The organism is Rhodoferax sp. (assembly GCF_030646845.1).
Classification (GTDB): domain Bacteria; phylum Pseudomonadota; class Gammaproteobacteria; order Burkholderiales; family Burkholderiaceae_C; genus Rhodoferax.
The window spans coordinates 1-50704 of sequence record NZ_JAUSLE010000030.1; the positions used below are offsets into that span (position 1 = coordinate 1).

The window sequence follows — 50704 nt, forward strand, 5'->3', positions numbered from 1 at the left end:
GTGGGTTCGTCCAGGATGTAGAGCGTGCGCCCGGTGTCGCGTTTGCTGAGTTCCAGCGCGAGCTTGACGCGCTGCGCCTCCCCGCCTGACAGCGTGGTGGCCGACTGGCCCAGCCGGAGGTAGCTCAAGCCGACGTCCAGCAGCGTGTGCAGCTTGCGCGCAATGTTGGGCAGGGCCTTGAAGAGTTCATGGGCCGCCTCGACCGTGAGGTCCAGGATTTGCGCGATATTCTTGCCCTTGTACAGAACTTCCAGCGTTTCGCGGTTGTAGCGCTTGCCGGCACAGACGTCACAGGGCACATACACGTCGGGCAAAAAATGCATCTCCACCTTGACCATGCCGTCGCCTTGGCAGGCTTCGCAACGGCCGCCCGCCACGTTGAAGCTGAAGCGCCCCGGGCCGTAGCCGCGCTCGCGCGCCATCGGCACCTCGGCCATCAGTTCGCGAATCGGGGTGAACAGGCCCGTGTAGGTCGCCGGGTTGGAGCGCGGCGTGCGCCCAATGGGGGACTGGTCGACATTGATGACCTTGTCGAAATGCTCAATGCCCTCGATCGCTTCGTGCGCCGCCGGCTCGTCGTGGGCGCGGTACAGCGTGCGCGCCACGGCCGTGTACAGCGTGTCGTTGACCAGCGTGGACTTGCCCGAGCCGGACACGCCGGTGACACAGGTCAACAAGCCCACCGGGAATTCAACATCGACGCCCTTGAGGTTATGACCGGTGGCGCCGATGACGCGCAGTGACTGCATGTCGCCCTGGGTGGCCAGGTGGGCGGCCTCGCGTGCGGCGCGACGCACGGCCGCCGGGCTGGGCGCGTGATGGGGTGACTTGTATTTGTCCGCCGCATGAGCGGCGTGCACGGTAGGTAGCCAGGGCGTGCGGCGCGTTGGCACGGCGATCTTCAGCGTCTGCGCCAGGTACTGCCCGGTGAGTGAATCGGGGTTCGCCTTGACTTCGTCAAAGGTCCCTTGTGCCATGACCCGCCCGCCATGGAGGCCGGCGCCGGGCCCCATGTCGATGATGTGATCAGCGGCGCGCATCATGTCTTCGTCGTGCTCCACCACCAGCACGCTGTTGCCGATGTTGCGCAGGTGTTTCAGCGTGTCAATCAGGCGGTCGTTGTCGCGCTGGTGCAGGCCGATGCTGGGCTCGTCCAGCACGTACATCACGCCGGTCAGGCCGGAGCCGATCTGCGAGGCCAGGCGAATGCGCTGCGACTCGCCGCCGCTCAGGGTCTCGGCGCTGCGGTCCAGGCTCAGGTAGTTCAGGCCCACGTCGTTGAGAAACTTCAGGCGCAGGCCGATTTCACGCACCACCTTGCCGGCGATCTCGCCCTTGGCGCCCTGCATCTGCAGGGTGTTGAAGTAGGTGTAGGCCTCGCGCAGCGTGGAGTGGCTGATCTCGAAGATGGCGCGCGCCTGCGTTCCTTCTCCAATCTTGACGTGCCGGGCCTCGCGTCTGAGCCGGGAACCCGCGCACTCCAGGCAGGGCTGCGTGCTGCGGTAGCGTGCCAGGTCTTCGCGCACCAGGGCCGAATCGGTCTCCTTGTAGCGCCGCTGCATGTTGGGAATGATGCCCTCGAACGGATGCTTCTTGCTGATCTTCTTGCCCTGTGAGGCGCCGGAGTCCATCACGTAGCTGAATTTGATGTCTTCGTCGCCGGAACCCTGCAGTACGGCTTGCTGCACCTCGGGGGGCAGCGATTCGAAAGCCTGCTCGATGTCAAACTTGTAGTGTTTGGCCAGGCTCTCCAGCAGGGCAAAGTAGTAGCCATTGCGCCGGTCCCAGCCCTTGATGGCGCCACTGGCCAGGCTCAAAGACGGGAAGGCGACGACGCGCGTCGGGTCGAAGAATTCCTGCGAGCCCAGGCCGTCGCAGGCCGGGCAAGCCCCTACCGGCGAGTTGAAGGAAAACAGGCGCGGCTCCAGCTCGCTGATGGAGTAGCTGCACACCGGGCAGGAGAATTTGGCGTTGAATAAGTGCTCTTTTGGGCTGTAGCCCGCGTCCCCATTGCCTGGAGTGCTATCAATTTCGACGGCAATGGCACGGCCGCCGGCCAGCCGCAGGGCGGCTTCAAAACTCTCGGCGAGACGCTGCTTCAAATCCGGGCGCACCTTGATGCGGTCAATCACCACGTCGATGTCGTGCTTTTCGGTCTTCTTGAGTTGCGGCAGGTTGTCGAATTCGTACGCTTGCCCGTTGACCCGGAAGCGCACGTAGCCCTGCGCCTGCATGTCGGCAAAGACGTCGAGGAACTCGCCTTTCTTCTCCCGCGCCAGCGGCGCCAGAATCATCAATCGCGTGTCCAGCGGCAGGGCCAGCACCGCATCCACCATCTGGCTCACGGTCTGGGCCTGCAGGGGCAGACCGTGGTCGGGGCAGAAGGGCGTGCCAGCCCGGGCAAAGAGCAAGCGCAGGTAGTCGTGGATCTCGGTCACCGTGCCCACGGTCGAGCGCGGGTTGTGCGAGGTGGCTTTTTGCTCGATCGAGATGGCGGGGCTCAGGCCCTCGATCACGTCCACATCGGGCTTGTCCATCAGTTGCAGGAACTGGCGCGCGTAGGTGGAGAGGCTCTCCACGTAGCGGCGCTGGCCCTCCGCGTACAGGGTGTCGAATGCCAGGCTTGACTTGCCGGAACCGCTCAGGCCCGTGATGACCACCAGCTGGTTGCGCGGGATGTCCAGGTCAATGTTCTTGAGGTTGTGCGTGCGCGCACCGCGAATGCTGATGGTCTGGTGCTGCAGGGCCGTGGCAAGGTACTTGCCGTCGGGATGGTGTTCGAGGCCGGTGCCGTCGGTGGGAGAGTTCAAGGTGGAATGTGCTCGGGAAAACCCACCATGATAGTTAAAGATCACCTCGTTGACACGCCTTATTGGTGTGGTGTGGGTCAGATCGGGGACAATTCAGCGCTTGTGTTGCCGTGGCTGTTCTCGGCTTTGTGTGTTGGAGACCCCCGTTTTGCCTAAAGTTGATGTCCCGTTGACGGAGAAAACCACTGTTGCGGCCGGCGTGATGACGCCGGTGGAACGGCGGGCCAGCTTTTCGCTGGCCACCATTTTTGCCCTGCGCATGTTGGGCTTGTTCCTGATATTGCCGGTATTTGCGATCGAAGCCGGCAAATACCCCGGCGGTGACGATCCGGCCCTGGTTGGCCTGGCCATGGGTATTTATGGCTTGACCCAGGCCCTGCTGCAGTTCCCTTTTGGCATGGCGTCTGACCGGCTGGGGCGCAAGCGGGTGATTGTGTTCGGCATGGTCATTTTTGCCATCGGCAGCTTCGTGGCGGCCCTGGCCCCCAGCCTCACCTGGCTGGCCATTGGGCGGGCGCTGCAGGGTGCCGGTGCCGTTTCGGCGGCCGTGACCGCCTTGCTGGCGGACCAGACCCGGGATGAAGTGCGTACCAAATCCATGGCGCTGGTGGGCGCGAGCATCGGGCTGATGTTTGCGCTGTCGCTGGTCGTGGCGCCATTGCTGGTGGCCTACACCGGGCTGGCCGGGCTGTTTGCCTTGACCGGCGGACTGGCCCTGGTGGGCATCGCGGTGGTGATCTGGTGGGTGCCGCCCGAACCACGGCAGCACAAAAACCTGCCGCGTGGCCGTCTGTTGGAGGTCTTGCGCCTGCCCGCGCTGCTGCGCCTGAATCTTGGCGTGTTTGTGCTGCACGCGGTGCAACTGGCGATGTGGATGGCTGTGCCCGCCTTGCTGGTGCAGGCGGGTTTGTCCCGTGAGCACCACTGGTGGGTCTACCTGCCCGCCGTGCTGGCGTCGTTCTTTGTCATGGGGGCCACGCTGTTCCCGCTCGAAAAACGGGGCTACCTGCGGGCCGTGTTTCTGAGCGCAGTGGGCCTGATCGGCGCGGTACAGGTAGGTTTCCTGGCCGTGGCCTCGTCGGGCGCCCCCGGCGTGGGCGCGCTGGCGGTCCTGCTGTTTGTGTTCTTCTGCGGTTTCAATGTGCTGGAGGCCAGCCAGCCGAGCATGGTGTCGCGTGTGGCACCGGCCCACGTCCGCGGCGCGGCGATGGGGGTGTACAACACGCTGCAGTCGCTGGGTCTTTTTGCCGGCGGCGTGATGGGCGGCTGGCTGGTGAAGCAGGTTGGCGCGCAGGGCCTGTTCGCCGCTTGTGCCGGGGCCATGCTGTTGTGGCTGCTGGTGGCCTGGCCGATGCGGGCTCCCGCTGCCCATGCGTCGGGGCTGGCGTCAAAGGCAGGATAATCGTCTTAAATTCTGGAGGAAGAAACAATGGCATCCGTTAACAAAGTCATTCTGGTCGGCAACTGCGGCCGGGACCCCGAAATTCGTTATTTGCCTTCGGGCCAGGCGGTCGCCAATATCAGCGTGGCGACCTCGTCACGCCGCAAGGACAAAAATACCGGCGAAAGTATCGAAGACACGCAGTGGCATCGGGTGACGTTTTACGACCGGCTGGCTGAAATTGCGGGCGAGTATGTCAAGAAAGGGCAGCCCATTTACGTTGAAGGCCGCCTGAAGTACGGCAAGTACACCGATCAGGCCGGCGTGGAAAAGAACACGGTAGACATCATAGCCACCGAAATGCAGCTTCTGGGCAAGCGCGAGGGCATGGGCGGACCCGGCGGCGACGAAGGTGGTGGCGGTGGAGGCGGCTATTCGCGTCCGGCACCCGCGTCACGCCCCCCGGCTCCCGCCCCGGCGCAGCGCCAGGCCCCGGCGCAGTCCAAGCCATCAAGCGGCTTTGACGACATGGACGACGATATTCCGTTCTGAAGAACGTCGGGATTGGCATTCAGGCCCTCGCAGCGATCAGGTTGCGAGGGCCTTTTGCATGGGGTTCTTGTACTGTGGGGGGTATGCATATATACTCCGCATAGTATTTTTAAGGTGCCACATGAGTCCACATGCATTCCCCGACTTTCTCCGGTCCGCCCGACACGCCCTACCGTGGTTCGGTGCATTTGCCATGTCCATCGCCGCAGCCCAGGGCAGTATTCAGGTGCCTGCGGTCCAGGTGCAGGCCAGGTCGGTGGCGACCGGGTTCGAGCTGGATGGCGTGATCCAGCCAGTCAAGCAGAGCACGATTTCGGCACAGGCCGGCGGCCGCATTGCCACGCTCGTGGTGAAGGCGGGAGACAAAGTACGGGTCGGTCAGGTACTGGCCACCATTGACGACCGGGAGGCGCAGACCGGTGTGCAGCGCAGCCAGGCCCAGGTGGCGCAGGCGCAAGCCGAGTTGCGCAACGCCCAGGCCAACTTTGACCGGACGCGTGACTTGCAGGCCAAGGGTTTTGTCAGCGCCGCGGCGCTCGATACCGCCGAATCCCAGCTCAAGGGCGCGCAGGCCGGGCGCGACCAGGCTGGCGCCGGGGCGAGGCAGTCGGCCTTGGCGCAGGGCTTTACCCGCGTGACCGCGCCCTACGATGGCTGGGTGCTTCAGACGCACGCGGAAGCGGGCGACCTGGCGGTGCCGGGCAAGCCACTTCTCACGCTCTACGCGCCGTTGCCGATACGGGCTGTGGTCCAGGTGCCGGTATCCCGCTCGGGCGTCGCGCACGCAGCCGGTGCGGTCGAGGTGTTGTTGCCCGGTGGTGACGGCGGCGCACGCTGGATTCGTCCGGTGTCGGTGGCGACTGTTCCCACGGCAGACCCGGTTTCCCAAACGATTGAGTGGCGTCTTGAATTGCCGGCGGAGGCCGCGAAGACCTTCCTGCCAGGGCAGCAGGTGCGCGTGCGTTTTGCCGGGAGTCAGGCGACTCGCATGGTGGTGCCAGCTGCGGCCGTGCTGCGACGCGGCGAATTGACAGCGGTCTATGTCGTCTCGGGCAAGGGCTTCGCGCTCAAAGCGGTGCGCCTGGGGGCCGAGCACGGGGCCGACGGTGTGGAGGTGGTGGCGGGCCTGGCGGATGGTGACCGTGTGGCACTGGATCCGGTCAGAGCCGGTTTGGCGGGCGCACAAGCGGCGGCAGCCGCAACAGTGGCGCCGGTGGTACCGCCTGCCGCAGCCAAGTGAGATGGCCATGAACGAGAAACCATCCATGGGCATCTCCGGCCGCATTGCTGCGGCCTTCCAGGCCAATGCGCTGACCCCCTTGCTGGCGCTGGTCGCTTTGCTGTTGGGGGTGTTTGCCGTGCTCGTGACGCCGCGCGAAGAAGAGCCGCAAATCAATGTCACCATGGCCAATGTGCTGATCCCTTTTCCAGGCGCCAGCAGTGTCGATGTGCAGAACATGGTGGCGCGTCCGGCAGAGCAGGTGCTGAGCCAGATTGCGGGCATCGAGCACACCTATTCTGTGGCGCGACCCGGCCTGGCCGTGCTGACGGTCCAGTTCAAGGTCGGCGTGCCGCGCACGGAGGCGCTGGTGCGTCTGTATGACGTGCTCAACGCCAACCAGGACTGGTTGCCGCCCGAACTGGGCACGCTCACTCCCATCGTGAAACCCAAGGGCATCGATGACGTGCCGGTGCTCGGGGTGACTCTGTGGAGTCGTGAATCCCTGCCCGCCTACGAGCTGGAGCGGGTCGCGCATGCGGTGGAGAACGAACTCAAAGCGGTCCCCGGTACCCGTGAGGTTCAGACCATTGGGGGACCGGGCCGCGCCGTGCACGTGTGGCTGGACCCGGTACGTCTGCGTGAACGGGGTGTGGATATCCAGTCGCTCAAGCAGTCGCTGGCAGCGTCCAACTCTGGCATGCCCTCAGGCGCAGTGCTGGACACGGCTGGCAAGTCGGCCCAGATGCTCACGGTAGAGACCGGTGAGTTCTTGCGGTCCGAGCAGGACGTCGGCGACCTGGTCGTGGGTGTGAGCCGGGGAATGCCGGTGTACCTGCGTGAGGTGGCGCGTATCGAGACCGGCGCGCAACTGCCGCAACGCTATGTGTGGTTTACCCCTGGCGGCATGGCCGCGCAGCCGATCGATACAACGGCCGACAAGGCGTCAGTCCAGGCGCAGGCGGGCAGTGTGTACCCGGCGGTAACGATCACCGTCACCAAAAAACCTGGCGAAAACGCGGTGGATGTGTCGCGGGCGGTGCGCGAGCGCATCAAGGCCCTGAACAACACGGTGATTCCCTCCAACATCGAGACCACGATCACCCGTGACTACGGGGAGACCGCGGCTGAAAAAGCCAACAAGCTGATCCAGAAGCTGGCGTTTGCGACCGGCTCGGTCATCCTGCTGGTGGGCTTCGCCCTCGGTCGGCGGGAAGCGGTGATTGTGGGCGCGGCGGTCATTCTCACGCTCACGGCCACGCTGTTTGCGTCATGGGCCTGGGGTTTCACGCTCAACCGGGTGTCGCTGTTTGCGCTCATTTTCTCGATCGGCATTCTGGTGGACGACGCCATTGTGGTGGTGGAGAATATCCACCGTCACCAGCAGTTGACGCCGGACGCCACCCTCAAGGAGATCATTCCGCGCGCGGTGGATGAAGTTGGCGGCCCGACCATTCTCGCCACCCTGACCGTCATTGCCGCCCTGTTGCCGATGGCCTTTGTGTCGGGTCTGATGGGCCCCTACATGAGCCCGATCCCGATCAACTCCAGCCTCGGCATGGCCTTGTCGCTGGCGATCGCGTTCACGGTCACACCCTGGCTTGCGCTGAAACTGATGAAACCGCATGGCCATGCCACGGCGGCGCACGGCAGCCCCAAAGGCCTGGGTCCGAAATTGCAGACCCTGTTCACCCGCGTTCTCACACCGTTTCTGGACAGTGCGCGCAAACGCTGGCTGCTGCTCGGGGGCATATTGATCGCCCTGATGCTGTCGGTCGGTCTGACGCTGGTGCAGTGGGTCGTCATGAAGATGCTGCCCTTTGACAACAAGAGCGAGTTCCAGGTAGTGGTGGAAATGCCGGCCGGCACAGCGCTGGAAAATACGGCGGCGACCCTGCATGAACTGGGTGCGTTTCTGGCGCAGCAGCCCGAGGTGCTGAACCTGCAGGCCTACGCGGGCACCGCCTCGCCCATCACCTTCAATGGCCTGGTGCGCCAGTACTACATGCGCGCCGAGGTGGAGCAGGGCGACCTGCAGGTGAACCTGGTGGACAAGAAGCATCGCAGCGAGCAAAGCCACGCGATTGCCCAGCGCCTGCGCCCCGATCTGGAAAAGATTGGCCTGCGCCACAACGCGCGCATCAAAGTGGTCGAAGTGCCGCCCGGTCCCCCGGTGATGTCGCCCCTGGTGGCGGAGGTCTATGGCCCTGACGAAGCGGGGCGCCAGCAGGTGGCGAGCCGCATTGCCAAGGCCTTTGCCGATACGCCGGACATCGTCGGTGTCGACACCTCGCTCAAGGAAGACGCCTCACGGGCTTACTTGCGAGTGCGCCGTCAGCGCGCCGAGTCCCTGGGCATTCCGGTGGCGGTGGTGGCGCAAACAGCCGCCATGGCCCTGTCGGGCGCGAATGCCGCGTATCTGCACGATGGGCAGTCCAAGTATCCTGTTCCGGTGCGCCTGCAGTTGCCACTGCAATCCCAGGTCGGTCTGGATGCCCTGCTCGCCATGCCGCTGCGTGCCGCCAATGGCCAGATGGTGCCCTTGAGCGAACTGGTTCAGGTGGAGCGTGGTGTCATCGACAAGCCCTTGTTCACCAAGGACCTGCAGGGCGTGAGCTATGTGTTTGGTGACATGGCGGGCAAGCTGGACTCACCCTTGTATGGCCTGTTCTCCATCCGCAGCAAGCTGGCGGGCGCGGCATTGCCGGGCACCGGCGAGCTCGGTGAATACTGGATTCGCCAGCCGTCGGATCATTACCGCCAGTACGCCATCAAGTGGGATGGCGAATGGCAGATCACCTATGAGACTTTCCGCGACATGGGTGCGGCGTATGGCGTCGGTTTGATCCTGATCTACCTGCTGGTGGTGGCGCAGTTTCGCAGCTACCTGACGCCGCTGGTCATCATGGCGCCGATTCCGCTGACCATCATTGGTGTGATGCCGGGGCACGCCCTGACAGGCGCCCAGTTCACCGCCACCTCCATGATCGGCATGATTGCGCTGGCGGGCATCATCGTTCGCAATTCCATCCTGCTGGTGGACTTCATCGAGCTGCAAGTCAGTCAGGGCCTGGCGTTCAAGGACGCGGTGGTTCAGTCGGCTGCGGTGCGGGCCCAGCCGATCGCCCTGACGGGCCTGGCGGCCATGATCGGTGCGTTTTTCATTCTCGATGACCCGATCTTCAACGGCCTGGCCGTCACCCTGATCTTTGGCATTCTGGTGTCGACCCTGCTGACGCTCGTGGTCATCCCGGTGCTCTATTACGCTTTGTTCCGGCGTCGCATGGAATCCCGCGCCAGCTTGAATTCCGTCAACGTCAGTCCCACTTGAGTCATCGCATACCCAGACATCCAGGTTCCCGCGTTTCCTTTTCATCATTTTTTTTCTTAGGAGTATTTCCATGACTGTTCAACGTTACATCGTCGTTTTTGCCGGCCTCTTCATCATGATCTCACTGGCGCTGGGCGTCGAGGGAAGTCCGCTGTTCGTCAGCAAATGGGCGCTGGCTTTCACGGCTTTTGTGGGTGTCAACCTGTTCCAGTCGGGCTTCACCAATTTTTGCCCGCTCGGCGTCATCCTGAAAAAGCTCGGCGTGCCCGAATCGAAAATCGGCTGCGCCAACTGAGATTGAGGACCGGCAGCATTTCATCGCTTTTTTTCGGGAGACGCCATGAGTGAGACCAGCATCCACGTTCAGCTCCATCAGAAGCAGGACTACCAGTTTGACGTCCACTTTGGTGGCGCCGTTCCCGACCTCATGGGGGATGAGCCGGCACCGCTGGGCGCGGGCCAGGGACCGTCACCGGTGCAACTGCTGGCCGCTGCGGTCGGCAATTGCCTGTCGGATTCCCTGTTGTTCGCCTTGCGAAAATTCAAGCAGGCGCCGGAGCCCATTGCGTGCGATGTGCATGCCGACGTCGGCCGCAATGCCGAGGGGCGCCTGCGCGTGCTGGGCATCAAGGCGGTGCTGACGCTGGGGGTTCCCGCCGCTTCTCTGGAACATCTGGATCGCGTGCTCGGACAGTTCGAGTCCTATTGCACGGTGACTCAGAGCGTCGGGCAGGGCATTCCTGTGACGATTGAGGTCGTCGACGCGCTCGGTGCCCGGTTGAAGTGAATTTGTGAAGGACAACTCAATGTTGCGAGTATGGCTATGAAGATGACCGCTTCCACATCAAGGCGTGTCACCGTGATCGGTGCCGGCTTTGGCGCCCTGTCCGTCGTGCGGGAACTGCGCCAGCGGGATGCCAGCATTGAGATCACCCTGATTGCGCCGCGCGCCGAGTTGCACTACTTGCCGGGCATCATCTGGATACCCAGTGGCTTGCGCACGCGCGAGCAACTCGTGGTGCCGCTGGACAACTTTTTTCGCCGCATGCGTGTCACGCATGTCGCGGCTGAAGTCACTGGCCTTCGCGAAGGCGGGCGCGTGGTGGATGTGGTGGCCAATGGCGCTGTGAGCGAGGTGCGCAACGATGCGCTGGTGATCGCATCGGGCGGGCGTTTCATCAAGAAACTGCCTGGCATCGAGCACGCCATCACTCCCTGTGAAGGCATTGCGTCGGCCGAGCGCATCCGCGACCGGCTTAAACAGATGCAGGGTGGCACCATCGCCTGCGGTTTTGCCGGCAATCCCAACGAGCCCAGTGCGGTGCGCGGCGGGCCCATGTTTGAATTTTTGTTTGGCATTGACGAGCAACTCAAACGCGAAGGGCGGCGGGACAAGTTCGAGCTGGTGTTCTTCAACCCCTCGATGGAACCGGGCAACCGCCTCGGTCCCAAGGCGGTACGCCATTTGCTCGATGAAATGGCGCGGCGCAATATTCGCACGCACCTGGGGCACAAACTCAAGAGTTTCGACGCCGAAAAAATTGTCACCGAGGGCGGCACGTTTGCGGCTGACCTGATCCTGTTCATGCCCGGCATGACGGGCAACCTGTGGTTTGACCAGACCGATCTGGCTCGCTCGCCCGGGGGGCTGCTCAAGGCCGACGCGCAATGTCGGGTCGAAGGCGCAAATCAGGTCTATGTGGTGGGAGATTCGGGCAGTTTTCCCGGGCCGGACTGGATGCCCAAGCAGGCCCATATGGCCGACCTGCAGGCTGCTGCCGCAGCGGCCAATCTGCTGGCCGGGTTGCGGGGCGAGGTCGGCAACGCCAACTTCAAAGTGGAACTGATCTGCATCATCGACGCCCTCGATCAGGGCACGCTGGTGTGGCGCACGCCAGACCGCAACATCATCCTGCCTTCCTCCCGCGTGTTTCATTGGCTCAAGCGTGGTTTTGAGCGCCTGTATTTGAGGAGATACCAATGACCAAGTTAATGGATGTGGCGGCCCGTACCGATGTCCTGAACCGGCTGCGTCGCGCCGAGGGACAGATTCGGGGCGTCCAGCGCATGATCGAGGAGGGCGAAAGCTGCCTCAAGATCGGACAGCAGTTCTCGGCCGTGCGCAAGGCGCTGGACAGCACCTATCTGCGGATGACCATGTGCTTCATGGAGCAGGAACTCGACGCCTGCATGAGGCCCGACGACTCGCAGAAAGCCGGTCTGGACCTCATGCTGAAGGACATGGAAGCCCTGCTGGCCCGCATGGGTTGAAGTAATTTACAGGTTTTTGGCCCCTAGCCCGCGTCTATATTGCCTGGTGTGCTATTAAATAAATAGCAATTCAAGCCGCAATCACACCGCCACCCAGACACACTTCACCGTCATACAGGACGGCGGACTGGCCCGGCGTGACGGCCCATTGCGGCTCCGGGAAGGTCAGACTGAAAGCCTCGCCCGCGCCGGCTGCCAGGAGGCAGGGGGCATCGGCCTGACGATAGCGGGTTTTGGCCGAGAACTGGCCCGCGACGGAGGCCGTGCCGGCGACCCAGCTGGCGTCCTGCGCGGTCAAGCTGTGGGACTGCAGCCAGGGATGGTCGTGCCCCTGCACCACCCACAGCGTGTTTTTCTCCATGTCCTTGCGTGCCACAAACCAGGGGGCGTGTTCACCGCCGCCTTTTTGCGCGCCTTTGGCTTTGATACCGCCGATGCCCAGGCCCTGGCGTTGCCCCAGGGTGTAAAAGCTCAAGCCCACATGCTGGCCGATGGTGCGGCCTTTCTCATCCTTGATCGGGCCGGGTTCCTTGGCGATGTAGTGGTTCAGAAAGTCCCGGAACGGCCGCTCGCCAATAAAGCAGATGCCGGTGGAGTCCTTCTTTTTCGCATTGGGCAGACCGATCTCCAAGGCAATTCGGCGCACCTCGGTCTTGTGCAGCTCACCGACCGGGAACAGTGTTTTGGAGAGCTGCGCCTGGTTGAGCCGGTGCAGAAAATAACTCTGGTCCTTGGAGGGGTCCAGACCCTTGAGCAACTCGTGTTTGCCGGTGACTGCGTTCAGGCGCACCCGGGCATAATGCCCGGTGGCTATTTTCTCGGCACCGAGACGTAGCGCATGGTCCAGAAATGCCTTGAACTTGATTTCGGCATTGCACAGAATGTCCGGGTTGGGGGTGCGCCCGGCCTGGTATTCGCGCAGAAATTCCGCAAACACCCGGTCCTTGTACTCGGCGGCAAAGTTCACGTGCTCAATCTCGATGCCAATCACGTCCGCCACTGCCGCGGCGTCCACGAAATCGATGTTGGAGGAACAGAATTCCGAGTCGTCGTCATCCTCCCAGTTCTTCATGAAGATGCCGATGACCTCATAGCCCTGCTGCTTCAACAGCCAGGCGGTCACCGCGGAGTCCACGCCGCCGCTCAAACCCACCACCACGCGTTGCCCAATGTGTTGCTTGTCCATAGGTGTGAGATTATCCCTGTCATGACCCTTCCACGTTCTTGACCGTCTCGCCATGGAACTTCGCCAACTCAAGTATTTTGTCCGTGTGGTCGAACTCGGCAGCATGAGCCGTGCCGCGCTGGATCTGGACCTGGTCCAGTCGGCCCTGAGCCAGCAAATCAGCCGGCTGGAGAGCGAGCTGTCCACCCGGCTCCTGCAGCGCAGCAGCAAAGGCGTGGTGGCAACCGAGGCCGGCATGGCTTTTTTCCGCGAGGCCCAGCTGGCCTTGCGCCATACCGAGCAGGCGGCGCGCGCCGCCCAGCAGGCGCGCCTGACCGGCACAGTGAGTGTGGGCCTGGCCTCCACCACCGCCTCGGTGTTGGGCGTGCCCCTGATGCGCGCCATGCGCGAGCGTTATCCGGACGTGCGCTTGCACATTGTGGAAAGCATGTCGGGCCATATCACCGCCATGCTGAATGCGCGCCAGCTCGATCTGGCGGTGTTGTTTGACACCGGCGCCGCCCGGCGCTGGAGTGTGCTGCCGCTGCTGGAAGAAAAATTGTTCCTGATCGGTCCCCGCGCCCTTGGTGAGGCCGGCGTGAAACCGCGCCCGGGCGGCACCCGCATGGCGCAGCTCAAAGGCGTGCCCCTGATCCTGCCTACCGGCGCGCACGGCCTGCGCAGTACGCTGGACGCTGCGTTTGCCCGCGCCAAATTCCAGCCGCATTTGGTGGCTGAAATCGACTCGCTGGCGATGCTGATGGATACGGTGAGTTCCGGGCTGGGCAGCACCGTGCAGCCGTGGGCGGCACTCGGCCGCATTGCGGATGCAGCGCAGCGTTTTCAGTGGTCGGAGATCGCCGACGCACAAGTCCGCCGTACCAACGCCCTGTGCAGCCTGTCAGACGACGAACTCTCGCCGGCGGCACTCGCCACCCGCGTGGTGCTGGCCGACTGCGCACGCGAGTTGGTGCGCTCGGGGGGACGCTGGGTGGGTGCCACCCTGATAGCCGAGTAGGGGCGCGTCGCGCCACCGCTGAACCATCACGAATCGTGATGCTCCCATGCCATGGACTGCATGGGCGCCAGCGCTTGCCGGGATTACATTGCACGCATCCTTTCATCGCCCGTCGGGATGCCGGGACTGCCCCTGTCTGCCAGGTGGGCAATACAGGCACGGGCTTGCTGCCAGGTGCTTCAATACTTGGCATCATAAAAATGTGGAGATCAGACATGACATTCAACTTTCGCCCGACCCTGGTTTCGCTGGGTCTCGTTCTGCTGGCTGTGAGCGCCAGCCATGCCCAACAGCCCAATCCGCTAGACAACGTTCCGGAAAAAATGCCTTTCGATGTGCCTTATGGCACACCGATATCGCTGGAGCGGGCCGATGCTGTGCTGGCCGCGGCGGTGGCTGAGTCCAAAGCCCGCAACTGGAAAATGGTGTGTGCTGTGATGGACTCGGGAGCGAGCCTGGTGTCGTTCAAACGCATGGACGGCGCCCAGTTGGCCTCGGTGGAAATCGCCATTCACAAGGCGCGCGCATCAGCCAAGTACCGTCGTGAAACCAAGGCGTTTGAGGCTGGCATCCAGAATGGACTCAACTACCTGATGACGCTGGATGACCTCATTGCCTCGCGCGGCGGTATCCCGCTGGTCGAGGCCGGCAAGATCATCGGGGCGATCGGCTGCTCAGGCGGTACGGGCTCGCAGGACGAGGTGGTGGCCAAAGCGGGTGTAGCCACCGTCAAGTAGGCTTCTGGACACCGGGCCGGGGCGTGGGTGGCACACGGCCGCTCAGTAAAGCAGGTCCACGCCCTTCCATGCGCCTGACCCGACCAGTTGTTTCACGGTTTCCTTGAGCTCGGCTCGAACCGCCGCCGCCGCTGGAGACAGCCGCTCGGGAACCACCGTGTACAGGTAGTTCTGCCGCTTCATGTTGGCATCTGAAATGGCCAGGCAGCGCCATCCTTCGCGCATCTGGCCTGCCAACAAGGCGGCGGCCATCGGTTTGATCGTCGCGCCCATGCCGTCGTAAACGCAGGCCATCAAAAGGGATAGCGAATCGATCTCGGCCACCACTTGTGCTGACAGGTTGCGTTGCTCAAACTCAGCCGTAATGCGACGTCGAAGACCATGAATGCCGGTCGGCAATATCAGTGGCAGCTGGGCCGCCTCGGCGATGCTGAGTTTGACGCGCCGCTCCGCAATCAACGGGCTGTGTGTTGGCAGTATGACAAACAGCTCCTCTTCGACCAGCGGGTCAGCCGGCAATTCGGGGATGGCATCGCGGCTGAAAAGTATCACCAGGTCCAGCTGTCCGAGCTGCATCATCTGGCGCAGATGGCCGCTCATGCCCTCCACCACATTGAGAACAATGCCAGGGTATTTTTCCCGGATTCTGCGCACGAACGGAACACCGAGAGCACAAATGGTGGTGGCCGCCAGTCCAACCGACACCATGCCGTGCACCGTCCCGGCTTCCTGGCGAGCCACCGACAGGGCCTGGTCAAGTTGACGCAGCATGAAGCGCGCGTGATGGTGCAGGGCCGTGCCGTTTTCCGTGGGCGTCACCCCTTTGGACGTTCTGACCAGCAGCGGCTTGCCCACCTCCGCCTCCAGCTTGGCCAGTTGCTGACTGAGTGCCGGTTGCGCAATGAAGAGCTGCCGGGAGGCTTTGGCGAGACTGCCGCTCTCGATGATCTGAACAAAGTATTTGAGTTGGCGCAGGTCCATTGATCGGTTCCAAAGTAGGTGCAGCAGACAGCATATAAGAAATTTGTATAGCCCATCTCGGAAAACAGTATTTTCCCAATGCAGTGAATCTTCCTAGAATTTGCACGGACCCCATGCAGTTGGCGGCGTTCAAACCAAAAATCCGGCCGTTTCGGTCGAATACAAAGAGGAGATGACAAATGGAACATGACAAGAAAGACGGCAGCTTGGTGCTGCAATCGCCGCTGCGGCGCAGCGCGCTGAAGGCGGGCATTGCGATGGCGGGGGTCTCGGCTTTGGGTTTTCCGGCGATCGTCCACAGCCAGGCAGAAAAAATCAAAATCGGCCACCTGACCCCCATGACCGGCTTTCTTGGCTCGCTCGGCGAATACGCCGTGATGGGCATGAAGATGGCGGCCGAAGAGGTCAACGCGGCGGGTGGCGTCATGGGGCGCCAGCTCGACGTGCTGTCGGAAGACTCGGTCAATCCCTCCCTGGCGGCAAGCAAGGCCCAGCGCATGATTGAGCGCGACGGCGTCGCCGTGCTGATGGGTGAGATCAATTCGGCCTCGGCGCTGACGATCTCGCAGGTGGCGGCGCGCAACAAGAAGCTGTTCATGAGCATCGGTGCGCGCTCGGACGCGCTGCGCGGCAAGGACTGCAACCGCTACACCTTCCATGTCGACATTCCGGTGACCGTGATGGTCAACGCCGTCGGTCAGGCGCTGGTGCGTGACAACATGGTCAAGGGCAAGAAGATCTTCAGCCTGACAGCCGATTACCTGTTCGGCCACGACCTGTCGAACAAGGCCAAGAAGTTCTTCGCCGATAACGGTGGCAACCAGATCGGCGACGAGCTGGTGGCCACGGACGTAGCGGACTTCAGCCCCTATCTGCTCAAGATTCGTCAGGCGCGGCCCGACCTGGTAGCCACCAATCTGGCGGGCAACCAGGTCACCAACTTCGTCAAGCAGTATGCCGAGTTCGGCCTGCCCTTCCCGGTGGTCGGCTTCAACCTGAATACCGCCGACGCCTGGGCCGCCGGTGAAGGCAACCTGAGCGGCATCTGGCCGACGGTGTGGCATCACGACCTGCAGACGCCGGGCTCAAAAGCTTTTGTTGCCAACTTCACCAAGAAGTACGGAAAGATCCCCGAGAACCATGCCTGGATCGAATACGTGTCGCTCAAGATGATGGCGCAGGCCATGAACGCCACCAAGTCCACCGACACCGAGAAGCTGATTGCCTATTTCGAGTCCGAGGCCCAGTTCGACATCCTGAAGGCGCGCAAGGCCTACTTCCGTTCCTGGGACCACCAGCTGATGCAGGAGGCCTATCCGTTCACGGTCAAGGCCAAAGGCCAGGCCAAGGACAAGCAGGACTTTCTCAAGTTCGGCGACGCGGTGCCCGCACCGAACCAGCCGCTGGAACTGCTGGCCCCCACCAGGGCAGACAGCGCCTGCAAGATGTGAGTCGTCGCAGGCGGCCGTGGCGCTGTAGCGCGCACTGCCGTCTGCCGATGGGCCCGCGCTGGCCGCTACGGTGGCGCGGGTGCGCTTTTTTCTACTCCTCTGGATGGTTATGGATATTGTTTTTTTGCTCGAGCAGGTCGTCAACGGCCTCGTGCTCGGCGGTTACTACCTGCTGTTGGCCCTCGGGCTGTCGCTGATCTTCAGCGTCGGGGGCGTCGTCAATCTGGCGCACGGCGCGTTCTATGCGCTGGGCGCCTATGTGTCGCTGGAAGTCACCAAGCATGTGGGCTTTGGGGCCAGCATTCTGATTTCGCCGCTGGCCGTAGGCACGCTGGGCATCCTGTTCGAGCGTTATCTGCTGCGCCGCTTCTATACGGCAGACCCGATCCTCAGCCTGCTCGTCACCTTTGGCCTGGCGATGGTGGCCGAGCAGTTCATCCGCATGGTGTGGGGCGCCGCACCGCTGGCTTCCACCATGCCGGAAGTTTTCAAGGGCCAGCTCATCTTTGGCGACTTCATGTTCTCGAGGTACCGCCTGCTGATCCTGGGGGTGGTGTTCGTCGTGATGAGCGGCATCTGGCTGCTGCTGAACAAGACTTCGTTTGGCCGGGTGGTGCGTGCCGGGGTGCAAAGGCCCGACATGGTGGCCGTGCTGGGAATCCGGCTGCAGCCCTACATGACGGCCATCGTTGTGCTCGGCGTCGCGACCGCGGCGCTCGGCGGCGTGCTGTTCGGGCCGATCGCCGTCGTGCATCCGGCGATGGGCGGCGAGATCATGACCGTGGCCTTCGTGGTGGTGGTGATCGGCGGCCTGGGCAGCTTCTGGGGCGTGGTGCTGGCGGCCTTGCTGGTGGGGGTGGTGCGTGGCGTCACCATCCATTTCATGCCGGCCGCTGGCGAGGCCTCCATGTATGTGCTGATGTTTCTCGTTCTGATGTTCCGTCCGCGGGGCTTGTTGGGTGAACGCATCGAGCGTTTTGAATGATGAGTGACTTTGTGAATAAGAAAAATAGACCCCTCTGGATCGGTGCCATCGGCCTGTTTCTTCTGCCCCTGGTGCTGCAGGCGGTCGGCCTCACGCTGGATACGGCCACTATGGCGGTGATCCTGGCGATTGCCGCCATGGGCCTGAACCTGTTGGTCGGCACCACCGGGCTGGTCTCGTTTGGCCACAGCGCGTGGTTCGGCATCGGCGGCTATGCGGCCGCTTTGGCCCAGCTGCACTGGTTCAAGGGGCAGCTCGTCGTGCCCCTGCTGTTTTCGATCGTGTTCACGGCAGCACTCGCGTTGGTGGTGGGCTTCCTGATCCTGCGTCGGCGCGGCGTCTACTTCTCGTTGCTGACGCTGGCGCTGTCCGCGTTGACCTTTGCAATTGCCTTTCGCTGGACCAGCCTGACGGGTGGCGAGGGCGGGCTGGGGGGCATCGAGCGTGGCGGCTTCGGGGCCCTCAATCTCGACAACCACCTCGTCTTCTATACCGTTGTGGCGCTGATCGGCATGGCCGTTCTGTATGGGCTGCAGCGCATCGTGCGTTCGCCCTTCGGTCATGTGCTGGCGGCGATCCGCGAGAACGAGCAGCGCGCGACCTTCCAGGGTTACAACACCGACAGGTACAAGCTGCTGGCCTTCGTGCTGTCGGCCAGCATCACCGGGCTGGCGGGGGCGCTGCTGGTATTCCACCACCGGCTGGCGGCGGCAGAATCCGCCACCGTGGCGTTCTCCGGCGAGTTGCTTGCGATCGTTGTGATCGGTGGCATGCGCAGCTTCCTCGGACCGGTGCTGGGTGCGCTGTTCTATCTGCTATTCCGCGAATTTTTCTCGATCTACACCGACAACTGGCTGCTCTGGTTCGGCCTGATTTTCGTCGGCTTCATCCTGTTTTCACCCAACGGCCTGGCGGGCATCTGGGCCCAGTTGCGCCGGCGCTGGCGGCCGGCGCCGGAAGTCGGCGCCGCCATGAGTAATCGAAGAATTTACGAAGGCCTGCCCCTTCCCGCATTCCTCCGGCCGGTGCCCCGCGAAGGTGCTGTGCTGGAAGCCACGGCCATTGACAAGCGGTTTGGCGGCATTCAGGCGGTACGCAGTGTCAGTCTGCAGGTTCAGGCGGGCCAGATTCACGCCCTGATCGGCCCCAACGGCGCCGGCAAGACGACGACCTTCAACCTGATCTCCGGCATGTTCATGGCCGACACCGGCACGGTGCGTCTCAATGGCATTGAAATCCAGCATCTGTCGCCCGACCGGATTTGCCAGCAAGGCCTGGCGCGCTCGTTCCAGATTACCAATCTGTTCAAGGGCCTGTCGATCTACGAGAACCTGCGCCTGTCCTTGCAGGCGCGGCATCCGGCGCGTTTCAACGCCTGGCGTGACATCGACAGCTACCCGGAGGTCCACGCGGAGACCACCGAGCTGATGAAGTTCCTCGGTCTTGAGGGCATCGAAGAGACCGAAGGCGGGGAGCTGTCCTACGGCGGCCAACGCTTGGTGGATCTCGGCATTGCGCTGGGCTCCAAGCCACAGGTGCTGTTGATGGACGAACCGCTGGCGGGTCTGGCTGCCGCCGAACGCGAACGCGTTTCCAACCTGGTCAAGACCGTGGCGAGCAACATCCCGGTGCTGATCGTCGAGCACGATATCGACCGGGTACTCGCCTTCTCGCAGCAGGTGACCGTGATGAACCAGGGCGAGGTGCTCATGACGGGCACGCCCGACGAGGTGCGGCTGGATCAGCGGGTGCAGGAGATTTATACCGGCACGGGCACGCCGCCAGTGACCGGCCGCGTGCCAGGGGAGGCGCGCGACCGGCCGCTGCTGCTGCGCTTCGAAAAGGTCAACGCCTTCTATGGCAAGAGCCACATCCTGAACGATGCAACGCTGGAGGTGCGCGAGGGCGAGATCGTGGCCCTGCTGGGGCGCAATGGTGCCGGCAAGTCCACCTTGCTCAAGGCACTGACCGGTCTACTGAAGCCAGCGTCCGGTACGGTCGAATATGCCGGGCGCAACATTGCAGGCCTGCCGGCGCCCGACATTGCACGGCTGGGCATTGGCTATGTGCCGCAGGGGCGCGGCCTGTTTGCCGGCATGACGGTGGCTGAGAATCTGGCGCTGGGCCGCCTGGCGCGATCCACCGATGGCAGCAATGGCATCGTCTGGAGCGAAGAGCAGATCCTGCATTACTTTCCGCGGCTCAAAGAGCGCATGAACGTGGCTGCCGACTATCTGTCCGGCGGCGAACAGCAAATGGTGGCCGTCGCGCGCGCGCTGTCCGGCAATGTCAGGCTGCTGCTGCTGGATGAGCCGTTTGAGGGGCTGGCGCCGACAGTGGTGCAGGAACTTTTTACGGTGTTTGACCAGCTGCGCCAGCACGTTTCCATCCTGATCGTGGAACACAACCTTGATCTCGTGCTGGCACTGGCCGACCGCGTGTTCGCGCTTGAGCGGGGCGCTGTCTTCCATGAGGGACCGGCAGAACCACTGCTGACCGATCTGGCGTACCGCAAGCAGATTCTCTGGCTGTGAGAGCGCCACAGACCCACCGCCATTCATTCGCTATTCATATCCCACCACAGGAAACACCATGAGTCAAAAACACGCTCCCAAAGGCCAGGCGCTCATCGAAAAGATGGCCAACCTGCCCTGGAAGGAATACCCCGGCCATTTTGGCGGCGCCCTCTCCAAAGCGCTTGCCTCGATGGAAAACACCGGCTCGAGTCGGATCGATTTCCGGATTTCGCGCTACGCGCCGGGCGCCTATGTGGGCGAGCATGTGCACAAGGTGCAGGAGCAGATCTACTATGTGCTCGAAGGTGAAGGCGTCCTGACGCTCGATGACGACCGGCACCTGATGCGCCCGCATGACTATGTCTACGTGCCACCTGGCATCCGGCACAGCTTCACCAATACCGGCGTGGCGGGTCTGGTGTTTCTGGTGATCACCACGCCGGCCAGTGATGAAGAGGAGATGCTTTGATGAATCAGCCGGCTTCTTCTTTTGTCGTCGATGCGACGCAGCAGCCCACCTATCGTTTGCTCATTGATGGCGAATGGACAGAGGGCGAAGGCCCTCGGGTCTCCGTGCACGACAAATACCGGTTGCAACCCTTTGCCGCCGTCACCGTCGCCGATGCAGCGCAGGTGAAGCGCGCAGTGGACTGCGCCCAGGCGGCATTTCAGCGGGGTGTGCCGGTGGCATTCGAACGGGGCGCCGTGCTGGAGCGCGCCGCCGTTCTGATGGAAACGCGCCTGGATGATTTCGTGCGCACCATGCAGCTGGAAGCCGGTTTCACCGCCTCGGATGCCACGGGCGAGGTGCGCCGCTGCATCCAGACACTCAAGCTGTCAGCGGAGGAGGCGCGTCGTCTGGCCGGCGATGTGATTCCGCTGGCGGGTGCGCCGAACCAGGCGGGTCGTCTGGCCTTCACACTGCGCGTGCCGCTTGGCGTGGTCGTGGCGATCACGCCCTTCAACTCACCGCTCAATACGGTCACGCACAAAGTGGCGCCAGCGTTTGCCGCAGGCAACGCCGTCATCCTGAAGCCGTCCACGCACACGCCCCTGACAGCCTGCAAGCTGGCCGAGGTGCTGATCGAAGCCGGCATGCCGCGCGGATTCCTGTCGGTATTGCATGGCAGTGCCGATGTGGTCAGGTGGCTGCAGGAAGATGAGCGGGTGCGTTTTTTTGCGTTCACCGGCAGTACCGAGGTGGGGCGCAAGATCCAGCAGGCGGCCGGCTTGCGTCGCACACAGATGGAACTGGGCTCGATTGCCTGCACCATCCTGTGCGACGATGCGCAGCTGGACGTGGCCCTGCCCAAGGTGGTGAGCGCAGGCTACCGCAAGGCGGGCCAGGTCTGTACCTCGGTGCAACTGCTGCTGGTGCATGCGTCATTGGTGAAGGACGTGGAGATGCGCCTGACCCAGCTGGTGAAGGCGCTTCCCTTTGGGGACCCGCATGACCCGAACACGGTGGTTGGACCCGTCATCAACGAGGAGGCTGCGATTCGCATTGACGCCTGGATTCAAAAGGCGATCGCCGACGGTGCAACGTGCCTGGTGGGCGGACCGCGCCAGGGTGCGGTGGTGCCACCGACGCTGCTGACTTCAATCAACGATTCGATGAATGTCGGCTGTTGCGAGATCTTCGGTCCGGTGGTGTGCATCGTGCCGTTTGCCACGCTGGACGCCGCGATTGCGCGTGTCAACGCCACGCCGTTCGGACTTGCCAGCGGGATTTTCACCAACCGGCTGGGCGACGCATTTTCCGCCGCGCAGCGGCTGGAAGTGGGCGGTGTGCACATCAATGAAACATCGAGCTCGCGGGTGGACCTGATGCCCTACGGCGGCTCCAAGGACAGCGGCTTTGGTCGCGAAGGACCGCACTATGCGGTCCATGAAATGACCGAAGAGCGCATCGTGACTTTTACGACCTGTTAGCAGAAAACGGAAGCAAGAAAATGGCAAAAATGAAGGGTGGCGAACTGATCGCCGAATACCTGGTCCAGGAAAAAGTGCCCTATGTGTTTGGCATTTGCGGCCATGGCAATGTTGGCATCCTGGATGCCCTGTACGACGTGCGCGACAAGATCCAGCTGATCTCCCCGCGTCACGAGCAATGTGCCGGCCACATGGCCGACGCTTATTTCCGCGTCAAGCACAAGCCGGTGGTCACGCTCACGTCCACCGGACCCGGTTCGGCCAACATGGTGATGTCGCTGGCCACTGCCCTAGCGGACTCTTCGGCCTTCATGGCCATCACCTCGAACGTGCCGACCTCGCAGCACAACCGCGGTCCTTTCCAGGAGCTGTACACGCACAACCAGGCGGATTTCGCGCAGGTGCTGCGTCCGGTCGTCAAACGTGCCTTCCAGCCCACGCGCGTCGACATGCTGCCGCTGGCGCTGCGCCAGGCGATGGACACCATGGTCACGGGCCGGCCCGGCCCGGTGAACCTGGATATTCCCTACAACGTCTATCAGGAAGAGGCGGACGTGGAGCTGCCGCCGGCCGCGGCGTTGCACTGCGCCCGTCGTCCGGGCGCCAGCGAAGCCGATGTGGCGGCCACGCTGGACCTGCTGGCGGCTGCCCGCAAGCCGGTGTTGTTCATCGGTCACGGCGCTACGCTGTCGGAGGCCGGCGCGGAAATCACCGAGTTCGCGCAGCGCCTGGGCATTCCCGTGATCACGTCGCCGAACGGCATGGGCTGCATTGCCGGCGACCACCCGCTTGCCCTCGGTTTCATAGGCCGCAACGGTGCCTACCCGGCCAATGAAGCGGGTCGCCGCTCGGACCTGGTGATCACACTGGGCACACGCTTTGACGACCGGAGTTCGTCCAGCTGGCACGAGGGCTACTCGTGGAACTTCCCCAAAACGAAATTGGTGCATGTCGATATCGATCCGCAGGAGCTGGGCCGTAACTACGTCCCGACGGTGGGCATCATCGCCGACGTCCAGGTCTTTGTGCGCCAGCTGCTCAAGGGGCTGCAGGCACGCGCCGACATCACGGCCAGCGCTTATGCGCCGTGGCTGGCTCAGGTGCAGGGCTGGCAGGGCGAGTGGGAGGCTTTTGTGCGGCCGCACTTCGGAGACTCGACCAGTCCGTTGCGTCCCGAGTTCGTGGTGGGTACGCTGCAGAAGGTGTTGCCCGAGGACACCATCCTGTGTCTCGATTCCGGCGTGCATCACAACTGGTTCATGCAGTTCTGGAAGGCGCGCCGGCCGCAGAGCATGCTCAATAGCTGGGGCTACTCCAGCATGGGCTTTGGTGTTTGCGGTGTGCTGGGCGCGCAACTCGCAGCGCCGGACCGCCCTTGCGTCGCCGTGGTCGGCGATGGTGGTTTCACCATGGCGCCCTATGTGCTGTGCACTGCGGTTGAATACAACCTGCCGGTGGTCTGGATCGTCTGGAACAACTTCGCGTGGGGCGCAATCCGCGACCTGCAGTACGGCTTGTTCAATGGCCGCGAGATTGGCACCGCCTTCTACAAGGGCGAGACCGGCGAGCGCTACAACCCCGATTTTGCCGCGTGGGCGCGGGCCTGCGGCGCCGATGGCACCACCGTCACCCGGCCGCAGGACCTTGGCGCCGCCGTCGAGCAGGCGCTGAAAAACCGGCGGCCATGCCTGATCGATGTGCACGTCGACGCCGACGTGCGCCCGCCGTCGACCGGCACCTGGCAACTACCTCCGATTCCGTACAAGGAACCGATCTTCGGCAAGCCCTTTGTGGCCTGAACCTTTTCACTGCAATTCATTCGAGGATTTCCCATGAGCAACAAAATAGCCCTGGTTTTCGGCGGCACCCGCGGCATCGGCGCTGCCTGCGTGCACAAATTGGCGGAAAGCGGCTATGACGTCGCCTACACCTATGTCACGAGCGCGCCCGATCTGCCCGAGAAGATCGGCCAGGCCCGCACCAAAGGCTATGCCGTCAACATCTGCGAGCCGGCGCAAGTGGCGCAGGTATTTGCCGACGTGGCGCGCGACTTCGGCAGTGCGCCGCACTGCGTGGTGGCCAACGCCGGCATCAACGTGCTGCCCGGCCCGATGGCGCAGTTCAACCCGGACGATTTCCGCAGATTGGTGGAGGTCAACATCGTTGGTGCCTTCAACGTTCTGAGCGCCGCGGCCAAGCATGTGGCGGACGGTGGCAACATCATCGCGCTGACCACCTCCATGGTGCGCGTTGGCGTGCCCGGTGGGGGCCCTTACACCGCGACCAAGGCCGCCGTGGAGAGCCTGGTTCGCTCCATGGCCAAGGAATTGGCGCCGCGCCAGGTGCGCGTCAACGCTGTGGCGCCGGGCCCGGTCGACACCGACCTGTTCCGCGCCGGCAAGACCGACGAAGCCAAGGCGCGCGCGGCCGCCATGAGCCCGTTCAACCGCATCGGCACGCCGGATGAAGTGGCGGAGGTGGTGAGCTTCCTCGCGTCCGACAAGGCCTCGTGGGTGCATGGCCAGGTTATCCAGCCCAACGGCGGCATGGTCTAGGCTGGCCATGCGTCTTGCCGTCTTTACCAAGAACCTGACCAACCCGGCCTATGGTGCGGCGCGGCTCGGCGCCGAGCGCGCTGCTGCCGTGTTCGGCGCCGAGGTGCTGCACTTCGTGCCGCAAAAGGGCGACGACCCCGAGGCGCAGAGTGCGTTGATCGACGAGGCGCTGGCGCTGACGCCGCGGCCCGATGCCTTTGTCCTGTCACCGGTGCATGCCAGCAAGGTCGATCCGGCGATCCGGCGTATTGCCGCGGCCGGCATTCCGATGATCGGCTTCGTCAATCCGATCCAGGCCGCGCCCAGCGTGGCCTACGTCAGCTCGGACGACTACCAGTTGGCCCTTGCGATTGCACAGTACCTGTTCCGGCACCTGCATGGTCGCGGGCAGGTGCTTGTCGTCACCGGGCCTGATGAATCGTTTACCAGTCTGGAGCGGCTACGCGGTTTTCGTGAGGCGGCGCTTCAGTATCCCGGCATCACCATCGCCGGCGTCATCGCGGGCGACTATGTGCGTGAAACCGCCAGAGACCGCGCTGTACAGTGGCTGTGCGACCACGCCGAGCTGGACGCCTGCCTAGTGGCCAACGACATCATGGCGATGGGTGTGCTCGATGCCCTGGATGCCGCCGGCCGCAGGGCGGCGGTGGTCGGCGTCAACGCCATCCCGCAGGCGGTCGAAGCGATCGGGCAGGGGCGCATGCTGGCGACCGCCGATTTCAACGCCATGCAGATGGCCTATCTTGCGACTGAATGCGCCGTGCGGCATCTGCGCGGCGAGACCGTTCCGGCATCGATCGAGCTGCCGGTGCAGATCGTGGACCGCAGCAATTGCCAACAGTGGGACCGGCCTTACGCACAGCGTCCCGTGATCACGCTTGAAGAACTAAGGAGACAGACATGAAGAAAACCTTGCTGAAAATATGGGGCCGCAGCCTGCTGGCCGGCCTGCTGAGCCTTGGCGCCGTTGCCATGGCGCAGGACTACCCGAACAAGCCGATTCGCCTGGTGGTGCCTTTTGCCCCGGCCGGTGCGACCGATATCCTCGGCCGCATCGTGTCCGAGCGGCTGGCGCCGATCTATGGCCAAAGCGTCGTGGTGGACAACAAGCCCGGCGCCAGCGGCCATCTGGGCGCGCAGTTGGTGGCCAAGGCCCCGGGCGATGGTTACACACTGCTGGTGGGCACCATCGGCATCCATGCCGCTCATGCCAGCTACCGCAAGCTCAACTACAACCCGGCCACAGAGTTGCAGCCCGTCATGATCCTGGGCGAAGCGCCCAATCTGGTGCTGGTGCCGGCCAACTCGCCGTACAGGACCTTTGCCGATTTCCTGGCCGACGCCAAAGCCAACCCGGGCAAAATCAATTACGCCTCGGCTGGCCCCGGATCGTCGGTGCACATGGTTACCGCGCTGTTTGAACTGGCCAGTGGCGTCAAGCTGAATCACGTGCCGTACAAGGGCAGCGGTCCGGCCCTGATCGACCTGATCGGCGGACAAGTGCAGGTGATGTTTGACAACATGTCTTCCGGCATGCCGCATGTGCAGGGTGGCAAGTTGCGTGCGCTGGCCGTTACCGGTCCGAAGCGCGACCCGCGCTTCCCCAATGTGCCCACCATTGCCGAGGCCGGGGTCCCGGGCTACAGCGGCACCTCCTGGTTCACGCTGGCCGCACCGGGCAGCATGCCGCCAGCCCTGGTGGACAAACTCAACAAAGATGTGCAGCGTGTGCTGGCGTCTCCCGAGGTCGTGGCGCGCTACGACAAGCTGGGCATTAACTACACGGCGAACACCCCTGCTGAGGCAACGGCTTTCTTCAAGTCCGAAACCGTCAAGTGGAACCGCGTGATCGAAGCCGCCAATCTGCAACTGGATTGATCCAAACCCTGCGAGACAAACATGATTAATAAATTCCTGCAACCTTTGTTCGCCCTGAGCCTGTGCGCTGCATCGTCCCTGGCATTGGCCCAGGACGTCTTTCCCTCCAAACCCATCAAGCTGGTCGTACCCTACGCAGCCGGCGGCCCGGCTGACATGCTGGCCCGCGGCGTCGCGGACAAGCTGGGCCCACGGCTGGGCCAGCCCGTGGTGATCGAGAACAAGCCCGGCGCTGGCGGTCACACCGGGGCCGAACTGGTAGCCAAGGGGCCGGCCGACGGTTACACGCTGGTGCTGGGCACCATCGCACACAACGGTGCGGTGAAGCTTTACAAGAACCTGCGCTACGACCCGACCAATGACCTGCAGCCCGTCATTTTGATCGCCGAGAGCCCCAGCGTGCTGCTGGTCAAGCAGGATTCGCCGGCCAAATCGGTGGCCGAGCTGCTGGCGCTGGCGCGCAGCCAGCCCGGCAAGCTGACCTATGGCTCGGCCGGCAACGGCTCGGCCATGCACATGGCGGCCGAGCTGTTTCGCTATATGACGAAGATCGACTACGTGCACGTGCCCTACCGCGGCGGCGCGCCGGCCATGGCCGATCTGCTCGGCGGCCAGATTGACCTGCTGTTCGAGAGCCTGGGCACCGCGCACCAGCAGCTCAAGGGCGGCAAGGTACGGGCACTGGCCGTGACCAGCACCACGCGCAACCCAAGCCTGCCCGATGTGCCAACCGTGGCCGAGGCGGGCGTCGCCGGTTACTCGTCCGTGCCCTGGTACACCATCTCGGTGGCCAGGGGTGTGCCGCCGTCCATCGTCAGCAAGCTCAATGCCGAGATCAATGCCGTGCTGAAAGCGCCGGATCTGATCCAGCGCTGGGAGCCCCTGGGCGTGCTGGCGCTGGGGGGCAGCGTGGCCGATGCGGTCAAACGCAACCAGGCCGAGACGGCCAAGTGGAGTGCCGTGATCGACGCGGCCAACATCAAGCTGGAATGAACGGTCAACACATGCTGCCGCGCAAGGAAGTTGTGTTCGATGTGGTCGTGGTGGGCGGCGGCGGTGCCGGGTTGGCCGCCGCCATTGAGGCGCGCGCTGCGGGTCGAAGCGTGGTGCTGCTGGAAAAAAATCCGGAGTTGGGCGGTTCCACCGCGTGGTCAATCGGTTCGGTCAGCGCCACGCAGACGCCGCACCAGCAAAAGCGCGGCATCATCGACAACCCGGCCGATCACTGGGCCGACATGCCCGGCTTTGCCGGCGATCTGGCTTCACGCGACAACGATGAGTTGCGCAGGATTCTGTGCGACGAGATGCCGGCCACCTTTCAGTGGCTGCTCGATTCCGGCGTGCGCTTCATGGGGCCGATGCCCGAGCCGCCGCATCGCCAGCCGCGCATGCACAACGTGCTGCCCAACTCGCGCTCCTTCATCTACCACCTCGGGCGCCGCGCCCATCGTTCCGGCGTAGACATCCGCACCTCCATGCGTGTCACCGCGATCGTGCAGCAGGAGGGTCGCATCACCGGTGTCGATGCCGAGGGTGACAGCGGGCCCATGCGCTTCACAGCACGTGGTGGCGTGGTGCTGGCGGCCGGTGACTTCACCAACGGTGCCGACTTCAAGGCGCGCTTCATGGGGCCGCAGGAAGCCAAGGTCGAAGGCGTCAACGTCACCGCCACCGGCGACGGCCAGCGCATGGCCGAGGCACTGGGTGGACGCATCATCAACGGCGATCTCGCCCTCGGCCCCGAGATCCGTTTCATCGCGCCTGCCACTGAAACACTCATGCGTCGGCTGCCGCCCTGGCGCTGGCTGGCGGTGTTCATGGAGTGGTCGCTCGACCACCTGCCGGCGGCCGTGTTGCGGCCGTTCATGATGAAGTTCCTCACGACCGCGCTGGCACCCTCGCCGGCGCTGTTCGAGGCCGGTGCTCTGTTGGTGAACCAATGCGGCGAGCGCTTTGGCAACGAGCTGGATCGCCCGGCCTGGCGCCTGCCGGACCAGTCCGACAAGGTGGGCTACATCGTGATCGATCAGGCGCTGGCCCAGCGCTTCTCGGCCTGGCCAGACTTCGTCTCCACCGCGCCCGGCATTGCCTACGCCTACATCCCCGACTACCGCAGCAATCGCCCGGATGTGTACACCGAGGCTCCGACGCTGGATGCGTTGGCGACCAAATTGGGCATGAGTGTGCCGGCACTGGCACAGAGTGTTACATCGGCCAGCGTGCGCTCGTTCGGCAGCGGGCCTTATGTGGCATTGGGTCCCGTGCGCTCGGTCTTCGTGCACAGCGAAGGCGGGCTGGTGGTGGATACGCAGCATCGCGTTCTGGGCGGGGGTGAGCAACCCTTGCCCGGCCTGTACGCTGCCGGGTCCACCGGCCAGGGCGGCCTGTTGCTCAAGGGCCATGGCCATCACCTGGCCTGGGCCTTTGTTTCCGGGCGGCGGGCCGGCCGCTTCGCGGCACAGGCCGCCATCGCGCAAGCAACTGCCCGATGATGTCCGGCGTCGTCGGGTCCATCACGATCTGTGATGACCCCATGTCGCGGCTCTCCTGCCGGGAAGAGACGAAAGTCACTACAGTCGTGCATCGCCAAATCAGAAGCAGGCCGTGGTTTGTCTGTTCATGAAATACGCACCTCGTGTGCATGCGGGGGCAGGGTTGAAGCCTGCCCCGTTGATGGAGTTTCTTCGCGATGATTGATGTTCTTGTCATTGGTGGCGGCAATGCGGCCTTGTGTGCCGCGCTGATGGCGCGTGAGGCCGGGGCCAGTGTGCTGCTGCTGGAAGCGGCGCCGCGTGAGTGGCGTGGCGGAAATTCCGCTCATACCCGCAACCTGCGCTGCATGCACGATGCGCCGCAGGATGTGCTGACGGACGCCTACCCGGAAGAAGAGTTCTGGCAGGACCTGCTCAAGGTCACGGGCGGCCAGACCAGTGAACCGCTGGCGCGCCTGGCGATCCGCGAGTCGTCACATTGCCGCGACTGGATGCGTCAGCATGGCGTGCATTTCCAGCCTTCCCTGTCCGGCACGCTGCACCTGTCGCGCACCAACGCCTTTTTCATGGGCGGCGGCAAGGCGCTGGTCAACGCCTACTACCGCAGCGCGGAGAAGCTGGGGGTGCAGATCCGCTACAGCGCGCCGGTGGATCGGCTCGAACTCGAGGATGGCCGCTTCGTCGCCGCCTTTGTGGGTGGCGAGCGCATCACGGCCAAAGCCTGCGTGCTCGCCGCTGGTGGCTTCGAGTCCAACCGAGACTGGATGCGCGAGGCCTGGGGCCAGAACGAACGCGGCGAGTGGCCGTCCGACAACTTCCTGATTCGCGGCACGCGCTTCAACCAGGGCGTGCTGCTCAAGCACCTGCTGGACGCGGGCGCGGATGCGATTGGCGACCCGACGCAGGCCCACATGGTGGCCATCGACGCCCGCGCGCCGCTGTACGACGGCGGCATCTGCACCCGGATCGACTGTGTGTCCCTGGGCGTGGTGGTCAACCGCGAGGCGCGGCGCTTCTACGATGAGGGCGAAGACTTCTGGCCCAAGCGCTATGCGATCTGGGGTCGCCTGGTGGCGCAGCAGCCGGGTCAGGTGGGCTACTCGATCATCGATGCCAAGGCCATCGGACGCTTTATGCCGCCGGTGTTTCCGGGCGTCCAGGCCGACAGCCTGCCCGAACTTGCTCGCAAGCTCGGCCTGGATGAGACCATCTTCATGCAGACGATGAACGACTACAACGCCGCCTGCCGTGTCGGCACCTTTGACCACACCGTACTGGACGACTGCGCGACCGAGGCCTTGAGTCCCGCCAAAACGCATTGGGCCCGGCCCATCGACACCGCACCGTTCTATGGCTACGCCCTCAAGCCAGGCGTGACATTCACATACCTGGGTCTGAAGACCGATGAGACCGCCGCCGTGCGCTTTGGAGGCGTGCCCAGTGATAACCTGTTTGTGGCAGGCGAAATGATGGCGGGCAACGTGCTTGGCAAGGGCTACACCGCCGGTGTCGGCATGTCGATTGGCACAGCTTTTGGCCGTATAGCCGGTACGCAGTCTGCGCGAGCAGCTATGAAATCAGGAGCAATTCGTGCAGCAGCTTGATCAGAAAAGCAGGTCGACGCCGCTGGAGGCTTTGACCCGCGATGCCCGCGCCCTGGCCAATGGCGATACCGTGCTGAGTGCGCCCGAGGCGGAGGTGGCGCGGCAGCTGCAAATCTGCAATGCCTGCCGCTACTGCGAAGGCTTCTGTGCCGTCTTTCCGGCCATGACGCGCCGGCTTGAGTTTGGCAAAGCCGACATTCACTACCTCGCCAATCTGTGCCACAACTGCGGTGCCTGCCTGCATGCTTGCCAGTACGCACCACCGCACGAGTTCGCCGTCAACGTGCCACAGGCCATGGCGCAGGTGCGGGTGCAGACTTATGTCGACTACGCCTGGCCGCCGGCGCTCGGTGCGCTTTACCAGCGCAATGGTCTGACGCTGTCGCTGGCACTGGCGGCCGGGCTGGCGATTTTTCTGTTGCTGGCGCTGGCCTTGAATGGCACGCTGTGGGGCGGTGACTTGCGCGGGAACTTCTACAACGTGTTTCCGCACAACCTGCTGGTCGGCCTGTTCGCGCCGGTGTTTTTATTTGCCGTGCTGGCCCTGGGTCTGGGAGTACGGCGTTTTTGGCGCGAGGTGACGCCGGCCACCACCGGTGCGCCGGTCAGCGGCCCGGCCGCTGCCGAGGCGACTTCGGACGTGCTGCGCTTGAAGTACCTCGACGGCGGCCATGGCGAGGGCTGCCACAACGCGGACGACGAATACACACTGGCACGCCGGCGGGCGCATCACCTGACCTTCTACGGCTTCATGCTGTGCTTTGCCGCTACCAGTGTCGCTACGGTCTACCACTATGCGTTCGGCTGGACTGCCCCCTACGATTTGCCAAGTTTGCCCAAATTGCTGGGCGTCGCCGGAGGCCTGAGTTTGCTGATGGGTACTGCCGGCTTGTTCAAGCTCAACTTGCAGCGCCATCCCCTGCAGGGCGATGCGTCACAAAAACCAATGGACCGGGGCTTCATCGCGCTGCTGTTCTTCGCGAGCCTGACCGGCCTGGCCTTGTGGCTGGCGCGCGGCTCAGTGGCGCTGCCCAGTTTGCTGGCGGTGCATCTGGGCGTGGTGATGGCGCTGTTTGCGACGTTGCCTTACGGCAAGTTTGCCCATGGTATCTTCCGCAGCGCTGCATTGCTGCGCCATGCGGTGGAAAAGCGCCAACCCGACCGGCTCGGTCTGGGCGCGGATTGAGCGTCGGGCGCAGTGAAAACTCTCAACACCAACTTTCAGGAACCATGATGAAGAAACGCAATTTGCTTCAGATCTGTGCTGCACTGGCCTGGCTGTTACCTGTCTTGGGTGTGCACGCACAAGACTTCCCGCCAAAGAAGCCGGTGGCCTTGGTGGTGGGCTTTGCCGCCGGCGGCGCTGCCGACACGGCGGCCCGCATCATTGCCAAGAAACTGGCCGAGAACGTGGGCCAGTCGGTGGTGGTGGATAACCGGGCCGGGGCGGGCGGCAACATCGCCCACCAGTACGTCGCCAATGCTGCGTCGGATGGCTCGGTGCTGCTGTTTGGCTCCGTTGGCCCGCTGACGATCGCGCCGCACATGATGAAGCTGCCCTACGATCCGGTGCGCGACCTCGCCCCCCTCACTATGGGGGTGAACGTCCCGAACGTGCTGGTGGTGCACCCCGGCGTCAATGTGAAAACGCTCGCGGAGTTCATTGCACTGGCCAAGAAGAAGCCTGGCACCCTCGACTTCGCCTCAACCGGGGCGGGCTCGGCATCGCATCTGGCCGGTGAACTGTTCAATATTCAGGCGGGCATCGATACCGTGCACATTCCCTATAAAGGCGGAGCGCCAGCGATGCAGGACTTGCTGGGCGGGCGCGTGGCTGCGTATTACTCCACGCCGTCCACCGCTGGGCCTTTCATCGAGTCGGGCAAGCTGATTCCTCTGGCTACCACCGGCCTCACCCGCCCGGCCTTCATGCCCAATGTGCCCACGATCGCGGAATCGGGATTTCCGGGCTTCAACGCGACCAACTGGTACGCTTTCGTCGCCCCGGGCAAGACGCCCACGCCCTTGCTGGACCGTTGGAACCTGGAGTTGGTGAAAGTGCTGAATACACCCGATGTGCGAGACCAGCTCCTCAAGCACGGCTTGACGCCCATGCCCGGGACTCGTGACGAGCTGGCCCGCTACATGGCCAGTGAGACCGCTACCTGGGGGCGCGTGATCAGGGAGCGCAAGATCACGGCGGATTGAGTTCCGCGCCCAACACCGAGGGATCGGTATAGACCAGGTCCAGCGCAAAGCGTTGCCCGCGCAGGTGATCCTCCATGCAGCGCAGCAGCAGCGGGCTGCGATGCCGGGCGGCGCTGGCGCGGATTTCGTCAGGTGACAGCCACAGGGTACGCACGATGCCCGTGTCCAGTGTGCGGCCAACCACGACATCCCCCAGTGTTCCGCAAAAGGCAAAGCGCAGGTAGGTGATGTCTTCGCCAGTCGACGCACGCTGCAGGCGCGACAGGTAGACGCCGACCAGTGCAGTCGGCGTGAAAATATGGGTCGTCTCTTCCAGTGCCTCACGGGCACAGCCCTGTATTGGTGACTCCCCGGGGTCCAGATGCCCGGCGGGGTTGTTAAGCCGCAGGCCTTCAGGTGTATGTTCTTCCACCAGGAGGAACTTCCCGTTTTGCTCAATGATCGCCGCCACCGTGACGCTTGGTTTCCATCGTGTGTCCATGCCGGATTATGCGCAGGCGACGCGACCGACACCTCTCTGACAACAAAGCGACAGGCACGGTTGGCCCCGTCCAGAAAGTGCAGGAAACTCATGTAAGCTTGGGGACAGGTTGAATTTAACCAATAATTTAAGAGGAGTCGCCCCATGTTGATTGGCGTACCTGCTGAAACCACAGCGGGAGAAACCCGTGTTGCCGTGACCCCCGAAACGGTCAAAAAACTAAAAAGCCAAGGCCATACGATTCGCATCCAGTCGGGTGCCGGTGTCGCGGCCAGCGTGCCGGATGATGCCTACACCGCAGTCGGTGCTGAAATCAGCGATGCCGCAGGGGCGCTCAATTGTGAACTGGTCCTCAAAGTGCGCAGTCCGTCGGACGATGAGGCGCAGATGATGAAGCCAGGCGCCTGTCTGGTCGGCATGCTCAATCCCTTCGATGCGGCAGGTCTGCAGCGACTGGCCAATGCGCAATTGACAGGCTTTGCACTGGAGGCAGCACCGCGCACCTCCCGCGCCCAGAGCATGGATGTGCTGTCGAGTCAGGCCAATATTGCCGGCTACAAAGCCGTGATCATTGCAGCCGACAAATACCAGCGATTCTTCCCCATGCTGATGACGGCTGCCGGTACGGTGAAAGCGGCCCGCGTCGTCATTCTGGGCGTGGGTGTGGCGGGCCTGCAGGCCATTGCCACCGCCAAGCGGCTGGGTGCCGTGATTGAAGCCTCGGACGTGCGTCCCAGCGTGAAAGAGCAGGTCGAGTCGCTGGGCGGCAAGTTCATCGATGTGTCGTACGACACACCGGAAGAAAAAGAAGCCGCGGTCGGCGTGGGCGGCTATGCCAAACCCATGCCGCAAAGCTGGCTGGACCGCCAGAAGATTGAAGTCGCCAAGCGCGTGGCCATGGCCGATATCGTGATCAGCACAGCGCTGATTCCTGGCCGCCCGGCGCCCACCTTGATCACTGAAGACATGGTCAAAAGCATGAAGCCGGGCTCGGTGATTGTCGATATTGCGGCGGGCAAGGGCCCCAGCGGCGGCGGCAATTGCCCGCTGTCCGAGGCGGACAGGACGGTGGTCAAGTATGGCGTTACCCTGGTCGGCGAAACCAATCTGCCGGCTCTGGTTGCGGCCGACGCCTCGTCGCTTTACGCGCGAAACATCCTCGACTTTCTGAAGCTGATCATCACCAAAGAAGGTGCGTTGAATGTCGACATGAACGATGACATCGTAGCCGCCTGCCTGATGACCCAGGGTGGCGAAGTCAAACGCAAATGAGTCAGCCCAAGTAGGAATCAAACATCATGGATATTCTGTCTCCCACGATCACCAACCTGATCATCTTCGTGCTGGCCATCTACGTGGGTTACCACGTGGTCTGGACCGTGACACCAGCGCTGCACACGCCCCTGATGGCGGTGACCAACGCCATTTCCGCCATTGTGATTGTGGGCGCGATGCTCGCCGCCGCATTGACTGAAACCACATTGGGCAAAAGCATGGGCGTGTTGGCGGTGGCCCTGGCCGCTGTCAACGTGATTGGTGGCTTCATGGTCACGCGACGCATGCTGGAAATGTTCAAGAAGAAGGACAAGAAGGTTGCTGTGAAGGAGGGCTCCAAATGAGCATGAACCTCGTCACCCTTTTGTACCTCTTTGCCAGTGTCTGTTTCATTCAGGCGCTCAAAGGCTTGAGCCATCCCACCACCTCGATTCGCGGTAACCTGTTTGGCATGATCGGCATGGCGGTGGCGATGGTGACGACCGCCGCCCTGATCTACAAGCTGGCCGGTCAAATGGGCCAGAACGGCGCGTCTGGGCTGTCCTGGGTACTGGGGGCCTTGCTGGTTGGCGGCACCGCGGGCACCGTGATGGCCAAGCGCGTCGAGATGACCAAGATGCCTGAGCTGGTTGCCTTTATGCACAGCATGATCGGCCTGGCTGCCGTGTTCATTGCGGTGGCTGCAGTGGCAGAGCCCTGGGCCTTCAGCATTGCGCCCAAGGGGCAGGCCATTCCCATGGGTAACCGCCTGGAACTGTTCCTGGGCGCGGCCATTGGGGCCATCACTTTCAGCGGCTCCGTGATTGCGTTCGGCAAACTCTCGGGCAAGTACAAGTTCCGTCTGTTCCAGGGTGCGCCAGTTCAGTTCGCGGGCCAGCACAAGCTCAATCTGGTTCTGGGCCTGGCGATGCTGGGCTTGGGTCTGGCCTTCACAGCAACGGGCGACTGGACGGCCTTTTTTGCCATGCTGGCCATTGCCTTCGTCATGGGTGTGCTGATCATCATCCCGATTGGCGGGGCTGACATGCCGGTGGTGGTGTCCATGCTCAATAGTTATTCCGGCTGGGCGGCGGCAGGCATTGGTTTCAGTCTGAACAACGCCATGCTGATCGTCGCGGGCTCGTTGGTGGGAAGCTCGGGGGCAATTCTGAGTTACATCATGTGCAAGGCGATGAACCGCTCGTTCTTCAATGTGATCCTGGGGGGCTTCGGTGGAGAGGCCACGACGGCAGCGGCCGGCGCAGCGGTTCAACGGCCGGTCAAAAGCGGCAGTGCCGACGATGCCGCTTTTGTGCTGAGCAATGCCGAGACGGTGGTGATCGTTCCAGGCTACGGCCTGGCCGTGGCCCGCGCCCAGCATGCGGTCAAGGAGCTGGCGCAGAAGCTGACCGACAAGGGCATCACGGTCAAATACGCGATTCACCCGGTGGCCGGCCGCATGCCGGGCCACATGAACGTGTTGCTGGCCGAGGCGGAAGTGCCGTACGACCAGGTGTTCGAGATGGAAGACATCAACGGCGAATTCGGCCAGGTCGACGTCGCCATCATTCTCGGGGCGAACGACGTGGTCAACCCTGCCGCGCACGTCAAGGGCAGTCCGATCTACGGCATGCCGATTCTGGAGGCCTACAAGGCCAAGACCGTCATCGTGAACAAGCGAAGCATGGCCGCGGGCTATGCCGGCCTCGACAACGAGCTGTTCTATATGGACAAGACCATGATGGTGTTTGGCGACGCCAAGAAAGTGGTCGAGGACATGGGCAAGGCGATCGAGTGAGTTAGAGGCGGACGCCTCGAAAATACTAGGGAAAACACATTCGATGCAGGCCGTATCTACGGCGAGAATACTGCCGCTTATTTAAGATTTTGGAGACTAGACAATGACAGATCGTATTTGGCTCAAGAGCTATCCGCCAGGCGTTCCCGCGGATCTGGATACGTCGCAGTATTCGTCCCTGGTGGCCTTGATGGAGGAAAGCTTCAAGAAGTACGCCAGCCGGACTGCCTACAGCTTCATGGGCCGGGATGTGACGTACGGGCAAACCGATAGCCTGAGCCAGGCCTTTGCCGTTTACCTGCAAAGCCTGGGCCTGGCCAAGGGCGATCGCGTGGCCATCATGATGCCAAACGTGCCCCAGTACCCGGTGGCTGTGGCCGCCATCCTGCGCGCAGGCTATGTGGTGGTGAACGTCAATCCCTTGTACACGCCGCGCGAGCTGGAGCATCAACTGAAGGATTCCGGCTCCAAAGCCATTGTCATCATCGAGAATTTTGCCTTGACGCTGGAGAAATGCATTGCCGCCACCCCGGTCAAGCACGTGGTGCTGTGTGCCATGGGCGATCAGTTGGGTTTGCTCAAGGGTGCCTTGGTCAACTACGTGGTGCGCAACGTCAAGAAGATGGTTCCCGAGTACAAGCTGCCGGACGCAGTGCGCTTCAACGAGGCAGTGGCGCGGGGAACCCGGGGGTCGGTCAAAAACGTCAACATCAAGCCTGACGATGTCGCTGTACTGCAGTACACGGGCGGAACAACGGGCGTGTCCAAAGGTGCCGTGCTGTTGCATCGCAATGTGATCGCCAACGTGCTCCAGTCCGAAGCATGGAATCAGCCTGCCATGAAACAGGTGCCTGCCAATGAACAGCTGACCACAGTTTGCGCATTGCCGCTGTATCACATCTTTGCTTTTACCGTGGGCATGATGCTGTCGATGCGTACCGGTGGCAAACTGATTCTGATTCCCAACCCGCGCGATTTTCCGGCGGTCCTCAAGGAGCTGGCCAAGCACACCATCCACAGCTTTCCCGCAGTCAATACGCTTTTCAACGGGCTTGCCAATCATCCGGACTTCAATACCGTTGACTGGAGTCATCTCAAGGTCTCGCTGGGCGGCGGGACGGCGGTTCAAAGCGGCGTGGCCAAGCTGTGGTTTGAAAAGACCGGGTGTCCGATTTGCGAGGGCTATGGCTTGTCCGAGACCTCGCCATCCGCCAGCTGCAACCCGGTCACGGCCAAGGAGTACACGGGCACTATCGGCGTACCGCTTCCTGGTACTTACATGAAGCTGCTGGACGATGACGGCCAGGAGGTGGCCTTGGGCCAGTCGGGTGAGATTGCCATCAAAGGTCCCCAGGTGATGGCGGGTTACTGGCAGCGTCCCGATGAAACCGCCAAGGTCATGACTGCAGACGGCTTCTTCAAGTCGGGCGACATCGGGATCATGGATGAACGCGGCTTCTTCAAAATCGTGGATCGCAAGAAAGACATGATTCTGGTCAGTGGCTTCAATGTATTCCCGACTGAGCTGGAGGATGTCGTGGCCCAACTGGATGGCGTGCTGGAGTGTGCCTGCGTGGGTGTTCCGGATGCCAAGACCGGTGAGGCGGTCAAGCTGGTGATCGTCAAGAAGAACCCAGATCTGACCGAGGCGCAGGTTCGGGCCTACTGCAAGGAAAACCTGACCGGCTACAAGCAGCCCAAGGTTGTCGAATTCCGCGCCGAGTTGCCGAAAACCCCGGTCGGAAAAATTCTCCGCCGGGAATTGCGCGTCAAGTAATTGACCACCGCCATTCTCAGTGCCCTGGCCGAGGAACAACAGGGCTTGGTTGCGCGACTGACCAATCCTGTTCGGGTGACGCGCGCGGGTCGCGAGTTCTGGCGCGGTGAGTTGCAGGGACGCAGCGTGGTGCTGGCCCTGTCAAGAATTGGCAAGGTGGCGGCGGCCACGACGGCCACGACCCTGATCGAGGCATTCGGCGTGGGTCGCATCGTTTTCACTGGCGTGGCGGGCGGTGTGGGGCCAGGCGTTCAAGTGGGCGACGTGGTGGTCGCCACTGAGTTCGTCCAGCATGACATGGATGCGTCCCCGATTTTTCCCTGCTACCAGATTCCGCTTTACGGGCAGTCACGGTTCGCCTGTGACGACTTGCTGACTGCTATGCTTTTGGAAGCAGTCAAGGCAGGTTTGACGGGGGCTGGAGGCCAATTTAAGCAATTGAATTCGGGCAAAGGCGCGGGCGTGCATGCGGGGCTGATTGCCAGTGGTGATCGGTTTGTGTCTGGTGCCGACGAATCGCGGGCTTTGCAGGCTGCTTTGCAGGCGGCGGGTTTTGCAACGCTGGCCGTGGAGATGGAGGGAGCGGCCGTGGCCCAAGTGTGTTTTGACTATGGTGTGCCATTTGCGGCCGTTCGCACCATCTCGGACCGCGCCGATGATCAAGCACATGTGGACTTCCCCACATTTGTGGCGGAAGTGGCGAGCGGCTACGCGCTTGAAATTGTCAGCAACTTGATGCCGCTGCTACCAAAATAGTAGCTGCCGACGCTTTCCTGACGGCGGCGATGGTCTGATTTACTTCAACCAGCCGCGCTTTCTGAAATACCACATCGGTACCACCGCGCTGGCCACCATCAGCGCCAGGGCGTACGGATAGCCCAGCGACCAGTCCAGTTCAGGCATGTACTTGAAGTTCATGCCATACAGACTGGCAATCAGGGTAGGTGGCAACAGCGCCACGCTGGCCACCGAAAAAATCTTGATGATCTTGTTCTGGTTGATGTTGATGAAACCCACGGTGGCGTCCATCAGGAAGTTGATCTTGTCGAACAGGAAAGCCGTATGTGAATCCAGTGAGTCCATATCGCGCAAAATTTGCCGCGCTTCTTCAAACTGCTCGCCGTTGAGCATCTTGCTTCGCATCATGAAACTCACGGCGCGCCGGGTATCCATCACATTGCGGCGAATGCGTCCACTCATGTCTTCGTGGCGCGCAATGGCCCCCAGCACCTCACCCGCCATGACATCAGTCACATCGCCCGAAAGCACTTTGTTGCTGACCTTTTCGAGTTCATCGTAAATCCCCTCCAGTGTGTCAGCGGAGTATTCGGCGTCGGCGTCAAACAGCTTGAGCAGGACTTCCTTGGCGTCTTCAATCAGTCCGGGAGCCCGGCGTGCGCGCATGCGCAGCAGGCGGAAGACTGGTACGTCTTCATCGTGAATCGAAAACAGCACACCCTTGCTCTTGAGTTCGTCGTTTTCCAGATTCAGGATGAACGCGACACGCACGGTGTGGGGTTCTTCATTGTCGGCGACCAAAAAATCGCTACGGATGTGCAGTTCGCCGTTATCTTCCCTGTAAAAGCGTGCCGATTCCTCAATGTCCTCGTCCATCGCATCTTCCGGGATGGACAGGCCGTAGTATTGTTTGACCCAGCGCTTTTCCTCAAGGGTGGGGGACTCCAGGTCGACCCAGATTGGCTGGAATTTTGACAGTTCCGCCAATGACTCGATCTCTTCCTGGAAGAGGCGGCCATTGGCGAGCGTGAAGATGTTGAGCATGACTCACTCTCTTGTAATTGATTGCATCTGGCGGAGGTCGCTGGCCTTTGCTTTCAACCCCGATGCCGTCAAGGGAGTTGAAAGCTACCAACTGGGGCAGGTTTCCAAGGAGAGTTCTCCGGGAGTCAATGTGGCGAAATTATCGCATTGCAGGACAGTCATGCGCCACTGAAAAAGGCCAAAACTTCTGCTTTTCTCGCATAAGCGTCGTTTTCGCCCATGGCGATGAGCGCCTGCACAAAGCCGGGTTCGAACAACAGGTAGCTTGCCAGCGTCCCGCCGCCGCCCTTGAGGATGCCCAGACCACCCAAGGCATTGCGGGTAGGCGCTGGAAGCTCCCCGACGTGCTCCTGGGCGAGGGCATCCAGTGACTGCGTAGGCTGGATCGCCAGCACGTCAACAGGGCGGAACGGCAAGACCGATGCGGCTTCTCGTGGCAGTTGCCTGAGCGTTTGCGTGACGCGATGGGTCTGCTCTACGTCGGCACGCAGGGTGTCATGGAATACGCTGGCCATCGCATGGCCAGCGATGTTGCCCAACGCGGGCTCGCGCACGGGCGCGTCGGCCGCATGGCGGGCGAAACCCGCGCGCTCGGGTTGTCCTACGCCCACGGCAAACACCTTTTGAGCCCCCAGATGCAGGGCCGGTGACAGCGGCGAGATCTGCCGCATGGAGCCGTCGCCAAAATATTCCTGGTGACGATCCACCGCCAGACGGGTCGATGGAAACAGAAAAGGAATCGCGCTGGATGCCATCAGGTGCTCGATTCCGATGCGCTGAAATCCGGCGCGCCGCCCTGGGCGAGCCCACGCGCGAAACGGGTTGTCTGGCGCGGTGTGGCAAAACGTCCAATGAACACCACTCGTATAGCTCGAGGCTGTGACTGCCAGCGCCTCGATCGTGTGGGTGCGCAGGGCTTCCTCCACGCCCGGCAGCGACACCGCCCGCTGAAGGGTATCGCGCAGAGGCAGATTGTCAAGAATCGCGCCATTGGCCCGCGCGTGGCGTGACAGGCTCCATGCGGCGATCAACTTGTTGAAGCGTGCCCAGGGGGACACGTTCAGCTGGTAAACACCGGAGGACCTGAGGTCACCCCAAAACTGCGTCAGCCGTTCAAACGCCTGCAATCCGTTTGTCGCGTACCCTGCCAGACAGGCGGCATTGATGGCCCCGGCCGAAGTGCCCACCAGGACTTGAAACGGAAAGAATCTCGCAGTTTGAGGCTTCGACTTCAGGATGGACGCGAGCGCCCGCAGAACGCCCACCTGGTAGGCCGTTCGTGCGCCTCCACCCATCAGCACCAGTGCCGTGACGGGCCGGGCTGGACGGCTGAGACTGGCATGGATGATGGTGTCGAGGCTCATGCGCCCATTGTGCAGGGATGCAGGAGTTGGGCGCAAGCCTGACGAGCGAGGAGTCTCGACACTAGACGGTGCTGCAAATTCTTTTTTTGTTGCTTTGCGTCAAAGAAAGGGATTGCAATTCCAGCTTATCGGGGGCATAGTGAACTTGTCGACAATGTTTTTGAGTTCTGGTTTTGTGTGCTGCGTGCATTCCGCAGGCAGCTTTTTCAACCCGAGAGCAACAGGAGGCCATTTATGAACTTGACGATCAGCGGTCATCACCTCGAAGTCACCCCAGCCTTGCGCAGTTACGTTACGACCAAGCTTGATCGGATCATGCGGCATTTTGACCAGGTAGTAGATGTCAAGGTGCTACTCACTGTGGAAAAACAAAAGGAAAAAGAACGACGGCAACGAGCGGAATGCAATATTCATGTCAAGGGTAACGACATGTTTGCCGAGAGTTCGCATGCTGACTTGTACGCTGCTGTGGATGAACTGGTGGACAAGCTCGATCGACAAGTCGTTCGACACAAGGATCGCCTGCAAAATCATCATCACGATGCGCCAAAGCGATTGATGTGAGGCCGCAAGCCTGAATTCAGACCGAGCCGCCCGCTCCCGCGCGCGGCTTTTTTGCACCCGGGGTGGCTTGGGTGCATAATCTGCCACCCAATCATGAACCGACTCGCATCCATCCTGCCCGTTGCACAAGTGCTTGTGCATGTTGATGCCACCAGCAAGAAGAGAGCTTTTGAAGAAGCAGGCTTGCTGTTTGAAAACCTTCACGGCTTCAGTCGTTCGCTGGTCACCGACAGCCTGTTTTCCCGAGAACGTCTGGGATCGACCGGTCTGGGTCATGGGGTTGCCATTCCGCATGGTCGCATCAAGGGCCTCAAGGCGCCCATGGCGGCGGTGCTCCAGTTGGCCCATCCCATCGGTTTTGATGCGCCCGACGAACAGGCGGTCAGCCTGCTGATTTTCCTGCTGGTGCCCGAGGCGGCGACCCAAAAGCATCTGGAAATCCTGTCAGAGATTGCCGAAATGCTGAGCGACGGCGGGCTGCGCGAAAAACTGGCTGCCAGTGCCAGCGCGGCGGATCTGCATGACCTCATCGCCAAATGGCAATCGGCACAAGTGGCCTGATCACTGTCGGGCGACTCGCCTGACGCTACTGGATTCGATGTGAAACCTACCGTCGTCAGCGCCGATGTATTGTTCGAAGAGTTCCGTGGCACCTTGAAGTGGGAGTGGCTGGCGGGTCTGGGCGCCTCTGAGCGCCGCTTTGATGAGGTTGCCGTAACGGCCGCGCGCTCCGGGGCGGATCTGGTCGGTTACCTCAATTACATTCATCCCTATCGCGTCCAGATTCTGGGTCAACGCGAGATCGCCTACCTCACCAACGCGACGCCGGAAGATTGCGCCCGCCGGATTTCCAGAATCGTGACGCTGGAGCCGCCTGTGCTGGTTCTGGCCGATGGGCAGGTCGCGCCGGATGCCCTGCTGTCCATGTGCGAACGGGCCCAGATTCCGATGTTCGCGACGGAGGGTTCATCGGCTTTTGTGATTGATGTGCTGCGGGCCTATCTGTCCAAGCACTTTGCAGACCGCAGCTCAATGCATGGCGTGTTCATGGATATTCTCGGTCTGGGTGTGATGATCACGGGGGAGTCAGGGCTTGGAAAAAGCGAGTTGGGACTGGAACTGATCTCGCGCGGCAACGGTCTGGTGGCCGACGACGCAGTAGACCTGTTTCGCATCAATCAGGACACCATTGAAGGGCGCTGCCCCGAGTTGTTGATGAACCTGCTGGAGGTACGGGGCATCGGCCTGCTCGATATCCGGGCCATCTTTGGTGAAACGGCGGTTCGGCGAAGAATGCGTCTCAAGCTCATCGTGCACCTGGTGCGCCGCGAAACGCTGGAGCGCGAGTACGAACGCATCCCCTATGAGCCACTGACTCAGGACGTGTTGGGCGTTCCCGTGCGAAAAGTTGTGATCCAGGTGGTTGCGGGCCGCAATATTGCCGTTCTGGTAGAGGCAGCCGTGCGCAACACCATTCTGCAACTACGTGGGATTGACACCTACCAGGAGTTTGTGGAGCGCCACCGCAAGGCCATGGACTCGACTGAGTAAGGTCTGACGGCGCCGTCTCAGCTGTGACCGCGTGTGGAGACCGGCCGGTTCGGACATTTGTCCTTGACGCAATGAGCGTACAGGCTCAGGGCATGGTCGGCGATGGCAAAGCCCTTGGTCTTGGCGACCGCGTGCTGGCGCTTCTCAATTTCTGCGTCGTAAAACTCTTCCACTTTGCCGCAATCCAGACAAACCAGATGGTCGTGGTGCTGTCCCTCGTTGAGCTCATAGACTGCCTTGCCGCCCTCAAAGTGGCTCCGGCTCAGAATGTCGGCTTGCTCGAACTGGGCCAGGACGCGGTAAACGGTGGCCAGACCGACATCCGATCGCTCTTCCAGCAAGACGCGGAACACATCCTCGGCCGTCATGTGGCGCTGCGCGCCCTTCTGGAATATCTCCAGTATTTTTAGCCGGGGCAGGGTGGCCTTGAGTCCGGTGCTTTTCAGTTCGTCGATATTGGTCATGGCGGTCTCTCTCTTGCCGGCAGGCTGGCTGCCCTCACAGGTACAGCCGGTACAATGGAGCGATCATATCGCCACACCTTACCTCATGTCTGATCTTCAACGTCGTAGTACCAGGTTGACGCTGCTCCTCGCGGCAACTGCAGGCTTGGTGGCCTGTGGCAGCCTGAACAGTGCCAGCAACAGCATTGCCGGTGTGGTCACACCCTACAAAATGGACATTGTCCAGGGCAATTTTGTGTCGAAAGAACAGGCGGCCGCGGTCCAGCCGGGCATGAGCCGGACGCAGGTACGCGATATTCTGGGCACGCCTTTGCTGACCAGCATCTTCCATGCCGACCGCTGGGACTACGTCTTTACCTTCAAGCGTCAGGGGCTGGAGCCGCAGGCGCGCAAAGTCACCGTGTTTTTCAAGGGCGACGCGCTGGAACGCATTGAAGCCGATGCCCTGCCCACGGAAGCCGAGTTTGTGGCCTCGCTGGGTTCAGGACGGAAGTCGGGCAAAGTGCCGGTGCTTGAGATGACGGAAGAGAGTCTGAAGCAGTTGCCCGCCCCGGGAAGAACTGCCGAGCCAAAGCCGTTGCCGCCTTTGCCTGCGAGCTACCCACCGCTGGAACCTGCCGCTCGCTAGTCTGTGACTGATTCACTATGACTGACATCATGACCCATCGGATCACAGTAGCGGGCGCGTCCGGACGCATGGGACAGATGCTCATTGAGGCCATCAGCGCGGCTGACGATTGTGAACTGGCCGGGGCGCTGGACGTCGCTGGCCGTCCCGCGATTGGCACCGATGCGATGGCGTTTCTCGGTCAGACCAGTGGCACAGCGATCACGGCGGACCTTGGCGCAGGACTGAAAAATGCCCATACCCTGATTGACTTCACCCGGCCGGAAGGGACGCTGGCCCATTTGCGCGTTTGCCGTGAATTGGGTGTCAATATGGTGATTGGCACGACGGGCTTCAGCGATGCGCAGAAGGACGAGATTGCGGCCGCAGCCCAGGACATCGCCATTGTGATGGCGCCCAACATGAGTGTCGGGGTGAACGTCACCCTCAAATTGCTGGAAATGGCGGCCAAGGCCTTGGCCACCGGCTATGACATTGAAATCATCGAGGCCCATCACCGCCACAAGGTTGACGCGCCATCGGGCACGGCGCTGAAGATGGGCGAGGTGATTGCCGACGCCTTGGGGCGCGACCTGAAAGACTGCGCGGTGTATGCCCGTGAAGGGGTCACCGGTGAGCGCGATCCCTCCTCCATCGGATTTGCCACCATTCGGGGCGGCGACATTGTGGGCGACCACACGGTGCTGTTTGCGGGCATCGGTGAGCGTATCGAGATCACCCACAAATCGTCCAGCCGCACCACCTATGCGCAAGGCAGTCTGCGCGCCGTGCGTTTTTTGGCGGGTCAAAAAACCGGTCTGTTTGACATGTTCGACGTGCTCAAACTGAAATGAACGCGATCCAGTTGTTTTGGCAGGGTGACGGCGTTACCAAAGCGGTCGCGCTGCTGTTGCTGGCCATGTCGGTGGGCAGCTGGGTCGTCATTTTGTGGAAGGGATGGTTGCTGCATCGGGCCAGTGGCGACGTGGAGCGCTGTGTGGCGGCGTTCTGGCAGTCCGCGTCGGTGGATGAGGCGCTGCAAAAACTGAAGGCGTTCGACCGCGAGGCCCTCGTCATTCCAATGGTTATTGCTACGAAAATTGAAGCAAATGGCACGCTGGCTGCGGCCGGGGACAAGTCCCAGCAGTTGACCCGTGTATTGCGCGATGCGCTTCACCTGGCGCTGGCCAAACTCCAGTATGGCCAGGTGCTGCTGGCCACGGTCGGTTCCACTGCGCCGTTTGTCGGCCTGCTGGGCACGGTGTGGGGTATCTATCACGCGCTCATCGGCATTGCGAATGCCGGACAGGTCACGATCGACAAGATCTCGGGCCCGGTGGGTGAGGCGCTCATCATGACTGCAGCAGGCCTGGCGGTGGCCATTCCGGCCGTGCTGGCGTACAACGTGCTGGGTCGCTCGATCGGGCGGATTGAGGCGGAGCTGGAGGGGTTTGCCCGTGACCTGCGGGAACTGGCCGCCAGCCAGCCCGTCTGGCAGGCTTGAGCCGACCGGGGCAAGACATGTCTTTTGGCCGTCTAGAGCGCACCCAGGGCCCACAGCCGATGAGCGAGATCAACATGACGCCGCTGATCGACGTCATGCTGGTGCTGGTGGTCATTTTCATCATCACGGCGCCGCTGCTGGCCAGTTCCATCAAGCTGGACCTTCCCAAGACAGAGGCCGCCCAAGCCGGCGATGTGCCGAAGTCCGTGATGGTGGTGGTGGACAAGTCCGGACAGACCTTCCTCGGCGACAAACCGCTGGGTCTGGACGAATTGGCCACGAAGCTGGCTCAAACCGCAAAACTGAATCCCGACACTGAGGTGCAGCTGCGTGCCGATGCAGCGGTGCCCTATGGCCGCATCGTGGAAGTCATGGGTACGGCACAAAAAGCGGGCTTGAACCGGATTGGCTTTGTGGCAGACCCGACGCCGAACGTTACGCCCCAGCCCAAACCCTAAAATTGGCGGACTGCGATCCGTTGATCGCCTGAGTGAATCCAAATGCAAGAAAAATACAACCATCTCGACGTCGAAAAAGCAGCTCACAGCCACTGGACGGCGGTGGATGCCTACCGTGTGACTGAAGACAGGTCGAAGAAGAAGTTCTACGCCTGCTCCATGCTGCCTTACCCCAGCGGCAAGCTGCACATGGGCCACGTGCGCAACTACACCATCAACGACATGCTGACGCGCTATCTGCGCATGAACGGCTACAACGTCCTCATGCCGATGGGTTGGGATGCCTTCGGCCTGCCAGCCGAAAACGCGGCGTTGAAGAACGGCGTGCCCCCTGCCAAATGGACCTACGAGAACATTGCCCACATGAAGGGGCAGATGCAAGCCATGGGTCTGGCCATCGACTGGTCGCGTGAGATTGCCACCTGCGACCCGAGCTACTACAAATGGAACCAGTGGCTGTTTTTGAAGATGCTGGAGAAAGGCATTGCCTACCGCAAGACCCAGGTGGTCAACTGGGACCCGGTGGACCAGACCGTGCTGGCCAACGAGCAGGTGATCGACGGCAAAGGCTGGCGTACCGGTGCCGTGGTGGAAAAGCGCGAGATCCCGGGCTACTACCTGAAGATCACCGATTACGCCGAAGAGTTGCTGGAGCATGTGCAGACCGGTTTGCCGGGCTGGCCCGAGCGCGTCAAGCTGATGCAGGAGAACTGGATCGGCAAGAGCGAGGGCGTGCGCTTTGCCTTCACGCACAGTATTCAGGACGCCTTCGGCAAGTTGATTGACGACGGTCGCATGTATGTTTTCACCACCCGGGCGGACACCATCATGGGCGTGACGTTTTGTGCGGTGGCGCCCGAGCACCCCCTGGCCGCACATGCTGCTCAGACCAACGCAAAGCTGGCCGCATTTATCGAGGAGTGCAAAAAAGGCGGCACCACCGAGGCCGAGCTGGCGGTGCGGGAAAAAGAGGGCATGCCCACCGGCCTGTACGTGACCCATCCCCTCACGGGACACCAGATTGAGGTCTGGGTCGGCAATTACGTCTTGATGAGTTATGGCGATGGCGCCGTCATGGGCGTTCCGGCGCACGACGAGCGCGATTTCGCATTCGCCAAGAAGTACGGCATTGCCATCGTCGAGGTGGTGCTGGTGGACGGACAGACCTACGACTACGACCAGTGGCAGGACTGGTATGGCGACAAGCAGCGCGGCGTCACCATCAACTCCGACAGTTTCAGTGGCCTGCCCTTCAAGGACGCGGTCAACGCGGTGGCCCATGCCCTGCAACTCAAGGGCCTGGGCGAGAAGAAGACCACCTGGCGCCTGCGCGACTGGGGCGTGAGCCGCCAGCGCTACTGGGGTACGCCAATTCCGATCATCCACTGCCCGGAGCACGGCGCGGTGCCGGTGCCCGAGAAGGATTTGCCCGTCGTCTTGCCGCAGGACTGTGTGCCCGACGGTTCCGGCAACCCGCTGCACAAGCACGAAGGCTTCCATGCGGGCGTGGTCTGCCCCGTCTGTGGCGTGCCGGCCCGGCGCGAAACCGACACCATGGACACCTTCGTGGATTCCAGCTGGTATTACATGCGGTATTGCGACCCGACCAACACTGAGAAGATGGTGGCCGACGGCGCCGACTACTGGATGCCGATGGACCAGTACATCGGTGGCATCGAGCATGCCATCCTGCACCTGCTGTATGCGCGCTTCTGGACCAAGGTGATGCGTGACCTCGGGCTGGTGAAAGTGGATGAGCCTTTTACCAAGCTGCTGACGCAGGGCATGGTGCTCAACCACATCTACTCGCGCAAGGCCGACAAGGGCGGCATCGAGTACTTCTGGCCGCATGAGGTGGAAGACATCGCGGACGCATCGGGCAAGGTCATCGGCGCCAGGCTGAAGGCGGCCAAGGGCGATCTGCCCGCCGGCACGTCCATCACCTACGAGGGGGTGGGCACCATGAGCAAGAGCAAGAACAACGGCGTCGATCCTCAGGAGCTCATCGAGAAGTACGGCGCCGACACCGCGCGCCTGTACACCATGTTCACTGCGCCGCCCGAGGCCACGCTGGAGTGGAACGACGCCGGAGTGGAGGGGTCTTACCGCTTTCTGCGCCGCGTCTGGAACTTTGGCGTCAGGTTGGCTGCTATGGATACCGTAGCTGCTGGCGCAAACGCGACGGGGGCCAGAGCCCTGAAAGATATAAATTTCAGCAAGGAGGCGAAGGCTCTGCGGCTGGACATCCACACCGTGCTCAAGCAGGTGGACTACGACTACCAGCGCATGCAATACAACACCGTGGTGTCGGGCGCGATGAAGATGATCAACGCCCTGGAGGATTTCAAAGCCACGGAATCTGCCGGGGCGCAGGTGGCGCTGATTGAAGGATTCAGCATCCTGCTGCGCTGCCTGTATCCGGCCACGCCGCACATCGCGCACAGCCTGTGGAGCAGCCTGGGCTATGCCGGTACGCTGGGCGATCTGCTGGACGCACCCTGGCCGCAAGTGGACCCCAGCGCGCTGGTACAGGACGAAATTGAGCTCATGTTGCAGATCAACGGCAAGCTCAGAGGCGCTATCGTGGTGCCCGCGGCCGCATCCAAAGCAGAGATCGAACACGCGGCGATCCAGAGCGAGATGTTTCAGAAGATGGCTGACGGGGCGACCCCCAAGAAGGTCATCGTGGTGCCCGGGCGGCTGGTCAATCTGGTGGTTTGAAGCAACAACTATGAAACGTCGTTCCGTCCTCACGCTTATCAGTCAGGCCAGCCTCGCCACCCTCGCGCTGGCGGGCTGCGGCTTCAAGCTGCGCGGTAGCCAGAACTTTGCCTTCTCGAGCATTGCGGTCATGCCCCATCCGGGTGGTGCGGTGGCCATCGAGCTGCGCCGTTCTTTTGGCGGAGCGGTACGGGTGCTGGCACCCGATGAGCCGCTGGACAATGCGCAGATGGTGATCGACATACTGCAGGAACAGCGTGAAAAAACGGTGGTGGGGGTTAACAGCTCCGGCCAGGTCCGGGAGTTCCAGCTGCGGATCCGGGTGCGGTTCAGGGTGCGCACGCCGCAGGGCAAAGAGCTGGTGCCTGATACCGAAATCCTGCAGCAGCGCGACATCAGCTTCAATGAATCGGCGGTGCTCGCCAAGGAGGCGGAGGAGGCGCTGCTGTACCGCGACATGCAGACCGACATCGTGCAGCAGTTGATGCGCCGCCTGGCGGCCGTGGGCCATGCAGCTAGCTCCTAGTCAGCTCGCAGCGCATTTGCAGAAAGGCCTGAAGAGCCTTTACACGTTGCATGGCGACGAGCCCCTGTTGATCCAGGAGGCGGTCGATGCCATTCGCGCCGTGGCCCGCATGCAAGGCTTTACCGAGCGCACCTCGCACACGGTGGCCGGCGCGCATTTCGACTGGAGCGAGGTGCTGGCGGCGGGCGGCTCTTTGAGCCTGTTTGCCGACAAGCAGATTGTCGAGTTGCGCATTCCTTCCGGCAAACCCGGCAAGGAGGGCAGTGTCGCGATTCAGCATCTGGCTGAACAATCGCGCGGCAATGATTCGACACTCACCCTCGTCATGCTGCCACGCTTGGACAAGATGACGAAAAGCGGCGCGTGGTTCGCTGCACTGGAGAGTTTTGGCGTCACGCTTCAGGTCGAGCCGGTTGAGCGCAACGCCCTGCCGCAGTGGATTGCGCAGCGGCTTGCCGGCCAGGGCCAGCGGGTCGCTGCCGGTGAGGAAGGGCAACGCACGCTGCAGTTTTTTGCCGACCGGGTGGAGGGGAATTTGCTGGCCGCGCACCAGGAAGTCCAGAAACTGGCGCTGCTGTATCCCGCCGGCGAGCTCAGTTTTGAGCAGATCGAGAGCGCGGTGCTCAACGTGGCGCGCTACGACGTGTTCAAGCTGTCGGACGCCGTGCTGGCGGGGCAGATCATGCGCGTGCAACGCATGCTGGAGGGCCTGCAGGCCGAGGGCGAGGCCGCCGTGCTGGTGCACTACACCCTGGCCGAGGACATTC

General features: G+C 62.3%; 46 protein-coding genes. 39 read left to right on the forward strand and 7 right to left on the reverse strand.

Annotation, left to right across the window (positions count from 1 at the left end):
- Positions 1 to 2810 (reverse strand): excinuclease ABC subunit UvrA (gene uvrA, locus Q7T10_RS07940; protein ID WP_370653746.1); only part of this gene is annotated, 2810 nt, incomplete at its 3' end.
- Between the two features lie 202 nt (positions 2811 to 3012).
- Between uvrA and Q7T10_RS07945 the strand changes: the two genes are divergently transcribed.
- The 8 genes from Q7T10_RS07945 (at position 3013) to Q7T10_RS07980 (ending at position 11564) form a co-directional block, all read left to right on the forward strand.
- Entirely contained in the window at positions 3013 to 4212 is a 1200-nt protein-coding gene (locus Q7T10_RS07945) for an MFS transporter (RefSeq protein ID WP_304747400.1), read from the forward strand.
- Positions 4213 to 4239: 27 nt separating this feature from the next.
- Positions 4240 to 4743 (forward strand): single-stranded DNA-binding protein, encoded by a 504-nt coding sequence (gene ssb, locus Q7T10_RS07950; RefSeq protein ID WP_304747355.1) that lies wholly within the window; start codon positions 4240 to 4242, stop codon positions 4741 to 4743.
- 193 nt (positions 4744 to 4936) lie between these two features.
- A complete protein-coding gene (locus Q7T10_RS07955; RefSeq protein WP_304747356.1) occupies positions 4937 to 5983 on the forward strand; it encodes an efflux RND transporter periplasmic adaptor subunit in 1047 nt (348 codons plus the stop codon).
- A gap of 1 nt (position 5984) precedes the next feature.
- Positions 5985 to 9293, forward strand: coding sequence for an efflux RND transporter permease subunit (locus Q7T10_RS07960; RefSeq protein ID WP_304747357.1), 3309 nt, complete (start codon positions 5985 to 5987; stop codon positions 9291 to 9293).
- Between the two features lie 70 nt (positions 9294 to 9363).
- A complete protein-coding gene (locus Q7T10_RS07965; protein ID WP_304747358.1) occupies positions 9364 to 9588 on the forward strand; it encodes a DUF2892 domain-containing protein in 225 nt (74 codons plus the stop codon).
- Between the two features lie 45 nt (positions 9589 to 9633).
- The gene (locus Q7T10_RS07970) at positions 9634 to 10080 is read left to right on the forward strand and encodes an OsmC family protein (RefSeq protein WP_304747359.1); all 447 of its coding nucleotides are present in this window, start codon (positions 9634 to 9636) and stop codon (positions 10078 to 10080) included.
- 36 nt (positions 10081 to 10116) lie between these two features.
- Positions 10117 to 11277, forward strand: coding sequence for an NAD(P)/FAD-dependent oxidoreductase (locus Q7T10_RS07975; RefSeq protein ID WP_304747360.1), 1161 nt, complete (start codon positions 10117 to 10119; stop codon positions 11275 to 11277).
- A complete protein-coding gene (locus Q7T10_RS07980; protein WP_304747361.1) occupies positions 11274 to 11564 on the forward strand; it encodes a metal-sensing transcriptional repressor in 291 nt (96 codons plus the stop codon). The genes Q7T10_RS07975 and Q7T10_RS07980 overlap by 4 nt, the downstream gene beginning before the upstream one ends.
- Before the next feature lie 70 nt (positions 11565 to 11634).
- On the opposite strand, the gene mnmA is transcribed toward Q7T10_RS07980, so the two are convergent.
- Positions 11635 to 12750 carry a tRNA 2-thiouridine(34) synthase MnmA gene (mnmA, locus tag Q7T10_RS07985; RefSeq protein ID WP_304747362.1) on the reverse strand — a complete coding sequence of 372 codons (1116 nt, stop codon included), beginning with the start codon at positions 12748 to 12750 and terminating at the stop codon, positions 11635 to 11637.
- A 52-nt stretch (positions 12751 to 12802) separates the two neighbouring features.
- Between mnmA and Q7T10_RS07990 the strand changes: the two genes are divergently transcribed.
- Both Q7T10_RS07990 and Q7T10_RS07995 read left to right on the forward strand, forming a co-directional pair.
- Complete coding sequence (locus Q7T10_RS07990) at positions 12803 to 13747, forward strand: LysR substrate-binding domain-containing protein (protein ID WP_304747363.1); 945 nt, start codon at positions 12803 to 12805, stop codon at positions 13745 to 13747.
- A 215-nt stretch (positions 13748 to 13962) separates the two neighbouring features.
- Positions 13963 to 14484, forward strand: a complete 522-nt coding sequence (locus Q7T10_RS07995) for a heme-binding protein (RefSeq protein ID WP_304747364.1) — start codon at positions 13963 to 13965, stop codon at positions 14482 to 14484.
- A gap of 42 nt (positions 14485 to 14526) precedes the next feature.
- Here Q7T10_RS07995 and Q7T10_RS08000 read toward each other — a convergent pair whose 3' ends face one another.
- Positions 14527 to 15465, reverse strand: a complete 939-nt coding sequence (locus tag Q7T10_RS08000; RefSeq protein ID WP_304747365.1) for a LysR substrate-binding domain-containing protein — start codon at positions 15463 to 15465, stop codon at positions 14527 to 14529.
- A 179-nt stretch (positions 15466 to 15644) separates the two neighbouring features.
- On the opposite strand from Q7T10_RS08000, the gene Q7T10_RS08005 reads away from it, so the two are divergent.
- The 14 genes from Q7T10_RS08005 to Q7T10_RS08070 all read left to right on the forward strand — a co-directional run bounded on the left by Q7T10_RS08005 (position 15645) and on the right by Q7T10_RS08070 (position 33086).
- A complete protein-coding gene (locus Q7T10_RS08005) occupies positions 15645 to 16916 on the forward strand; it encodes an ABC transporter substrate-binding protein (protein WP_304747366.1) in 1272 nt (423 codons plus the stop codon).
- A gap of 109 nt (positions 16917 to 17025) precedes the next feature.
- Positions 17026 to 17901 carry a branched-chain amino acid ABC transporter permease gene (locus Q7T10_RS08010; protein WP_304747367.1) on the forward strand — a complete coding sequence of 292 codons (876 nt, stop codon included), beginning with the start codon at positions 17026 to 17028 and terminating at the stop codon, positions 17899 to 17901.
- Positions 17898 to 20435 (forward strand): ATP-binding cassette domain-containing protein, encoded by a 2538-nt coding sequence (locus tag Q7T10_RS08015; protein WP_370653747.1) that lies wholly within the window; start codon positions 17898 to 17900, stop codon positions 20433 to 20435. Before Q7T10_RS08010 ends, Q7T10_RS08015 begins: the two co-directional genes overlap by 4 nt.
- A gap of 58 nt (positions 20436 to 20493) precedes the next feature.
- Entirely contained in the window at positions 20494 to 20886 is a 393-nt protein-coding gene (locus tag Q7T10_RS08020) for a cupin domain-containing protein (RefSeq protein ID WP_304747369.1), read from the forward strand.
- Entirely contained in the window at positions 20886 to 22349 is a 1464-nt protein-coding gene (locus Q7T10_RS08025) for an aldehyde dehydrogenase family protein (protein WP_304747370.1), read from the forward strand. The genes Q7T10_RS08020 and Q7T10_RS08025 overlap by 1 nt, the downstream gene beginning before the upstream one ends.
- Before the next feature lie 20 nt (positions 22350 to 22369).
- Complete coding sequence (locus Q7T10_RS08030) at positions 22370 to 24148, forward strand: thiamine pyrophosphate-binding protein (RefSeq protein ID WP_304747371.1); 1779 nt, start codon at positions 22370 to 22372, stop codon at positions 24146 to 24148.
- Positions 24149 to 24181: 33 nt separating this feature from the next.
- The gene (locus tag Q7T10_RS08035; protein ID WP_304747372.1) at positions 24182 to 24904 is read left to right on the forward strand and encodes an SDR family NAD(P)-dependent oxidoreductase; all 723 of its coding nucleotides are present in this window, start codon (positions 24182 to 24184) and stop codon (positions 24902 to 24904) included.
- Between the two features lie 7 nt (positions 24905 to 24911).
- Positions 24912 to 25808 carry a sugar ABC transporter substrate-binding protein gene (locus tag Q7T10_RS08040; protein WP_304747373.1) on the forward strand — a complete coding sequence of 299 codons (897 nt, stop codon included), beginning with the start codon at positions 24912 to 24914 and terminating at the stop codon, positions 25806 to 25808.
- A complete protein-coding gene (locus Q7T10_RS08045) occupies positions 25805 to 26782 on the forward strand; it encodes a tripartite tricarboxylate transporter substrate binding protein (protein ID WP_304747374.1) in 978 nt (325 codons plus the stop codon). The genes Q7T10_RS08040 and Q7T10_RS08045 overlap by 4 nt, the downstream gene beginning before the upstream one ends.
- A gap of 21 nt (positions 26783 to 26803) precedes the next feature.
- Positions 26804 to 27775, forward strand: a complete 972-nt coding sequence (locus Q7T10_RS08050; RefSeq protein ID WP_304747375.1) for a tripartite tricarboxylate transporter substrate binding protein — start codon at positions 26804 to 26806, stop codon at positions 27773 to 27775.
- Entirely contained in the window at positions 27772 to 29274 is a 1503-nt protein-coding gene (locus Q7T10_RS08055; RefSeq protein WP_304747376.1) for an FAD-dependent oxidoreductase, read from the forward strand. The genes Q7T10_RS08050 and Q7T10_RS08055 overlap by 4 nt, the downstream gene beginning before the upstream one ends.
- A 197-nt stretch (positions 29275 to 29471) precedes the next feature.
- The gene (tcuA, locus tag Q7T10_RS08060) at positions 29472 to 30878 is read left to right on the forward strand and encodes an FAD-dependent tricarballylate dehydrogenase TcuA (RefSeq protein WP_304747377.1); all 1407 of its coding nucleotides are present in this window, start codon (positions 29472 to 29474) and stop codon (positions 30876 to 30878) included.
- Positions 30865 to 32064, forward strand: a complete 1200-nt coding sequence (tcuB, locus tag Q7T10_RS08065; RefSeq protein WP_304747378.1) for a tricarballylate utilization 4Fe-4S protein TcuB — start codon at positions 30865 to 30867, stop codon at positions 32062 to 32064. The genes tcuA and tcuB overlap by 14 nt, the downstream gene beginning before the upstream one ends.
- A gap of 47 nt (positions 32065 to 32111) precedes the next feature.
- Complete coding sequence (locus Q7T10_RS08070; RefSeq protein WP_304747379.1) at positions 32112 to 33086, forward strand: tripartite tricarboxylate transporter substrate binding protein; 975 nt, start codon at positions 32112 to 32114, stop codon at positions 33084 to 33086.
- On the opposite strand, the gene Q7T10_RS08075 is transcribed toward Q7T10_RS08070, so the two are convergent.
- A complete protein-coding gene (locus Q7T10_RS08075; protein ID WP_304747380.1) occupies positions 33073 to 33567 on the reverse strand; it encodes an NUDIX hydrolase in 495 nt (164 codons plus the stop codon). The two genes, Q7T10_RS08070 and Q7T10_RS08075, sit on opposite strands and share 14 nt — an antisense overlap.
- Before the next feature lie 144 nt (positions 33568 to 33711).
- Here Q7T10_RS08075 and Q7T10_RS08080 point away from each other — a divergent pair, with 144 nt between their 5' ends.
- The 5 genes from Q7T10_RS08080 to Q7T10_RS08100 all read left to right on the forward strand — a co-directional run bounded on the left by Q7T10_RS08080 (position 33712) and on the right by Q7T10_RS08100 (position 39152).
- Positions 33712 to 34839, forward strand: a complete 1128-nt coding sequence (locus Q7T10_RS08080) for a Re/Si-specific NAD(P)(+) transhydrogenase subunit alpha (RefSeq protein ID WP_304747381.1) — start codon at positions 33712 to 33714, stop codon at positions 34837 to 34839.
- A 26-nt stretch (positions 34840 to 34865) separates the two neighbouring features.
- Entirely contained in the window at positions 34866 to 35186 is a 321-nt protein-coding gene (locus Q7T10_RS08085) for an NAD(P) transhydrogenase subunit alpha (protein ID WP_304747382.1), read from the forward strand.
- Positions 35183 to 36619 (forward strand): NAD(P)(+) transhydrogenase (Re/Si-specific) subunit beta, encoded by a 1437-nt coding sequence (locus tag Q7T10_RS08090; RefSeq protein ID WP_304747383.1) that lies wholly within the window; start codon positions 35183 to 35185, stop codon positions 36617 to 36619. The genes Q7T10_RS08085 and Q7T10_RS08090 overlap by 4 nt, the downstream gene beginning before the upstream one ends.
- A gap of 103 nt (positions 36620 to 36722) precedes the next feature.
- Positions 36723 to 38396, forward strand: coding sequence for a long-chain-fatty-acid--CoA ligase (locus Q7T10_RS08095; RefSeq protein ID WP_304747384.1), 1674 nt, complete (start codon positions 36723 to 36725; stop codon positions 38394 to 38396).
- A complete protein-coding gene (locus Q7T10_RS08100) occupies positions 38397 to 39152 on the forward strand; it encodes a 5'-methylthioadenosine/adenosylhomocysteine nucleosidase (protein ID WP_304747385.1) in 756 nt (251 codons plus the stop codon).
- Positions 39153 to 39191: 39 nt separating this feature from the next.
- Here Q7T10_RS08100 and corA read toward each other — a convergent pair whose 3' ends face one another.
- Positions 39192 to 40178 (reverse strand): magnesium/cobalt transporter CorA, encoded by a 987-nt coding sequence (corA, locus tag Q7T10_RS08105; protein ID WP_304747386.1) that lies wholly within the window; start codon positions 40176 to 40178, stop codon positions 39192 to 39194.
- A 158-nt stretch (positions 40179 to 40336) separates the two neighbouring features.
- Positions 40337 to 41542, reverse strand: coding sequence for a patatin-like phospholipase family protein (locus tag Q7T10_RS08110; RefSeq protein WP_304747387.1), 1206 nt, complete (start codon positions 41540 to 41542; stop codon positions 40337 to 40339).
- Between the two features lie 234 nt (positions 41543 to 41776).
- On the opposite strand from Q7T10_RS08110, the gene hpf reads away from it, so the two are divergent.
- The 3 genes from hpf (at position 41777) to hprK (ending at position 43657) form a co-directional block, all read left to right on the forward strand.
- Positions 41777 to 42106: a ribosome hibernation-promoting factor, HPF/YfiA family gene (gene hpf, locus Q7T10_RS08115; protein ID WP_304747388.1), complete on the forward strand. Its 330-nt coding sequence runs from the start codon at positions 41777 to 41779 to the stop codon at positions 42104 to 42106.
- Between the two features lie 93 nt (positions 42107 to 42199).
- On the forward strand, positions 42200 to 42667 hold the full coding sequence (locus Q7T10_RS08120; RefSeq protein WP_304747389.1) for a PTS sugar transporter subunit IIA: 468 nt from the start codon (positions 42200 to 42202) through the stop codon (positions 42665 to 42667).
- Between the two features lie 39 nt (positions 42668 to 42706).
- Entirely contained in the window at positions 42707 to 43657 is a 951-nt protein-coding gene (gene hprK, locus Q7T10_RS08125; RefSeq protein ID WP_304747390.1) for an HPr(Ser) kinase/phosphatase, read from the forward strand.
- A 17-nt stretch (positions 43658 to 43674) separates the two neighbouring features.
- Here hprK and fur read toward each other — a convergent pair whose 3' ends face one another.
- Positions 43675 to 44121 (reverse strand): ferric iron uptake transcriptional regulator, encoded by a 447-nt coding sequence (fur, locus tag Q7T10_RS08130; protein ID WP_304747391.1) that lies wholly within the window; start codon positions 44119 to 44121, stop codon positions 43675 to 43677.
- An 85-nt stretch (positions 44122 to 44206) separates the two neighbouring features.
- Here fur and Q7T10_RS08135 point away from each other — a divergent pair, with 85 nt between their 5' ends.
- From Q7T10_RS08135 to holA, 7 genes are all read left to right on the forward strand, one after another.
- The gene (locus Q7T10_RS08135; protein WP_304747392.1) at positions 44207 to 44749 is read left to right on the forward strand and encodes an outer membrane protein assembly factor BamE; all 543 of its coding nucleotides are present in this window, start codon (positions 44207 to 44209) and stop codon (positions 44747 to 44749) included.
- A gap of 29 nt (positions 44750 to 44778) precedes the next feature.
- A complete protein-coding gene (dapB, locus tag Q7T10_RS08140) occupies positions 44779 to 45582 on the forward strand; it encodes a 4-hydroxy-tetrahydrodipicolinate reductase (protein ID WP_304747393.1) in 804 nt (267 codons plus the stop codon).
- On the forward strand, positions 45579 to 46232 hold the full coding sequence (locus Q7T10_RS08145) for a MotA/TolQ/ExbB proton channel family protein (RefSeq protein ID WP_304747394.1): 654 nt from the start codon (positions 45579 to 45581) through the stop codon (positions 46230 to 46232). Before dapB ends, Q7T10_RS08145 begins: the two co-directional genes overlap by 4 nt.
- A gap of 17 nt (positions 46233 to 46249) precedes the next feature.
- Positions 46250 to 46690, forward strand: coding sequence for a biopolymer transporter ExbD (locus tag Q7T10_RS08150; RefSeq protein WP_304747395.1), 441 nt, complete (start codon positions 46250 to 46252; stop codon positions 46688 to 46690).
- A gap of 42 nt (positions 46691 to 46732) precedes the next feature.
- Positions 46733 to 49411, forward strand: coding sequence for a leucine--tRNA ligase (gene leuS, locus Q7T10_RS08155; RefSeq protein ID WP_304747396.1), 2679 nt, complete (start codon positions 46733 to 46735; stop codon positions 49409 to 49411).
- Positions 49412 to 49421: 10 nt separating this feature from the next.
- A complete protein-coding gene (lptE, locus tag Q7T10_RS08160; RefSeq protein ID WP_304747397.1) occupies positions 49422 to 49937 on the forward strand; it encodes an LPS assembly lipoprotein LptE in 516 nt (171 codons plus the stop codon).
- On the forward strand, positions 49921 to 50704 hold a 784-nt coding region (holA, locus tag Q7T10_RS08165), incomplete at its 3' end, for a DNA polymerase III subunit delta (RefSeq protein ID WP_304747398.1). The genes lptE and holA, both read left to right, overlap by 17 nt.

Excerpts from the sequence above, each read along its gene's own strand:
- tcuA (WP_304747377.1), top strand. The coding sequence starts at position 29,472 with ATGATTGATGTTCTTGTCATTGGTGGCGGCAATGCGGCCTTGTGTGCC.
- hpf (WP_304747388.1), top strand. The coding sequence starts at position 41,777 with ATGAACTTGACGATCAGCGGTCATCACCTCGAAGTCACCCCAGCCTTG.
- Q7T10_RS08150 (WP_304747395.1), top strand. The coding sequence starts at position 46,250 with ATGTCTTTTGGCCGTCTAGAGCGCACCCAGGGCCCACAGCCGATGAGC.
- Q7T10_RS08080 (WP_304747381.1), top strand. The coding sequence starts at position 33,712 with ATGTTGATTGGCGTACCTGCTGAAACCACAGCGGGAGAAACCCGTGTT.
- Q7T10_RS08035 (WP_304747372.1), top strand. The coding sequence starts at position 24,182 with ATGAGCAACAAAATAGCCCTGGTTTTCGGCGGCACCCGCGGCATCGGC.
- Q7T10_RS08000 (WP_304747365.1), bottom strand. The coding sequence starts at position 15,465 with ATGGACCTGCGCCAACTCAAATACTTTGTTCAGATCATCGAGAGCGGC.
- fur (WP_304747391.1), bottom strand. The coding sequence starts at position 44,121 with ATGACCAATATCGACGAACTGAAAAGCACCGGACTCAAGGCCACCCTG.
- Q7T10_RS07990 (WP_304747363.1), top strand. The coding sequence starts at position 12,803 with ATGGAACTTCGCCAACTCAAGTATTTTGTCCGTGTGGTCGAACTCGGC.
- Q7T10_RS08005 (WP_304747366.1), top strand. The coding sequence starts at position 15,645 with ATGGAACATGACAAGAAAGACGGCAGCTTGGTGCTGCAATCGCCGCTG.
- Q7T10_RS08120 (WP_304747389.1), top strand. The coding sequence starts at position 42,200 with ATGAACCGACTCGCATCCATCCTGCCCGTTGCACAAGTGCTTGTGCAT.
- Q7T10_RS08040 (WP_304747373.1), top strand. The coding sequence starts at position 24,912 with ATGCGTCTTGCCGTCTTTACCAAGAACCTGACCAACCCGGCCTATGGT.
- Q7T10_RS08045 (WP_304747374.1), top strand. The coding sequence starts at position 25,805 with ATGAAGAAAACCTTGCTGAAAATATGGGGCCGCAGCCTGCTGGCCGGC.
- Q7T10_RS07980 (WP_304747361.1), top strand. The coding sequence starts at position 11,274 with ATGACCAAGTTAATGGATGTGGCGGCCCGTACCGATGTCCTGAACCGG.
- Q7T10_RS08020 (WP_304747369.1), top strand. The coding sequence starts at position 20,494 with ATGAGTCAAAAACACGCTCCCAAAGGCCAGGCGCTCATCGAAAAGATG.
- Q7T10_RS08135 (WP_304747392.1), top strand. The coding sequence starts at position 44,207 with ATGTCTGATCTTCAACGTCGTAGTACCAGGTTGACGCTGCTCCTCGCG.
- Q7T10_RS08055 (WP_304747376.1), top strand. The coding sequence starts at position 27,772 with ATGAACGGTCAACACATGCTGCCGCGCAAGGAAGTTGTGTTCGATGTG.
- Q7T10_RS08110 (WP_304747387.1), bottom strand. The coding sequence starts at position 41,542 with ATGAGCCTCGACACCATCATCCATGCCAGTCTCAGCCGTCCAGCCCGG.
- Q7T10_RS07970 (WP_304747359.1), top strand. The coding sequence starts at position 9,634 with ATGAGTGAGACCAGCATCCACGTTCAGCTCCATCAGAAGCAGGACTAC.
- Q7T10_RS07965 (WP_304747358.1), top strand. The coding sequence starts at position 9,364 with ATGACTGTTCAACGTTACATCGTCGTTTTTGCCGGCCTCTTCATCATG.
- Q7T10_RS08030 (WP_304747371.1), top strand. The coding sequence starts at position 22,370 with ATGGCAAAAATGAAGGGTGGCGAACTGATCGCCGAATACCTGGTCCAG.
- Q7T10_RS07960 (WP_304747357.1), top strand. The coding sequence starts at position 5,985 with ATGGCCATGAACGAGAAACCATCCATGGGCATCTCCGGCCGCATTGCT.
- leuS (WP_304747396.1), top strand. The coding sequence starts at position 46,733 with ATGCAAGAAAAATACAACCATCTCGACGTCGAAAAAGCAGCTCACAGC.
- Q7T10_RS08090 (WP_304747383.1), top strand. The coding sequence starts at position 35,183 with ATGAGCATGAACCTCGTCACCCTTTTGTACCTCTTTGCCAGTGTCTGT.
- mnmA (WP_304747362.1), bottom strand. The coding sequence starts at position 12,750 with ATGGACAAGCAACACATTGGGCAACGCGTGGTGGTGGGTTTGAGCGGC.
- Q7T10_RS08075 (WP_304747380.1), bottom strand. The coding sequence starts at position 33,567 with ATGGACACACGATGGAAACCAAGCGTCACGGTGGCGGCGATCATTGAG.
- lptE (WP_304747397.1), top strand. The coding sequence starts at position 49,422 with ATGAAACGTCGTTCCGTCCTCACGCTTATCAGTCAGGCCAGCCTCGCC.
- corA (WP_304747386.1), bottom strand. The coding sequence starts at position 40,178 with ATGCTCAACATCTTCACGCTCGCCAATGGCCGCCTCTTCCAGGAAGAG.
- Q7T10_RS08050 (WP_304747375.1), top strand. The coding sequence starts at position 26,804 with ATGATTAATAAATTCCTGCAACCTTTGTTCGCCCTGAGCCTGTGCGCT.
- Q7T10_RS07975 (WP_304747360.1), top strand. The coding sequence starts at position 10,117 with ATGAAGATGACCGCTTCCACATCAAGGCGTGTCACCGTGATCGGTGCC.
- Q7T10_RS08015 (WP_370653747.1), top strand. The coding sequence starts at position 17,898 with ATGATGAGTGACTTTGTGAATAAGAAAAATAGACCCCTCTGGATCGGT.
- ssb (WP_304747355.1), top strand. The coding sequence starts at position 4,240 with ATGGCATCCGTTAACAAAGTCATTCTGGTCGGCAACTGCGGCCGGGAC.
- Q7T10_RS08025 (WP_304747370.1), top strand. The coding sequence starts at position 20,886 with ATGAATCAGCCGGCTTCTTCTTTTGTCGTCGATGCGACGCAGCAGCCC.
- Q7T10_RS08010 (WP_304747367.1), top strand. The coding sequence starts at position 17,026 with ATGGATATTGTTTTTTTGCTCGAGCAGGTCGTCAACGGCCTCGTGCTC.
- Q7T10_RS08145 (WP_304747394.1), top strand. The coding sequence starts at position 45,579 with ATGAACGCGATCCAGTTGTTTTGGCAGGGTGACGGCGTTACCAAAGCG.
- dapB (WP_304747393.1), top strand. The coding sequence starts at position 44,779 with ATGACCCATCGGATCACAGTAGCGGGCGCGTCCGGACGCATGGGACAG.
- Q7T10_RS08095 (WP_304747384.1), top strand. The coding sequence starts at position 36,723 with ATGACAGATCGTATTTGGCTCAAGAGCTATCCGCCAGGCGTTCCCGCG.
- Q7T10_RS07955 (WP_304747356.1), top strand. The coding sequence starts at position 4,937 with ATGTCCATCGCCGCAGCCCAGGGCAGTATTCAGGTGCCTGCGGTCCAG.
- Q7T10_RS07945 (WP_304747400.1), top strand. The coding sequence starts at position 3,013 with ATGACGCCGGTGGAACGGCGGGCCAGCTTTTCGCTGGCCACCATTTTT.
- Q7T10_RS08085 (WP_304747382.1), top strand. The coding sequence starts at position 34,866 with ATGGATATTCTGTCTCCCACGATCACCAACCTGATCATCTTCGTGCTG.
- Q7T10_RS07995 (WP_304747364.1), top strand. The coding sequence starts at position 13,963 with ATGACATTCAACTTTCGCCCGACCCTGGTTTCGCTGGGTCTCGTTCTG.
- Q7T10_RS08070 (WP_304747379.1), top strand. The coding sequence starts at position 32,112 with ATGAAGAAACGCAATTTGCTTCAGATCTGTGCTGCACTGGCCTGGCTG.